This is a genomic window from Allobosea sp. Tri-44, from assembly GCF_004123845.1.
GTDB lineage: Bacteria > Pseudomonadota > Alphaproteobacteria > Rhizobiales > Beijerinckiaceae > Allobosea.
Window position 1 is genome coordinate 223,405 of record NZ_NBDP01000005.1, and the last position, 54,449, is coordinate 277,853.

The 54,449-nt window shown below is 65.7% G+C and carries 58 protein-coding genes (2 of these 58 only partly in view); 29 read left to right on the forward strand and 29 right to left on the reverse strand.

Going from position 1 to position 54,449, the window contains the following annotated elements:
* Both B6S44_RS05665 and B6S44_RS05670 read left to right on the forward strand, forming a co-directional pair.
* Nucleotides 1–908, forward strand: the 3' portion of a protein-coding gene (locus B6S44_RS05665) for an NACHT domain-containing protein (protein ID WP_129155790.1). Its footprint begins 946 nt before the window's first position; only the last 908 of its 1,854 coding nucleotides appear in the window; its start codon lies beyond the left edge, outside the window; it ends in the stop codon at nt 906–908.
* Between the two features lie 1,204 nt (nt 909–2,112).
* Nucleotides 2,113–2,613 carry an invasion associated locus B family protein gene (locus B6S44_RS05670; RefSeq protein WP_129155791.1) on the forward strand — a complete coding sequence of 167 codons (501 nt, stop codon included), beginning with the start codon at nt 2,113–2,115 and terminating at the stop codon, nt 2,611–2,613.
* A 122-nt stretch (nt 2,614–2,735) separates the two neighbouring features.
* Here the strand turns inward: B6S44_RS05670 and B6S44_RS05675 are convergent, their stop codons facing one another.
* Complete coding sequence (locus B6S44_RS05675) at nt 2,736–3,410, reverse strand: RraA family protein (RefSeq protein WP_129155792.1); 675 nt, start codon at nt 3,408–3,410, stop codon at nt 2,736–2,738.
* A gap of 54 nt (nt 3,411–3,464) precedes the next feature.
* Entirely contained in the window at nt 3,465–4,118 is a 654-nt protein-coding gene (locus tag B6S44_RS05680; RefSeq protein WP_129155793.1) for a ceramidase domain-containing protein, read from the reverse strand.
* A 458-nt stretch (nt 4,119–4,576) separates the two neighbouring features.
* Between B6S44_RS05680 and B6S44_RS05685 the strand changes: the two genes are divergently transcribed.
* Together B6S44_RS05685 and trmFO are read left to right on the forward strand one after the other, a co-directional pair.
* Entirely contained in the window at nt 4,577–4,732 is a 156-nt protein-coding gene (locus B6S44_RS05685; protein ID WP_110492672.1) for a DUF1127 domain-containing protein, read from the forward strand.
* Nucleotides 4,733–4,888: 156 nt separating this feature from the next.
* On the forward strand, nt 4,889–6,301 hold the full coding sequence (gene trmFO / locus B6S44_RS05690; RefSeq protein WP_129155794.1) for a methylenetetrahydrofolate--tRNA-(uracil(54)-C(5))-methyltransferase (FADH(2)-oxidizing) TrmFO: 1,413 nt from the start codon (nt 4,889–4,891) through the stop codon (nt 6,299–6,301).
* A gap of 177 nt (nt 6,302–6,478) precedes the next feature.
* Here the strand turns inward: trmFO and B6S44_RS05695 are convergent, their stop codons facing one another.
* The 5 genes from B6S44_RS05695 to yajC form a co-directional block, all read right to left on the reverse strand.
* A complete protein-coding gene (locus B6S44_RS05695; RefSeq protein ID WP_129155795.1) occupies nt 6,479–7,360 on the reverse strand; it encodes a phytoene/squalene synthase family protein in 882 nt (293 codons plus the stop codon).
* A gap of 238 nt (nt 7,361–7,598) precedes the next feature.
* The gene (locus B6S44_RS05700; RefSeq protein ID WP_129155796.1) at nt 7,599–7,982 is read right to left on the reverse strand and encodes an Mth938-like domain-containing protein; all 384 of its coding nucleotides are present in this window, start codon (nt 7,980–7,982) and stop codon (nt 7,599–7,601) included.
* A 4-nt stretch (nt 7,983–7,986) separates the two neighbouring features.
* Nucleotides 7,987–8,928, reverse strand: coding sequence for a protein translocase subunit SecF (secF, locus tag B6S44_RS05705; protein ID WP_129155797.1), 942 nt, complete (start codon nt 8,926–8,928; stop codon nt 7,987–7,989).
* A 26-nt stretch (nt 8,929–8,954) separates the two neighbouring features.
* Nucleotides 8,955–10,565, reverse strand: coding sequence for a protein translocase subunit SecD (gene secD / locus B6S44_RS05710; protein WP_129155798.1), 1,611 nt, complete (start codon nt 10,563–10,565; stop codon nt 8,955–8,957).
* Between the two features lie 60 nt (nt 10,566–10,625).
* Nucleotides 10,626–10,895: a preprotein translocase subunit YajC gene (yajC, locus tag B6S44_RS05715; protein ID WP_126116126.1), complete on the reverse strand. Its 270-nt coding sequence runs from the start codon at nt 10,893–10,895 to the stop codon at nt 10,626–10,628.
* 294 nt (nt 10,896–11,189) lie between these two features.
* On the opposite strand from yajC, the gene B6S44_RS05720 reads away from it, so the two are divergent.
* Complete coding sequence (locus B6S44_RS05720) at nt 11,190–12,068, forward strand: ATP-binding protein (protein WP_129155799.1); 879 nt, start codon at nt 11,190–11,192, stop codon at nt 12,066–12,068.
* A 177-nt stretch (nt 12,069–12,245) separates the two neighbouring features.
* Nucleotides 12,246–13,484 (forward strand): DUF6161 domain-containing protein, encoded by a 1,239-nt coding sequence (locus B6S44_RS05725; RefSeq protein WP_129155800.1) that lies wholly within the window; start codon nt 12,246–12,248, stop codon nt 13,482–13,484.
* A 215-nt stretch (nt 13,485–13,699) separates the two neighbouring features.
* Here B6S44_RS05725 and B6S44_RS05730 read toward each other — a convergent pair whose 3' ends face one another.
* The 7 genes from B6S44_RS05730 to thrS all read right to left on the reverse strand — a co-directional run bounded on the left by B6S44_RS05730 (nt 13,700) and on the right by thrS (nt 22,283).
* Nucleotides 13,700–15,040, reverse strand: a complete 1,341-nt coding sequence (locus tag B6S44_RS05730) for a peptidoglycan DD-metalloendopeptidase family protein (protein ID WP_248309461.1) — start codon at nt 15,038–15,040, stop codon at nt 13,700–13,702.
* A gap of 233 nt (nt 15,041–15,273) precedes the next feature.
* Complete coding sequence (locus tag B6S44_RS05735) at nt 15,274–15,936, reverse strand: protein-L-isoaspartate O-methyltransferase family protein (RefSeq protein ID WP_129155801.1); 663 nt, start codon at nt 15,934–15,936, stop codon at nt 15,274–15,276.
* 64 nt (nt 15,937–16,000) lie between these two features.
* Nucleotides 16,001–16,762 (reverse strand): 5'/3'-nucleotidase SurE, encoded by a 762-nt coding sequence (surE, locus tag B6S44_RS05740; protein WP_129155802.1) that lies wholly within the window; start codon nt 16,760–16,762, stop codon nt 16,001–16,003.
* 4 nt (nt 16,763–16,766) lie between these two features.
* On the reverse strand, nt 16,767–18,239 hold the full coding sequence (gene serS, locus B6S44_RS05745; RefSeq protein ID WP_129155803.1) for a serine--tRNA ligase: 1,473 nt from the start codon (nt 18,237–18,239) through the stop codon (nt 16,767–16,769).
* Between the two features lie 90 nt (nt 18,240–18,329).
* Nucleotides 18,330–18,953 (reverse strand): GDYXXLXY domain-containing protein, encoded by a 624-nt coding sequence (locus tag B6S44_RS05750; protein ID WP_129155804.1) that lies wholly within the window; start codon nt 18,951–18,953, stop codon nt 18,330–18,332.
* The gene (locus B6S44_RS05755; protein WP_129155805.1) at nt 18,950–20,239 is read right to left on the reverse strand and encodes a DUF2157 domain-containing protein; all 1,290 of its coding nucleotides are present in this window, start codon (nt 20,237–20,239) and stop codon (nt 18,950–18,952) included. The genes B6S44_RS05750 and B6S44_RS05755 overlap by 4 nt, the downstream gene beginning before the upstream one ends.
* 46 nt (nt 20,240–20,285) lie before the next feature.
* Nucleotides 20,286–22,283: a threonine--tRNA ligase gene (gene thrS / locus B6S44_RS05760; protein WP_129155806.1), complete on the reverse strand. Its 1,998-nt coding sequence runs from the start codon at nt 22,281–22,283 to the stop codon at nt 20,286–20,288.
* A 284-nt stretch (nt 22,284–22,567) separates the two neighbouring features.
* Here thrS and B6S44_RS05765 point away from each other — a divergent pair, with 284 nt between their 5' ends.
* Nucleotides 22,568–25,123, forward strand: a complete 2,556-nt coding sequence (locus B6S44_RS05765) for a hypothetical protein (RefSeq protein ID WP_129155807.1) — start codon at nt 22,568–22,570, stop codon at nt 25,121–25,123.
* Here B6S44_RS05765 and yidD read toward each other — a convergent pair.
* Nucleotides 25,104–25,445 (reverse strand): membrane protein insertion efficiency factor YidD, encoded by a 342-nt coding sequence (gene yidD, locus B6S44_RS05770; protein WP_129155808.1) that lies wholly within the window; start codon nt 25,443–25,445, stop codon nt 25,104–25,106. The genes B6S44_RS05765 and yidD overlap by 20 nt on opposite strands.
* An 83-nt stretch (nt 25,446–25,528) precedes the next feature.
* On the opposite strand from yidD, the gene B6S44_RS05775 reads away from it, so the two are divergent.
* Nucleotides 25,529–26,260, forward strand: coding sequence for a phosphatase PAP2 family protein (locus B6S44_RS05775; RefSeq protein WP_164985733.1), 732 nt, complete (start codon nt 25,529–25,531; stop codon nt 26,258–26,260).
* Between the two features lie 3 nt (nt 26,261–26,263).
* Here the strand turns inward: B6S44_RS05775 and B6S44_RS05780 are convergent, their stop codons facing one another.
* Complete coding sequence (locus B6S44_RS05780; protein ID WP_129155810.1) at nt 26,264–26,713, reverse strand: iron-sulfur cluster assembly scaffold protein; 450 nt, start codon at nt 26,711–26,713, stop codon at nt 26,264–26,266.
* Between the two features lie 153 nt (nt 26,714–26,866).
* Here B6S44_RS05780 and folE point away from each other — a divergent pair, with 153 nt between their 5' ends.
* The 3 genes from folE to B6S44_RS05795 all read left to right on the forward strand — a co-directional run bounded on the left by folE (nt 26,867) and on the right by B6S44_RS05795 (nt 29,272).
* Entirely contained in the window at nt 26,867–27,508 is a 642-nt protein-coding gene (gene folE, locus B6S44_RS05785; protein WP_129155811.1) for a GTP cyclohydrolase I FolE, read from the forward strand.
* A gap of 196 nt (nt 27,509–27,704) precedes the next feature.
* On the forward strand, nt 27,705–28,106 hold the full coding sequence (hisI, locus tag B6S44_RS05790; protein WP_129155812.1) for a phosphoribosyl-AMP cyclohydrolase: 402 nt from the start codon (nt 27,705–27,707) through the stop codon (nt 28,104–28,106).
* A 206-nt stretch (nt 28,107–28,312) separates the two neighbouring features.
* Entirely contained in the window at nt 28,313–29,272 is a 960-nt protein-coding gene (locus tag B6S44_RS05795) for a patatin-like phospholipase family protein (protein WP_248309462.1), read from the forward strand.
* Between the two features lie 131 nt (nt 29,273–29,403).
* On the opposite strand, the gene B6S44_RS05800 is transcribed toward B6S44_RS05795, so the two are convergent.
* Together B6S44_RS05800 and B6S44_RS05805 are read right to left on the reverse strand one after the other, a co-directional pair.
* Nucleotides 29,404–29,835 carry a CBS domain-containing protein gene (locus B6S44_RS05800; protein WP_129155814.1) on the reverse strand — a complete coding sequence of 144 codons (432 nt, stop codon included), beginning with the start codon at nt 29,833–29,835 and terminating at the stop codon, nt 29,404–29,406.
* Nucleotides 29,836–30,088: 253 nt separating this feature from the next.
* Entirely contained in the window at nt 30,089–30,907 is an 819-nt protein-coding gene (locus B6S44_RS05805; protein WP_129155815.1) for a rhomboid family intramembrane serine protease, read from the reverse strand.
* 368 nt (nt 30,908–31,275) lie between these two features.
* On the opposite strand from B6S44_RS05805, the gene B6S44_RS05810 reads away from it, so the two are divergent.
* From B6S44_RS05810 to B6S44_RS05820, 3 genes are all read left to right on the forward strand, one after another.
* Nucleotides 31,276–31,845, forward strand: coding sequence for a PAS domain-containing protein (locus B6S44_RS05810; protein WP_129155816.1), 570 nt, complete (start codon nt 31,276–31,278; stop codon nt 31,843–31,845).
* A 63-nt stretch (nt 31,846–31,908) separates the two neighbouring features.
* Nucleotides 31,909–32,523: a PilZ domain-containing protein gene (locus B6S44_RS05815; protein WP_129155817.1), complete on the forward strand. Its 615-nt coding sequence runs from the start codon at nt 31,909–31,911 to the stop codon at nt 32,521–32,523.
* A gap of 495 nt (nt 32,524–33,018) precedes the next feature.
* Nucleotides 33,019–33,621, forward strand: a complete 603-nt coding sequence (locus B6S44_RS05820) for a transglutaminase-like cysteine peptidase (protein ID WP_248309463.1) — start codon at nt 33,019–33,021, stop codon at nt 33,619–33,621.
* 198 nt (nt 33,622–33,819) lie between these two features.
* On the opposite strand, the gene B6S44_RS05825 is transcribed toward B6S44_RS05820, so the two are convergent.
* Nucleotides 33,820–34,350: a gamma carbonic anhydrase family protein gene (locus B6S44_RS05825; protein WP_129155819.1), complete on the reverse strand. Its 531-nt coding sequence runs from the start codon at nt 34,348–34,350 to the stop codon at nt 33,820–33,822.
* A gap of 52 nt (nt 34,351–34,402) precedes the next feature.
* On the reverse strand, nt 34,403–34,732 hold the full coding sequence (locus B6S44_RS05830) for a DUF6949 family protein (protein WP_129155820.1): 330 nt from the start codon (nt 34,730–34,732) through the stop codon (nt 34,403–34,405).
* A 173-nt stretch (nt 34,733–34,905) separates the two neighbouring features.
* Between B6S44_RS05830 and B6S44_RS05835 the strand changes: the two genes are divergently transcribed.
* A complete protein-coding gene (locus B6S44_RS05835) occupies nt 34,906–35,631 on the forward strand; it encodes a hypothetical protein (protein WP_129155821.1) in 726 nt (241 codons plus the stop codon).
* 167 nt (nt 35,632–35,798) lie between these two features.
* On the opposite strand, the gene B6S44_RS05840 is transcribed toward B6S44_RS05835, so the two are convergent.
* Entirely contained in the window at nt 35,799–36,011 is a 213-nt protein-coding gene (locus B6S44_RS05840; RefSeq protein WP_110492542.1) for a DUF3126 family protein, read from the reverse strand.
* A gap of 168 nt (nt 36,012–36,179) precedes the next feature.
* Here B6S44_RS05840 and B6S44_RS05845 point away from each other — a divergent pair, with 168 nt between their 5' ends.
* Complete coding sequence (locus B6S44_RS05845; RefSeq protein WP_129155822.1) at nt 36,180–37,559, forward strand: serine hydrolase domain-containing protein; 1,380 nt, start codon at nt 36,180–36,182, stop codon at nt 37,557–37,559.
* 99 nt (nt 37,560–37,658) lie between these two features.
* On the opposite strand, the gene B6S44_RS05850 is transcribed toward B6S44_RS05845, so the two are convergent.
* The gene (locus tag B6S44_RS05850) at nt 37,659–38,984 is read right to left on the reverse strand and encodes a serine hydroxymethyltransferase (RefSeq protein WP_129155823.1); all 1,326 of its coding nucleotides are present in this window, start codon (nt 38,982–38,984) and stop codon (nt 37,659–37,661) included.
* A 120-nt stretch (nt 38,985–39,104) separates the two neighbouring features.
* Between B6S44_RS05850 and B6S44_RS05855 the strand changes: the two genes are divergently transcribed.
* Together B6S44_RS05855 and B6S44_RS05860 are read left to right on the forward strand one after the other, a co-directional pair.
* A complete protein-coding gene (locus tag B6S44_RS05855; protein WP_129155824.1) occupies nt 39,105–39,986 on the forward strand; it encodes a LysR substrate-binding domain-containing protein in 882 nt (293 codons plus the stop codon).
* A 184-nt stretch (nt 39,987–40,170) separates the two neighbouring features.
* Nucleotides 40,171–40,755, forward strand: coding sequence for a DUF6647 family protein (locus tag B6S44_RS05860; RefSeq protein ID WP_129155825.1), 585 nt, complete (start codon nt 40,171–40,173; stop codon nt 40,753–40,755).
* Between the two features lie 93 nt (nt 40,756–40,848).
* Here the strand turns inward: B6S44_RS05860 and rpsI are convergent, their stop codons facing one another.
* On the reverse strand, nt 40,849–41,328 hold the full coding sequence (gene rpsI / locus B6S44_RS05865) for a 30S ribosomal protein S9 (protein WP_126112598.1): 480 nt from the start codon (nt 41,326–41,328) through the stop codon (nt 40,849–40,851).
* Nucleotides 41,329–41,330: 2 nt separating this feature from the next.
* A complete protein-coding gene (gene rplM, locus B6S44_RS05870; RefSeq protein ID WP_129155826.1) occupies nt 41,331–41,792 on the reverse strand; it encodes a 50S ribosomal protein L13 in 462 nt (153 codons plus the stop codon).
* A 314-nt stretch (nt 41,793–42,106) separates the two neighbouring features.
* Between rplM and B6S44_RS05875 the strand changes: the two genes are divergently transcribed.
* The 3 genes from B6S44_RS05875 to B6S44_RS05885 are packed head-to-tail and all read left to right on the forward strand — an operon-like array spanning nt 42,107 to nt 43,723.
* Entirely contained in the window at nt 42,107–42,535 is a 429-nt protein-coding gene (locus tag B6S44_RS05875) for a MerR family transcriptional regulator (RefSeq protein WP_129155952.1), read from the forward strand.
* Complete coding sequence (locus B6S44_RS05880) at nt 42,471–42,884, forward strand: carboxymuconolactone decarboxylase family protein (protein ID WP_129155953.1); 414 nt, start codon at nt 42,471–42,473, stop codon at nt 42,882–42,884. Before B6S44_RS05875 ends, B6S44_RS05880 begins: the two co-directional genes overlap by 65 nt.
* A complete protein-coding gene (locus B6S44_RS05885) occupies nt 42,881–43,723 on the forward strand; it encodes an NHL repeat-containing protein (RefSeq protein ID WP_129155827.1) in 843 nt (280 codons plus the stop codon). The genes B6S44_RS05880 and B6S44_RS05885 overlap by 4 nt, the downstream gene beginning before the upstream one ends.
* A 35-nt stretch (nt 43,724–43,758) precedes the next feature.
* Here the strand turns inward: B6S44_RS05885 and B6S44_RS05890 are convergent, their stop codons facing one another.
* Nucleotides 43,759–44,175: a PaaI family thioesterase gene (locus B6S44_RS05890; protein ID WP_248309464.1), complete on the reverse strand. Its 417-nt coding sequence runs from the start codon at nt 44,173–44,175 to the stop codon at nt 43,759–43,761.
* 106 nt (nt 44,176–44,281) lie between these two features.
* On the opposite strand from B6S44_RS05890, the gene B6S44_RS05895 reads away from it, so the two are divergent.
* Nucleotides 44,282–45,088, forward strand: coding sequence for an enoyl-CoA hydratase (locus B6S44_RS05895; RefSeq protein ID WP_129155829.1), 807 nt, complete (start codon nt 44,282–44,284; stop codon nt 45,086–45,088).
* A 68-nt stretch (nt 45,089–45,156) separates the two neighbouring features.
* Here B6S44_RS05895 and B6S44_RS05900 read toward each other — a convergent pair whose 3' ends face one another.
* Nucleotides 45,157–45,591 (reverse strand): hypothetical protein, encoded by a 435-nt coding sequence (locus B6S44_RS05900; RefSeq protein WP_126112602.1) that lies wholly within the window; start codon nt 45,589–45,591, stop codon nt 45,157–45,159.
* A gap of 154 nt (nt 45,592–45,745) precedes the next feature.
* Here B6S44_RS05900 and B6S44_RS05905 point away from each other — a divergent pair, with 154 nt between their 5' ends.
* The 4 genes from B6S44_RS05905 to B6S44_RS05920 all read left to right on the forward strand — a co-directional run bounded on the left by B6S44_RS05905 (nt 45,746) and on the right by B6S44_RS05920 (nt 49,921).
* Nucleotides 45,746–46,276, forward strand: a complete 531-nt coding sequence (locus B6S44_RS05905; protein WP_129155830.1) for a CoA-binding protein — start codon at nt 45,746–45,748, stop codon at nt 46,274–46,276.
* A 76-nt stretch (nt 46,277–46,352) separates the two neighbouring features.
* Nucleotides 46,353–47,327 (forward strand): Bug family tripartite tricarboxylate transporter substrate binding protein, encoded by a 975-nt coding sequence (locus tag B6S44_RS05910; RefSeq protein ID WP_164985734.1) that lies wholly within the window; start codon nt 46,353–46,355, stop codon nt 47,325–47,327.
* Between the two features lie 20 nt (nt 47,328–47,347).
* Nucleotides 47,348–48,571, forward strand: a complete 1,224-nt coding sequence (locus B6S44_RS05915; protein ID WP_129155832.1) for an FAD-dependent oxidoreductase — start codon at nt 47,348–47,350, stop codon at nt 48,569–48,571.
* Between the two features lie 72 nt (nt 48,572–48,643).
* Complete coding sequence (locus tag B6S44_RS05920; RefSeq protein WP_129155833.1) at nt 48,644–49,921, forward strand: O-acetylhomoserine aminocarboxypropyltransferase; 1,278 nt, start codon at nt 48,644–48,646, stop codon at nt 49,919–49,921.
* A gap of 114 nt (nt 49,922–50,035) precedes the next feature.
* Here the strand turns inward: B6S44_RS05920 and B6S44_RS05925 are convergent, their stop codons facing one another.
* On the reverse strand, nt 50,036–51,121 hold the full coding sequence (locus B6S44_RS05925; protein ID WP_465246091.1) for a COX15/CtaA family protein: 1,086 nt from the start codon (nt 51,119–51,121) through the stop codon (nt 50,036–50,038).
* A gap of 101 nt (nt 51,122–51,222) precedes the next feature.
* Here B6S44_RS05925 and B6S44_RS05930 point away from each other — a divergent pair, with 101 nt between their 5' ends.
* Nucleotides 51,223–51,429 carry a DUF2842 domain-containing protein gene (locus B6S44_RS05930; protein ID WP_129155834.1) on the forward strand — a complete coding sequence of 69 codons (207 nt, stop codon included), beginning with the start codon at nt 51,223–51,225 and terminating at the stop codon, nt 51,427–51,429.
* Between the two features lie 115 nt (nt 51,430–51,544).
* Here the strand turns inward: B6S44_RS05930 and B6S44_RS05935 are convergent, their stop codons facing one another.
* Nucleotides 51,545–52,597: a polysaccharide deacetylase family protein gene (locus B6S44_RS05935; protein WP_129155835.1), complete on the reverse strand. Its 1,053-nt coding sequence runs from the start codon at nt 52,595–52,597 to the stop codon at nt 51,545–51,547.
* A gap of 116 nt (nt 52,598–52,713) precedes the next feature.
* Between B6S44_RS05935 and B6S44_RS05940 the strand changes: the two genes are divergently transcribed.
* Both B6S44_RS05940 and B6S44_RS05945 read left to right on the forward strand, forming a co-directional pair.
* Nucleotides 52,714–53,949, forward strand: coding sequence for a GNAT family N-acetyltransferase (locus B6S44_RS05940; RefSeq protein ID WP_164985735.1), 1,236 nt, complete (start codon nt 52,714–52,716; stop codon nt 53,947–53,949).
* A gap of 70 nt (nt 53,950–54,019) precedes the next feature.
* A complete protein-coding gene (locus B6S44_RS05945; protein ID WP_129155837.1) occupies nt 54,020–54,391 on the forward strand; it encodes a GFA family protein in 372 nt (123 codons plus the stop codon).
* A 6-nt stretch (nt 54,392–54,397) separates the two neighbouring features.
* On the opposite strand, the gene B6S44_RS05950 is transcribed toward B6S44_RS05945, so the two are convergent.
* Nucleotides 54,398–54,449 carry the 3' portion of a GumC family protein gene (locus tag B6S44_RS05950; RefSeq protein ID WP_129155838.1) on the reverse strand. Its footprint extends 2,126 nt past the window's final position, so the window shows 52 of its 2,178 coding nt (coding positions 2,127–2,178); the start codon falls outside the window, past its right edge — the gene reads right to left on this strand; it ends in the stop codon at nt 54,398–54,400.

A 54,449-nucleotide genomic window follows, 5' to 3' on the forward strand; every position in this document is an offset into this window, starting at 1 on the left:
GCTTTCAAAGAAAGAGGCGGGTCGAATTAGCATTGGACGACTATAAGCGCCTATTTGCCTACTTTTGCGCTACGACATACATGAGAAAGCTTTTTCGCTTCTCCGAAGGGGTTGCTCTGGAGTGTTTAGATCAGAGCCTAAAATCCGCGCAGATCAAAGCTGACAAATCAGGCATGATGCGAGACTTAGTTGAATGCACATGTATGTTGGTCCCAGATGGATTGGAATTCGAATTCAGTCATCGGTCATTTCAGGAGTACTTTTTTGCGTATTTCATAGCAAGAATCAGACCGAATGAGATTCCTAGGGTAATGCCACTTCTCTCCGAAAGATCCAGCTCGGACGGGATCGTCCCAATGGTCGCGGAGATGAACGCGGAAAAATTTGAAGAAGACTGGGCCCTTCCGCAACTCGATCTTCTTTGTAAACGTGTTGTCGGAATAGATTCGCTCCTTGAGCCACTTACATTCATAAATGCAATGTTCGGCAAGAACGGGATGCATATCCTCGCGATGCCCAATGTTTCATTTGAATGCGGCACAGGTGAAGTGTTCGAACTAGATCATGTACGAGTTATGTTGTATCATATATATGGTATATTTAATCGCATACATGCGCGTCTCCCGGACGAGAGTGAGATGGATGCGAAGGTTCGTGAAAAGATCTTGGATGGGAGAATTGGGAGAGATGATCCTCGCTTTGAACCCGTTCGAAAGGCTGTTGTTAAATCGAAGGCACAGATTCTTATCAAACTAGGGCCGTCTGACAACGATTGGGTGCGCGAAACTCAATGGGGGCGTTTTGTCGCTGAGGAGGCCAAGGAATTGGTTGCTGCTCGGGATATGATCCGGGAGCGCGTGCGGCAGCGGCAAACTGGCTTAGCGGCAATTCTAAATTTGTCCGAATGATTCGACATAAGCCATTGATAACCTCGGCATGACGGAGCCCTTGCCCCTGCAAGCTAAGACGCAGGGAATCCCCCATCCCCGGTGAGAGTGAGCCGCTCCGTGGAATGCGAGGCCGCGCACTGGCCGCGGCCTCGCTTCGCTGGTTTTCCCGTAGGCCCTCATCCGGCGCTCCGCGCCACCTTCTCCCATCCGGGAGAAGGTAGAGGGCGTCGCGGTTCATCCGACTCCCGTCATGCTCGGGCTTGTCCCGAGCATCCACGCCTTGCGACGCGCATGGCAGGCAGCAGCCGGCGAAATGCCGCTCGCCCGATCGTTCCAGCGCAAAAACGTGGATGGTCGCCACAAGGGCGACCATGACGGGAGAGGCGAACTTATCCCCGCGGCAAAAACCTCCCGTATAATCCCCTCGCCCATCACCCATACGGGGCGGCCGTCCGGAGGTATGCCAGAGGCTGGGTGAGGGTCGGCGCCTGCGGGCGGGGGTTACGCCCCGCTCCCGGGAGGCTTCGGGGCACCGCCGAAAGCCGCCGCCTGCGGCGGCGTCTTCCGACTTTGAGATCGCAGACTGCGCAAGCTTGTCTGCGTGGGACACTACGATCCCTGTGCGAGGAGCTCGCTAGATGGACGGCCCGCCAGGCGCCGCCCTGCTCCGCCGCCGGCGCGACCACCCGTTGAGGGGCACTGGCGCCGGCAGGAACGGGACGGACGGGCAGGCCAACCGCAGAAGCGCGGCCCGGAGACTGAAAGACGCCGAAGGCGGAGCGCCACGGGGCGTGCGGATGGGGACCATCCGCGCCGCCTCCTGGCTCAACGGAAGCGGATACGACAACGCGCCTCGCGGCGCTCCGCCAGCCCCGTATTTTAAGGCGCCCGCAGGCAGGCCTGCGGGCGGGGTTTGGCGCGTGGGCGAAGACAAGGGCGCGGGATTCCCTCTCCTGTAAGGAGAGGGGTAGGGGTGAGGTGTTCGGGAGGGAAATCGTTGGCGTAATGCAGCCGCGGTCAACGCTCGCGGAACTGGTCCAACGGCCTACACCTCACCCTGCCCTCTCCTTACAGGAGAGGGTTCCCCGCGGTTCGCTCGCCTTCTTTCATCGGGAGAAGGGAGACCCCAGCGCCCTTGCGTCGCACGGCATTGTGAGGGTCTTGTTTACGCCCTGTTAAACCGCTCCTGGACATCCCTGCGATGCAAACAGGAGATGACCTGATGATCAGACTGGCCCCTCTCGCGGCGCTCAGCCTTCTTGCGGCCTCGGCCTCCGCTTTCGCCGCGCCGGCCCAGCCACTCGGCCAGTTCAAGCAGTGGAATGCGGCGGCCTATGACGGCAGCAATGGCAAGCGTTGCTATATCGTATCGTCACCGGGCACCGAGAAACCTGATACCTTGCGTCATGGCGACGTCTTCTTCTTCGTACAGACCGCGCCGAGCGCCCAGAGCCGCACCGAGTCGAGCTTCCAGACCGGCTATGATTTCGCCAAGGATTCGACCGTCACCGTGACGATCGGCGACGAGACGTTCCGCATGCTGACCTCGGGCAACAATGCCTGGCTGCAGCGGCTGGAGCGTGAGAGCGAATTGCTCGCGGCGATGAAGGCCGGCGACGAGATGGTGCTGGCGGCGCGCTCGGCCCGCGGCAACGAGACCAGCTACACCTTCTCGCTCGAAGGCGTGACCGCGGCGTCAAGGCTGCTGGAGCGGTGTGGTTGACCAAGAGCGTCATTCCCGGGCGCAGCGAAGCGCAGACCCGGGAATCTCAGGACGAGAAGGCGCTGGCTGGCGCCTCATCCGGCCTGAGATGCTCGGGTCAAGCCCGAGCATGACGGCGTTGGTCACAACACCCCGTGGCGCTCGAACACCGAGCGCAAGCTCTCGCCGGCGAGCAGCTCCTCGCGGGTCGAATCCTCGGCTTCGATCTTGGCCAGCGCCAGCCGGATCGCCTCGGGCGCGATGGCGCGGGGGACGATGACGACGCCGTCGACGTCGCCGAAGATGAAGTCGCCCGGCGCGACGCGGGCGCCGCCGAGCTCGACCGGCTCGTCGGCGGCCATCATCTCGGCCCGGCCCTTGGTGTCGAGCGGGCCGATGCCGCCATGGAAGACCGGAAAGCCGAGCTCGCGGATGCGGCGGACATCGCGCACCAGCCCGTCGGTGAGGCAGCCGGCGGCACCCCTGACCTTCGAGGCGGTGGTGAGCAGTTCGCCCCAGGGCGCGATCCGGTCGGTCGGCCCGTCGCAGGCGAGCACCGCGACCTCGCCGGCTTTCAGGCTGTCGATCAGGTCCATCTCCAGCGCATAGGGATTGTGCCCTGCCGGGAGATGATAGCGTTTCATGTAGAGCCCGGTGCGGGCAAAGCCGCAGAGCACGCTGGCGTCGTCGAGCGGGCGCACAAAGGGCTTCACCGCCTGGTCGGGATAGCCGAGCTCATCGAGCACATCGGAGAGCACGGCCGAATAGAGCCGGCCCTTCAGCTCGGCGAGATCGAGTTCCTGGGCCGGATCCGGCATGCGCGCTTCCCCTCTCTTTCTTATAGGGAAGCTTCCCGGCGCGCCGGCAGCGGGTCAAGCCGCTATGGGCGCATGGCGGATCGCCGCGCGCAGCAGCAGATAGAGCAGCAGGCCGTTGAGCAGGTGCCAGCCCCAGTGCAGTCCGAAGGGCACTGCGCCGCACAGCACCGAATCGAGCGAGCGGAAGCTGAGCGACAGGGCGAAGACAAAGCCGGCGACGGCGATTCTTCCACCCGTGGCGGCATCACCGCGCAGCCTTGCCGCGAGCGCGACGCCGGCGAGGCCCACAAGGAAGCCGGCATAGCCGGCCGAGCCACGCATGCCGGCGGGCAGCAATGGCGAGAGGGCGGAGGCCAGGCCGAAGCAGGCGGCGAGGAAGAGTAGCGCCCCTGTTGCAGCCAGCAGCGGCGACAGGCCCAGGAACCGGTTGAGCGCCAGGCCGAAATAGCAGAGCGCGAAGAGCTGGATCGGCACGACATCGGCCAGCAGCGTCCAGCGCTGCGGCATGGTGTGGAACAGGAAGGAGCCGACACCGATGATCGCGACCAGCGCCGTCAGCGCTTCGGTCGGCCAGTCGCGGCGTCCTTGCCGCCGCAGCATCAGCCATGCCGCCAGCGCGGCCAGCAGGAAGGCGGCATTGCTGATCGCATTGAGCGGCTCGGCCCAGAAGGCGCCGTCCAGCCGTTCGCAATAGCCCGCGCCCTGCATGCCCTGCTCCGCCTTCGCCTGGAATCAGCGAATCATGCCGCTTGCGGCACTGCAGCCGCGTGACAGGCTCATCGATGAAACGGGTCAATTGTCCGCGAATCCGTGCATGGTGAACAGCCCGTTACGGCCGCGTATGGCTCGGCAACCAATGTTGCAGTGCAAACCGCATGGCAAACGCATCGATTCTGCGCCAAATCGAGGCAATCTCAGAACATCGTCGGAACGAGATCATAAATTGCCTAAAACTTAGGCCAAATTGTCACTGTTCTGACAAAATCGTTAAGCGCTCTGCGCGGGTCAGCGGGCCTTTCCAAACGATCTCTTAATTTGCCATGCATTGATTGCATAACAGAACTGACACCACGCCCCTGTGAGAGGCACTGTGATCGCCCTATATGCAGTGCACAACGAATTCATCGCTGTCGGGGCAAACCCCGCAAAACCAAAAGGTTATCGCCATGTTCCTGTCCATGATCGCTTCCAAGATCCGCTCTTATCTTCGCTATCGCGAGACCGTCCGCGAGCTGTCCCGCCTTACCGACCGTGAGCTCGACGACCTCGGCCTGTCGCGCTCGGACATCCAGTACGTCGCCCGCACCCACGCGACGGCCTGATTTCTGCTCAAGTAGTTTCTCCTAGACCCTGCGTTCCTCCCCTCAGGGTCTGGTCGAAGAGCGAATGCCCGCTTTCGAGCGGGCATTTTGCGTTTCTGGGCCTGATTCAAGCCCCATGCCCTTGACCTTGGGCGCCGCCGCGGACACATCGCGGCCATGACAATCGCACCCATCCACATCGTCGGCGGCGGCCTCGCCGGTTCGGAAGCCGCCTGGCAGATCGCCGAGGCCGGCGTTCCCGTCATCCTGCACGAGATGCGCCCCGTACGCGGCACCGACGCCCATAAGACCGAGAGCCTCGCCGAGCTGGTCTGCTCCAACTCCTTCCGCTCGGACGATTCGTCCTCCAACGCCGTCGGCCAGCTGCATTGGGAGATGCGCCGGCTCGGCTCGCTGATCATGGCGAAGGGCGATGCGCACCAGGTGCCCGCCGGCGGCGCGCTCGCGGTCGACCGAGACGGCTTCGCGGCCGCCGTCACCGCTGCGCTCGAAGCTCACCCCAATGTCACGATCGAGCGCGGCGAGATCGCCGGCCTGCCGCCGGCTGCGTGGGACAAGGTCATCGTTGCCACCGGCCCCCTGACCTCCCCGGCACTGGCCGAAGGCATCCGCTCGCTGACAGGGGCGGGCGAGCTCGCCTTCTTCGACGCGATCGCGCCCATCGTCCATTTCGATTCGGTCGACATGGATGTCGCCTGGTTCCAGTCGCGCTACGACAAGGCCGGCCCCGGCGGCACCGGTGCCGACTACATCAACTGCCCGCTCGACCGCGAACAATACGAGGCCTTCATCGACGCGCTGCTGGCGGCGGAGAAGACCGAATTCAAGGAATGGGAGGGCACGCCCTATTTCGATGGCTGCCTGCCGATCGAGGTGATGGCCGAGCGCGGCCGCGAGACGCTGCGCTGGGGGCCGATGAAGCCGGTCGGGCTGACCAACAAGCACAATCCGACGGTCAAGGCCTATGCTGTGGTCCAGCTCCGGCAGGACAATGCGCTGGGCACGCTGTTCAACATGACGGGCTTCCAGACCAAGCTGAAATATGGCGAGCAGGCCGCGATCTTCCGGATGATCCCGGGCCTGCAGAACGCCGAATTCGCCCGGCTCGGCGGCATCCACCGCAACACCTATCTCAACTCGCCAGAGCTGCTCGATCCGCAATTGCGGCTGAAGACCGACCCGCGCCTGCGCTTCGCCGGGCAGATCACCGGCTGCGAGGGCTATGTCGAGAGCGCCGCGATCGGGTTGCTGACCGGCCGCCTCGCCGCGGCGGAGCGGCTCGGCCGGCCGCTCGACCTGCCGCCAGCGACGACGGCGCTCGGTGCACTGGTCAACCACATCACCGGCGGCCACATCGTCACCATCGACGAAGGGCCGCGCTCGTTCCAGCCGATGAACATCAATTTCGGCCTGTTCCCGCATATCGAGGGTCAGGCGACGCACGGCCCCGACGGCAAGCGCCTGAAGGGCCCCGCGAAGAGCGTCGCCCGCAAGCAGGCGCTGACGGCGCGGGCGAAGGTCGAGCTCGATGGCTGGATTGGTGGGGCGAGCGCTCAGGCAGCGGAGTGAAGCGCGGGATCCCCTCTCCTGTAAGGAGAGGGGTAGGGGTGAGGTGTTCGGAGGGATGTGGTTGGCCTGAACCTGACTGCGCGGTCAGCGCTCGCGGAACTGGTACAGCCGCCTACACCTCACCCTGCCCTCTCCTTACAGGAGAGGGTTCCCCGCGCCCTACTCCTCGCGTTGATTCTACGCCCGCGCCGCGCGCCACAGCGTCCATTGCCGCTTGAGCGGCGAGAGGCCGATGATCGTCCGATAGGGATCGTAGCCGCGTCGTTCCATCTGCCTGAGATAGGGCTCGACCAGCGCAACCGGGAGGAAGGCCGGCCTGATCGACGCTGGCACCGTGGCGCTGAGATCGTTGAGCTTGCGCAGATGGATGCGCGCCAGCGCCCGCATCTCCTTCAGCGAATAGATCAGGCCCGGTCCGCCGCGTCCGCGCACGATGTCCTCGCGGGTGACGCCGTTGCGGGCGAGCAGATCGGCCGGCAGATAGACCTGGCCGCGGGCGGCATGCCAGGGGAAGGCCCGCATCAAACCCGAGAGCGCATAAGCGACGCCGGCGTGGCCGGCGGCGGTCGCGCCGCCGGGGTCGCGGCCTTGTGCCAGCACGAGGCAGGCGAGGCGGATCAGCGCGCTCGAGGTCTCGCCAACATAGCCTTCGAGGTCGGACAGCGACGGCATCGGGTCGTCGTAGAGATCGAAGACACGCGCCTCGATCAGCCCCGAAAGCGGCGCGATGGGCAGGCGAAAGCGCCTGACGGTGTCGAGCAGCGCCTGCGCGACCGGATGGCCGGGAGCGGGCGCATCCGGCCCGGCCTCGAGCACGTCGCGCCACCATTGCAGCCGAACCTCGCCCGGCAGCGGCTCGCTGACCTGCTCGCGCACGCGAGCGACCTCGTGACTGAAGGCATAGAGCGCGAACAGGCCTGGCCGCAGCGCCTCAGGCGCATAGAGCGAGGCGATGTAGCGGTCGGGATCATGCTCGCGCACCAGCGCCAGGCAATGGCCATAGGCCTGGGAGAGCGGGCCCGGCGCAGTGCCGGTGCGGTGCTCGGTTTTCGTGGTCATGCGCCCTCCCCGCTCCCGTCGTCACACGGGTCGAAGCGCCGGCAGTCTAGGCCGGGTCGGCAGTCTTGGCTACGCGGGAGCAGCATGGGTGATCGGATTTGATCGCTATCGCCGATTGCCGCGCCGTGTGACAACCGCCGTCATGCTCGCCCTTGTGGCGAGCATCCACGTCTTGAACACCGCTTTCACCAAAGGAAGACGTGGATGGTCGGGACAAGCCCGACCATGACGGGAAGTGTTACTCCACCGCGATCAGCGCCGCGGCAACGCGTCGCTCCTCACCGACGAGGACGTTGTAGGTGCGGGCCGCAGCCGGCGTCGCCATTGCCTCGACAGTGATGCCGACGGCCTTGAATGGTTCACGCAGGGCAGCCGGCAGGAAGGCGATCTCGCGGCCGATGCCGAGGATCAGGAAGTCGATCGTCTCGGCCTCGTCGAGGACCGGCTGCAGGCTCTCCAGGGTCACCTCGGCGAAACAGGTCACGGGCCAGATCCGGACGCCGCCAGGCGTCGCCAGGATCGAGCCGCGATGGCTCATCTCGGCGAACCGAAAGCCGCCGGCACCGAAGGCGTCGATCTGGTAGCGGCCGGGGACGAAGCCGTCGAAGCGTCGTTCCACCAACCCCTCAGACCCGCGCCTTGGCCTCGGCCAGTTCCTCGCTCTGGTCGAGGCGGCCGGCGCGGACGTCGAGATAGAGCAGCACCGGCGTCGAGACGAACATCGCCGAATAGGTGCAGACCACCACGCCGAACAGCATGACGAGTGCGAAGCCCTCGATCGCCGTGCCGCCGAAGAAGACCAGCGCGACCAGCGCCAGCACGGTGGTGGTCGAGGTGATCGCGGTGCGCGACAGGGTCGTGTTGACCGAGAGATCGAGCAGTTCCGGGATCGGCATGGTCTTGTAACGGCGCAGCAATTCGCGCGTGCGGTCGAACACCACCACCGTCTCGTTCAGCGAGTAGCCGACAATGGTCAGGATCGCCGCGATCGAGGTCAGGTTGAATTCGAGCTGCGTGATCAGGAAGAAGCCGAGCGTCAGCACGATGTCGTGCATGGTGCCGACGATCGCGCCGATGGCGAGCTGCATCTCGAAGCGGAACCAGAGATAGACCAGCACGCCGATGATCGCGAGCACGACGCCGAGCGTACCGGCCTGGACGAGCTCGCCCGAAACGCGCGGGCCGACCGTCTCGACCCGGCGGAACTCATAAGCCTCGGAGAAGGTCGCGCGTGCCTTGGTCACCACGCCCTGCTGGGCGATCTCGCCGCCGGGCTGGAGCGCAAAGCGCATGGAGAGCTCGCCGGCACTGCCGAATTCCTGCACCTCGACCTCACCGAAGCCGAAGCTGTTGGCGGTCTGGCGCACCTGAGCGATGTCGGGCTTGCCGCTCTTGGCCTGCATCTCCAGCAGCGTGCCGCCGCGGAAATCGATGCCGAAATTGAGGCCGACGGTCAGGAACAGCGCCAGCACCAGCACCGAGTAGGCCGCCGAGAACGGATAGGCGAGCCGCCGCCAGTGGACGATGCGGAATTTGGTGTTGTCGGGAACGATGCGAAGCAGGCGCATGGTCTGTTATCTCCTGGCCTGCGGCGTCAGAACGGAAGGGCCTTCGGCCGCGCCCAGCGATACCAAAGCGCGATCAGCATGCGCGTCAGCGTCACCGCGGTGATGACCGTGGTCAGGATGCCCAGGATGAAGACGACGGCGAAGCCGCGCACCGGGCCCGAGCCGAGCGTGAACAGGGCGACCGCCGCGATCAACATGGTGACGTTCGAGTCGATGATCGTGGCGAAGGCGCGCTGGAAGCCCGCCTCCAGCGCCGAGACCAGCGACCGTCCCATCCGGGATTCCTCGCGCATGCGCTCATAGATCAGCACGTTCGAGTCGACCGCTGTGCCGATGGTGAGCACGATGCCGGCGATTCCTGGCAGGGTCATGGTCGCGCCCAGGAGCGACATCAGTCCGAGGATCAGGCAGACGTGCACGAGCAGCGCGATGCTGGCGATGATGCCGAACAGCCCATAATTGCCGATCATGTAGAGGATGACCAGCACGGTCGCGATGATGGTCGCCATCTTGCCGGCCTGGATCGAATCCTGGCCGAGGCCGGGGCCGACGGTGCGCTCCTCGACGATCGTCATCTTCGCCGGCAGCGCGCCGGCGCGCAGCAGGATGGCGAGATCGTTGACCGACTGGACGGTGAAGTTGCCGGAGATCTGGCCGGAGCCGCCGGTGATCGGCGACTGGATCACCGGGGCCGAGATCACCTTGTTGTCGAGCACGATGGCGAGCTGGCGGCCGAGATTTTCGGTCGTCGCCTGGCCGAAGCGCTGGGCACCGCGGATGTTGAAGCGGAAATTGACGATCGGTTGGCTGGTGCGCTGGTCGAAAGCCGGCTGGGCGTCGATCAGATCCTCGCCCTCGACGATGACCTGACGACTGATCGGGATCGGCTGGCCGCCCTGATCCTGCGACGGCAGCATGTCGACATCGCTGGCGTTCTGATCGGCAACCATGCGGAACTGGAGCTTGGCGGTCTCGCCGAGAATCCGCTTCAGTTGTTGCGGATCCTGCAGACCGGGCACCTGCACCAAGACACGATCGAGCCCTTGGCGCTGAATGTTTGGCTCGGTGGTACCGATCTGGTCGACGCGGCGACGGATGACTTCGATCGCCTGCTCGACGGCGCGGCGAATGCGCTCATTCACGCCGGCCTCGGTGACGTTGAGCTGAATCAGCCCATCGGGATTCTCGTTGACCTCGATCGACTGGTTGCCCGAGGGCCCGAAGGCGCCGAAGGTGCCGATCGGCTGGGCGAGCTCGCGCAGCTTCGGCATCAGCTTGGCGCGGTCGGCCGCCTCAGGCACGCGCAACTGCACGCCGCGCGGCGTCATGCCGATGCCGCCCTGCAGGCCGACGCGCTCCTCGCGCAGGATGCGGCGAACATCGTCACGCAATTGCGTGACCTGGCTGCGGATCAGGTCTGCCCGGTCGATCTCGAGCAGGACGTGCGAGCCACCCTGCAGATCGAGGCCGAGCGTCATCGCATGGATCGGCAAAAGGAAGCGCGGAATCCAGGCCGGCGCGCCTTGCTCGATCGCCTTGCGGGTCTCGGGCGAGAACAGGTTCGGCACGGCGAGACCGCAGCCGAAGACCAGCACGAGCAGAACGAGAATGACCTTGCGGGCCTGGAGACGAAGCATCTTTATGGACAGCCTTGTTGGCGGGCGCGGGCGCTTTTTAAGCCCCGCGCCTCACGGCCTTCAGCTCTTGACCGGCTCGCCCTTGGCGCGCACGTCCTGGACCATGCCCTTGACGATGCGCACGCGCACGCCATCGGCGATCTCGGCCTCGATCTCGGCGTCGTCAATCACCTTCGAGACCTTGGCGATGAGGCCGCCCGAGGTGACGATCGTGTCGCCGCGGCGCACGTTCTTGATCAGCTCCTGATGCGCCTTCACCCGCTTCTGCTGCGGCCTGATGATCAGGAACCACATGATGATGAAGATCAGGACGAACGGGACCAGCGACATCAGCACGTCGTTGGTGCCGCCGCCTCCAAGGCCCTGGGCGAAAGCGGGGGTGATCACGGGAAGGCTCCTTCACGTCGCCGCCGATTGACGGCCGGCCGGCGCGGGGGTTGGTAAAATCGCGCGGACTATAGCCAGCGATGTCGTGAAATCAATCGAAAGCGGCCGGTTCCCCGAACGCATCCCCCAGCTAAGCTGTCCCCGCCCTGCGCGCAATGGTCTTGCCTTCGGATATGGAGCAGCGCTATGAGCGTACCGTACCGTTCGGTACGCCACTATCATGCGGACATGCCTGCGATGACCGACACCGCCACCGACCCGACGCTCGCCACCCTGCTGCGCATCGCCGACGCGCTCGAGCGCCTTGCTCCGCCGGCCCGTCGAGCAGCCGATCTCACCGCGGCCGACGCCTTCGTCTGGCATGCCGCCGGCCATGAACTGGCGCCGGTCGCCAAGGTGAACCGTGTCGCGCTCTCGCTGCTGCGCGGCGTCGACCGGGTGCGCGACACGCTGGCCGAGAACACCGAGCGCTTCGCCCGCGGCCTGCCAGCCAACAACGTCCTGCTCTGGGGCGCGCGCGGCATGGGCAAATCGTCGCTGGTCAAGGCGGTCCATGCCGACACCAACCAGCGCCTGCCGGCCGGCGCCCTGCCCCTCAAGCTGATCGAGATCCATCGCGAGGACATCGAGAGCCTGCCCGTGCTGATGGGGCTGCTCAAGGCTGACCCGCACCCTGCCATCGTCTTCTGCGACGATCTGTCCTTCGACGGCCAGGACACCTCGTACAAGTCGCTGAAGGCAGCGCTCGACGGCGGCGTCGAGGGCCGGCCGGACAATGTCGTGTTCTACGCCACCTCGAATCGCCGGCACCTGCTGCCGCGCGACATGATGGACAACGAGCGCTCGACCGCGATCAACCCGGGCGAGGCAATCGAGGAAAAGGTTTCACTCTCCGACCGCTTCGGCCTCTGGCTCGGCTTCCACAAATGCAGCCAGGACGAGTATCTTTCGATGATCGACGGCTATGTCGGCCATTTCGGGCTCGAGATCGAACCGGAGCAATTGCGACGCGAGGCACTGGAATGGGCGACGACGCGCGGCTCGCGCTCGGGCCGCACGGCCTGGCAATACATCCAGGATCTGGCGGGACGGCTGGAGAAGCGGCTGGAGGGGTGAAGGAAACCCCTGTGACTTTGATTGGAGAGTTCCGAGCGAGGCAAAAGTGAAGAACCTCTCAAGCAGCCGGAACCCGAGAGGAGTTGCAGAATCGACGCCATTCCCGCTTAAGTTAAGGGCACTCCTGCTGTCGGCCGTACGAACTCAGCGAGGCTTAGTGCCAAAAGGCAGTACCATATGGCGACGCGCATAATCGATCTCGACGATCAAATGGATGAAATTGAATTCTTCCGTATGCTCGAAACCAAAGAGCTACAATTTGATGACAACCGAGACGCCGAAGCTAGAGAAACGTCTCGGAATCAACCAGAATATTGGAAAGAGTTCACTCGGACGCTAAGCGAAATTCTTGCTAGTCGGGAAGATCGCGATGCATTTGCACATATAAAGCGAGCCATCGAACTTTCTACCGAAGGCTCCTCACCTACGTTGAATAAGAATGGCGCTACGCCCATTCTGACTTCAGACATACCAATATTGCGAGAACAGATTACCCAACGAACCAGGGTGTTTGTGGCAGAAAACCCTTGGTTTGCCATAGCAGCAACACTGTTGGCTCTGGCGCATCGACTCGCGGCTCACGTCCAAGCGCGATCAGCAATGAGAGCAGAGGCAACTGCGGCGCTGTTGAACGATCCGCGCATGACATCTGCCTTCCTTCAAGTCGGCAACGTGAGGACAGTCGAATGGGAGGTAGTCTCTCGCATTAACAGGATGACCGAGACAGCAAATCAACTAAAAGAGCAAAGAGAAACAATTGCTGCTGAAGCCAAAAATCTAGGAGACCTCCAAGCTAGATTGTCTGATGAAGTGCGAGAGGCAAAAACACTGAACGATGATTTATACAAATTAAAAATTGAAAATATTAATGAGGAATGGAAGCAACTTTCTAGCGAAATTGCCGCTGAACATGATGCCCTGAAAAAGCAAACCGCCGAGGCTTTCGTTTTGGAAGGCGCAGAAACGCTCTGGGAAAAGAAAGCTTCAGGGCACGCCAAACGATTTTGGTGGGGTTTAGCAGCGATGACTTTAGTTGTTGGCAGTGGGATCCTACTCTTCTATATTCATGGCAAAAACTTCATCTTTGGACTATCTCCAAAAAACGACGGAGATTTACCGTACGCTGTTTTAGCAATGATCGGCATCTGCGTAGTTTCGATTGCTTGGGTGTTAAGATTTCTAGCCCGATTCATTCACGAGAACATGATTCTGCAGACGGATTCGACCCATCGACGCGCCATGCTCCAGACCTATCTTGCACTCGTCGGCGATAAGGGGGCAAAAATGGAATCAACTGATCGCGTTCTAGTCCTAAACGCGATCTTTCGACCCTTGCCCGGACATCAAGCCGAGGATGTAGCCCCGCCCACAGTCTTGGACCTTGCTAAGAGCACTATTGCTAGCAAAAGCCCATAAAGCTGAAGCTCACTAACCTTTTTTCACAAACAGGAAAAACGGGGCGGCCTTTCCTGGGACCGCCCCGCCTGGTTTCGACCGGTGGGGTCTCGCGATTGCCGGCCGAAGTGTGAAAGCCATTCCAGCGAAAGTGCGAAGCGGTTTCGCGTCCGGAATTGCACCAAGAAAGCTTGGAAAGGCCCCGGCGTATCGGCGTTCGCCGGGCCTTTCCAGGATCAGTTGCTGCTGAGATAGGGCATCGGGTCGACCGGGGTCGAACCCTTGCGCAGCTCGAAGTGCAGCTGCGGCGAGTTGACGTTGCCGGACTGGCCCGATTTCGCCACGACCTGGCCGCGCTTGACCTGCTCGCCGCGCTTGACGCTGAGTTCGCCATTATGGGCGTAGGCCGAGACGTAGCCGTTCGGGTGGCGGATCAGCACGAGATTGCCGTAGCCCTTGAGCTCGCTGCCGGCATAGGCGACGACGCCGCCCTCGGCCGCCTTGATCGGCGTGCCTTCCGGCACCGCGATGTTGATGCCCTCATTGCCGCCCTTGCCGGCATAGCCAGCGATGACGCGGCCGCGGGCCGGCCACCGGAACTCGGCGCCGGACGAAGCCGGCTCCTCGGCCTTGGGCAGGCTTGCCGTGGTCTGCGGCTCGGGCGCCTTCGGTTCCGGAGCGACAGCTTTCGGCTGTGCGATGATCTTGTCGGCCGGAGCGCTGGCGACGACCGGCGCGGCAGCTTTCGGCTTGGCCGCGGCGGGGGCCGGAGCCGGAGCAGGTAGCGCCGCGGTCTTGGTCTCCGTGCCGGCCTTGGCGGCCGCCTTGGCCTTGGCCTCGGCAGCGAAGCGGGCCCGGGCCTCGCCCATGCGCTTGGCGTCGGCGGCGGCCTTCTCCTTGGCCTCGGCGGCCTGCGTACGGGGATCGACAGCCGCGACCTTCGGAGCGGTCCCGGGCTTGGCGGGCACCGAAGCGACCGGACGCGAGACCGGCGGTGGCGCGAGGCGCGGCTGCTCGAAGCGGTTATCGGCCGGCGCCGGCTGGCGCGCGGCGGTCTGGGCACCAGCGCCATTGTAGACGGGAACGACGATGCGGGAGCCGGGGGCGGCCTCACCCGACAAACCATTGGCCTGCATCAGCGCTGCGCGCGGCACACCGTAGCGACCGGAGATCACCTCGAGCGTCTCGCCCTGGGCGACCACGATCGGCGTGCCGCCCTGAGCGCTCCAGCCCGAGGCCGAGCCGCCGCCGACGGACGGGGCTGGTGCCGCAGGCGGCGTGGAGCGCATGGCAACGGAAGAGGTCGGCGGCGGCAGCGGCTGGCTGCGCACGCCCGGATTGCCGGTGGCGGAGGCCGTCTCGTAGGACTGGCTCGGACCGCTGCGGCCGATCGAGCCCGTCGTCGCCGGATCGCGCTGCGAAGCGGGAGTCTGAGCGGTTTTGAAGGGACTGCCGAAGGGCGCCTCGGTGAAGCGCATCGCCTCCGAGGAGCATGCGCCCAGACCGGCTGCAAGGGCGCAGACCGACACGACGCGAACCACGGACTTCGGCACGGCCAGTTCGACTTGCTTACGCATGGACTCTGTACTCGCGAACGACGCAACTCTACGGTCCGCATTAAAGAGCCGGTTAGGTTAAGAAGGCGTTGCGCTGCTGACAGGTCAGGTGAATTTCCTGAGTGACCGGAAACGTCATTCTCGGACGGAGCGCAGCGGAGATCCGAGAATCTCAGGACGAGTGCATGGTGACCCGAGCTCATTCGGCCTGAGATGCTCGGGTCAAGCCCAAGCATGACGGCAGCGGCAGCCGCCTAAAGCGCCTGCGACAATCCCGGCGCCAGTGGCGGGATGCGCATGATCGGCCCAAGCGCATGGTCGAAACCATCCTCGCTGCGCGTCACGACGACGAGCCGCCCTGCCCCCTCGACCCGCAGCGCGCCGACCAGCCGGCCGCCTGTCTCCAGCCGGGCGAGCAGCGCCTCCGGCACCGCCTGCATCACGCCGTTGACCAGGATGCGCTCGAAGCGGCCGAGCGTGCGGTCGGGCTGCAGGCCGTCGGCATGACGCAATTCGACCAGATTGGCGAAGCCGCCTCCGGTGAGCCGCTCATGCGCGGCGAGCGCAAGCGTGCGGTAGCGCTCCAATGAGACGACCTTGCCACCCATCGCGGCGAGCAGCGCTGCGACATAGCCGGAGCCGGAGCCAACTTCGAGCACGCGACAATCCGGCTTCATCTCGAGCGCACCGACGAGCGCTGCGACCGTATGCGGCGCCGTCATGGTCTGGCCGCAGGGCAAGGGCACCGAGACGTCCTGCCGGGCAAGGTCGGCGAAGCGCGACGGGGCGAAATGCTCGCGCGGCACGCGTTCCATCGCCCGCAGCAGCGCGATGTCACGCACGCCGCGCGCCCTGAGCGACAGCAGGAAGGCGACGGTGCGTTCGCTCTCGCTGCTGCTGACGCCCTCCTCGCTCATCCTGTCGCTCTCAGCCGTTCCGCTTGTTGATGATCGTCTACAATGTCAGGTCGTCGCGCGCCGTTCAGGCGAACAGCTGCGCGAAGCGCGTCATCGTCGGCTCATGCGTCAGGTCGAGCTCGAGCGGCGTCACCGAGATCTTCTTCTCGGCGAGCGCGCGCAGGTCGGTGCCATTGGCCGGCTCGTGCTTGCCGCGCTGGAAGGCGATCCAGTAATAGGGATTGCCGCGCCCGTCGCGCCGCGGCTCCAGCCGCATCAGTTCCTGGTCGCGCCGGCCCTGCGCGGTGACGGCGACGCCGGCGACCTCGCTCGGGGCCACGTTCGGGAAGTTGAGGTTGAACAGGATGCCATCGGGTATCCCCTCCTCCAGCAGGCGGCGGATGATGCCGGGCGCGTGCTGCAGGGCGCAGTCCCAGATGATGCTGGTGCGGTCGCCCGCCATATAGGCCTGGCTCACCGCGATCGAGGGGATGCCGAGCAGCGTGCCCTCCATGGCGGCGGCGATGGTGCCGGAATAGGTCACGTCCTCGGCGACATTCTGGCCGCGATTGACGCCGGAAAGCACGAGATCGGGCTTCATCTCGGCCATGACCGAGCGCACCGCCATGATCACGCAATCGGTCGGCGTGCCCTGAACGGCGAAGCGCTTCTCCTCGATCTGGCGCAGGCGCAGCGGGTTCGACAGCGACAGCGAATGCGCCACGCCCGACTGGTCGGTTTCGGGCGCCACCACCCAGACATCGTCGGAGAGCTGGGCGGCGATCTGCTCGAGGACGGCGAGGCCCTCGGCATGGATGCCGTCGTCATTGGTCACCAGGATGCGCATGGGCTCAGGCCGCCTTCTCGATGCGGGTCACCCCGCGCATATAGGGAACCAGCACATCCGGCACGGTGATCGAGCCGTCGGCGTTCTGGTAGTTCTCCATCACCGCGATCAGCGCGCGGCCGACCGCCGTGCCCGAGCCGTTGAGGGTGTGGACGAAGAACGGGCCCTTGCCGTCCTTGGTCTTGTAGCGGGCATTCATGCGCCGGGCCTGGAAATCGCCGCAGACCGAGCAGGACGAGATCTCGCGATAGGTCTTCTGGCCCGGCAGCCAGACCTCGATGTCGTAGGTCTTCTGCGAGGCGAAGCCCATGTCGCCGGTGCACAGCGTCATGACGCGATAGTGCAGATCGAGCTTCTTCAGCACGTTCTCGGCGCAGGCGAGCATGCGCTCATGCTCCTCCCGCGATTTTTCCGGCGCGGTGATCGAGACGAGCTCGACCTTCTCGAACTGGTGCTGGCGCAGCATGCCGCGCGTATCGCGCCCCGCCGAGCCGGCCTCGGCCCGGAAGCAGGGGGTGAGCGCGGTGAAGCGGCGCGGCAGCTCCTCCTCGGAGAGGATGGATTCGCGCACGAGATTGGTCAGCGGCACTTCGGCGGTGGGGATGAGCCAGTGGCTAGAATACTCATTCCGCAGTTGTTCAAACCGCTGCCAACCCAACTCCGAAAACATCCCGTGCTCAGAACCGAAGAAGGAGCCCACCTGACCTGGCGGTGGACCGAGAATTCCTTCGTTCACAACGTTGCCCTGCAGGCGCAACAACATATCACCGGAGAGCTGCTGGGTCGCGAGAAACTGATCGTCACGGAACTTCGGCAGCTGCGCCGTACCGAACATGGCGTCGTCGCGCACCATCAGCGGCGGGTTGACCTCGGTATAGCCGTGCTCCTCGACATGGGTGTCGAGCATGAACTGGCCGATGGCGCGGTTGAGACGCGCCAGCTGACGGTCGAGCACGACGAAGCGCGAGCCGGAGAGCTTCGCAGCCGTCTCGAAGTCCATCTGGCCGAGCGCCTCGCCGAGCTCGTAATGCTCCTTGATCTGGTTGAAGCCGAACAGCCGACCACCCGTCTTCTCCGGCGGCTGGCCATTCGTGTGACCTTCAAGCACAACATTGCCGTGCTCGTCGGCGCCGTCCGGCACCTCGTCGAAGGGCTTGTTCGGGATCGCTGCGAGTTGGCCGTTGAGGGTCTCGACGGCAGCCTTCTCTTCAGCCTCCAGCGCCGGCACCTGCTCCTTCAGCGTGGCAACCTCGGCCTTGAGCTGTTCGGCCAAGGCGAGGTCCTTCTGGCCCATCGCCTTGCCGATCTCCTTGGAGAGGGCGTTGCGGCGCTCCTGTGCCGCCTGCGACTTGCTGATGGCAGCGCGGCGCTGATCGTCGAGCGCCAGCAGCGACGACGACAATGGCGCGAGCCCCCGGCGTTGCAAGCCTTGGTCGAACGCGTCAGCGTTCTCGCGAATCCATCTGATGTCGTACATCGCTCAAGCCGATCCGTTGTGGAATCGGCTGATCCTCTAGACCGGGACGGGCGGCGAGGGAACTGCCTGCGTCGCCATAGTCGCCCGGCGCTAGTAAGGCGGCTCCTGATGGACAAGCTTGCCGTCGATCAGCAGGCGCTTGATCGCCGCCTGGCCCGAGCTCGATACGGCGGCGACGATTTCGAGACGCGCCCTCTCGGTGGTCTCGATGGCGCGGCCGGTGCCCTGCGGCACGAAATAACTCTCGAGCCCGTAAGCGACGCGGATGGCGCGGCGGCCAGCATTGCAGTCGGGCTCGCCGTCCGCATTGGCGACGCAGGCGCCGGCCGAGGCGACCTTGCCCTCGATCACGGTCTCGCCGGCGCCGGTGGCCGGACGAGCGAGATAGACGCCTTTCGCCTCGGCCAACCCGTCGAGGCCGAGCGCGACGCGGACAAACACCGGCTGGTTGCGCTCGAAAATCTTGTCGCCGTCGAGCCTGGAGAGATCGAGCGTGCTGATCTTGTAGCCGAGGATGACATAGTCGCCGCGGAAGAGATCTCGCGGATCGACCGGCGCGGTCGCCAGCCTGACCTCCGTGCCCGAGCGCAGGATGCGGGCACGCGACTCGACCAGAGCAAGGGTGAGCCCGCAGAGCAGCAGGATGGCGGCGAGACCGCGCCAGAGCGGCGAGACGCGGCCGAGAAGCGCGTCGGCGGATGGCAGGCGGATCATGGCACGACCTCCGCCGGCTTGCTGAATTTGGCGAGGAGCCGGCGCATGCCACTGGCGAGGCCGATCAGCAGCGCCCCACCGACCAGGAAGAACAGCGACTGGTCGAGCAAGGTGCCGATCGTCTGCCAGAGCAGGATGACGATCGCAATCGCGAACAGCGTCGAGCCGGCGATGCTGAGCCGGCGGACGCCGCCGCCCGCACCGGCGATGACGATGCCGATCGCGACCGCCAGGATCAGCGCCGCGACGACGATCTTGCCGGTCATGCTGACCGCGCCGCCGCTCCAGAACAGCACCGGCACCAACAGCGCCATGAAGAGCGCAAGCCCGAGCGGTAAGGCGAAGCGGCGCTCGCGCGCCAGCAGGCCGAGCCCGATAACCGCCGGCAGCGCCAGCGCATAGGCGAAATAGTTCAGCCACAGCGCCGTGCCCGCCTTCGCCTCATTAACATCGAGAATGCGGGCGAGCTCGACATTGAGCGACAGGATCAAGCCTATCAGCCCCCAGGGCAGGCAGGCGGTGAGCAGGCCGGGGCCGCCGCGATCAAGCGCCAGCGCACCGAGCGCGACGAACAGCACCGAGACCGCCAGCCAGTAAGCGAGCAGGCCATAGTCGAAGCGGAAGAAGGCGTACTGGCCCGGCAAGGTCGCGAACCAGCCGAGCAGGACCAACACTGCAAGGTGATGGACGAGGCGGTTGTGCCGGGTCGCGGCCAGCCAGAGCGCCGGCAGGAAGGGAAGCCAGAACAGGAGATGGGCGTTCGCCTCGCGCTCGTCCCAGCGGCCGCCGCTCCAGGCCGCGATCGCGACGAGCGCGACAACGAGTGCGCCGTTCGAGCGCAGCAGGAAGGCGACGATGAGTGCACCGATGGCAATCAACAGCGCACCACCCGGCCAATCGGTCGGCAAATGGTACATCTGGCCGACAAGCGCGACACCGGCAGCGAAGATCAGCGTGCCGCAGGTCGCGGCGGCGTCGGCGCCGCTGGTCGAGCCGCGGCTTTCGAGCCGCACCGCGATGCCGAGTGCGCCGGCGACGCCGAGCAGCACCATGGCGAGCTTTACGAGGCGAGGGATCTCGTCCCAGTTCGCCGCGACGAAGGCGGAGACGCTGGATGCGATCAGCAATCCGCCAAACAGGCCGAGCAGAGCCGGCAGCTTGAAGCCGCCGCCCTCCTGCGCCAGCGAGCGGCGGATGGTCGTCGCGCTCTCGGGGCTGACCAGCCCCTCCCCCACCCAGCGACCGAGATCGGCTTCAAGCCGTTTGCGATAGGAACCCGTCAGCATCGCGCCTATTTGGCACGGGCTGACGGGTTTTGGCGAGATGGCCGCTTCAGGCCGCCTTGGCCTTCTTCTTGCGGGCGAGATCGGGCGGCGTCGCCTCTTCGGTCAGCGCCGCGATCACGGCGTCGAGGCTCATTACGGTCTGGGCCTGGCTGCCGAGGCGGCGCACGGTCACCGTCTTCTCCTCGGCCTCGCGCTTGCCGACGGCGAGGATCACAGGGACCTTGGCCAGCGAGTGCTCGCGCACCTTGTAGCTGATCTTCTCGTTGCGCAGATCGGCGCGGGCGCGCAGACCGGCCGAGAGCAGCGCCATGGTGACCTCCTCGCCATAGCCATCCGCTTCCGAGGTGATCGGGCAGACGACGATCTGCTCGGGCGCCAGCCAGAGCGGGAAATGCCCGGCATGGTGCTCGATCAGGATGCCGACGAAACGCTCCAGCGAGCCGCAGATCGCGCGGTGGACCATGACCGGCTGCTTCTTCTCGCCGTCCGAGCCGATATAGAAGGCCCCGAAGCGCTCCGGCAGGTTGAAGTCGACCTGCGTCGTGCCGCACTGCCAGTCGCGGCCGATGGCGTCGCGCAGGACATATTCGAACTTCGGCCCGTAGAAGGCGCCCTCGCCCGGATTGACCTCGGTCCTGATCCGGTTGCCGGACTGCTTCGCGATCGTCTCCAGCACATTGGTCATGACGTCTTCGGCATGGTCCCAGACCGCGTCGGAGCCGACGCGCTTCTCCGGCCGCGTCGAGAGCTTGATCACGAGCTCCTCGGTGAAGCCGAAATCCTCGTAGACCGAGAGGATCAGGTCGTTGATCGCCAGGCACTCGGCGGCGAGCTGCTCTTCCGTGCAGAAGACATGCGCGTCGTCCTGGGTGAAGCCGCGCACACGCATCAGCCCGTGCAGCGCGCCCGAGGGCTCGTAGCGATGGACATTGCCGAACTCGGCCAGCCGGATCGGCAGGTCGCGATAGCTCTTCAGCCCGTGCTTGAAGATCTGGACATGGCCCGGGCAGTTCATCGGCTTCAGCGCAAACACCTTCTGGTCGCGCGTCGGATCGTTCGGGTTCTCGAAAGCCGAGGCCGACTTCACCGCGAACATGTTGTCCTGGTACCAGCCCCAGTGGCCCGAGGTCTCCCAGAGCGACTTGTCGAGCACCTGCGGGGCGTTGACCTCCTCATAGTCGGCGGCGAGGCGCCGGCGCATATAGGTCAGCACCTCCTGGAACAGCCGCCAGCCCTTGGAGTGCCAGAAGACGACGCCCGGCCCCTCCTCCTGGAAGTGGAACAGGTCCATCTCGCGGCCGATGCGGCGATGGTCGCGCTTCTCGGCCTCCTCGATCTGCTTGAGATGGGCGTCGAGTTCCTCCTGCCGGGCGAAGGCGGTACCGTAGATGCGCGTCAGCATCGGGTTCTTGCTGTCGCCGCGCCAATAGGCGCCGGCCACCTTCATCAGCTTGAAGGCGTTGCCGACCTTGCCGACCGAGGTCATGTGCGGGCCGCGGCAGAGGTCGATCCAGTCGCCCTGCGCATACATCTTCAGCGTCTGGTCTTCCGGGATCGCATCGACCAGCTCGACCTTGAAGGCCTCGCCCTTGTCACGGAAGAAGGCCTTGGCCTTGTCGCGACTCCAGACCTCCCTGGTGAAGGGTTTGTCGCGCGCGACGATCTCCCGCATCTTCTTCTCGATCGGCGCGAAATCCTCTGGCGAGAATGGCTCGTTGCGGAAGAAATCGTAGAAGAAGCCGTTCTCGATAACCGGGCCGATCGTCACCTGGGTGCCGGGATAGAGTTCCTGCACCGCTTCGGCGAGCACGTGGGCGCAGTCGTGCCGGATCAGCTCCAGTGCGCGCGGATCCTCGCGATTGAGGAATTCGACCTTCGCGTCGGCCGTGATCGGATCGGCGAGATCGACGACCGTGCCGTCGAGCGCCATCGCGACCGTGCGCTTCAGGAGTGAGGGGGAAATGCCGCCGGCAAGCTCCTTGCCGGTGATGCCGGAAGGAAATTCGCGCTGCGCGCCATCGGGAAATGTCAGGGAGATCGTCATCGATCGGCTCCTGCTCACTCGGGGATACAAGCCCCGTAAGCCAAGGCCGGCTGCATGAATGAGCGAGGCGACGCGGCCTGCAGCCGGTTCGGCACGCGCGCCGGCCCCGCCTATACGAGCCGGGCGATGCAGGCAATCGCGGGCTTGCAAATCGCCGCCTAGCCGCTTGCAACCACGGCGAGACTGACGATAGGTTATGCAATCGACTTCCGATCCCGGCAATCGGTTCGACAGCCATGCAGCCAGCGATGTCACCGGGCGCTGCAGCGCCCATCCTGCGAGACGTGGATTCGTGGCCCTTCAACTGGATCGGTGACCTGCTGCGGGTCATCTATGCCTGCCGCGTCGCTGCGATTTCGGTCCTGCTCGGTTATGTCCTGCTGACGCAGGTTCCGCAGGCGCGCGACCTCTTCCTGGTCTTCCAGGGGCCGGCTTTCGGGCCTGGAACCGAGTATCCCCGCTTCTGGGAGATGCTCTTCCGCTGGCTGGTCTATTTCGTCATCCACATCATTGCCTGGAGCAGTGCCGTTCAGGCTTCTGCCGAACATCTGCTCGGCGAAAGCGCCTGGCTGATCGGCCCATCCCGCGAGCTGACGCCGCGCGACATGGCGATCTATGACCGCCGCTTCCGCGCCTTCGTTGTCGTCCTGCCCTATGCGCTCGCCCTCCTGACCTTTTTCGCAGTCTGGTGCGGCTATGAGGCGGCACTGGCCGACCTGCCGCGCGACGGCGTCGGCTCCCTCGCCTTGTCCGCAGGAATTCTCCGCAGCGGCTCGAGCGGCTTCTATGTCGCCCTCGGCTGCGGCATCGCGGCCCATCTTGTCCTGTGGGGCCGCAACATCCGGGAGATCGCGAAAAGCGAGGCTCACTTCCGCGAGCCAGCCACGACCGCAAAGGGCGGAACCGGCTGGCGGGAGGCGGTGAGCCTGCATGCGGCGATCTGGCTCGCGCTCGGCCTGTTCATGCTCGTGGCCGTCGCTGCCTTCGGCGATCGCCTTCTGGCGCTGGTCTCGGGCATTTATCTCGTGCCCATCCTGTTCGGCGCCTGGATCCCGGTTTTCACGCAAATCGGGATGGCGAGCCAGAGGACCCGCTTCCCCTTCACCGTGCTCTTGCTGGTCGCCTGGCTCCTTGCCGCCAATTCCTGCGGCCATTCGAATCTCGTCTCGCGCGCCAAGCAGGAACCGCAACCGGCCTTGGAATTCGGCGAAGCCGTCGCAGCCTGGAAACAGGCGAATTGCGTGGGCGGCGGCACCTGTCCGCGCCCAGTCCTGGTGACGATTGCGGGCGGCGCCTCGCGCGCCGCCTTCTTCGCTGCGACGATCCTCGGCGAGCTGCTCGACAACCCCTGCCGGCAGCCCGGCCGCGCCTGCGAAGGGCCCGATGCCACCGTGCCTCTGCTGGGAAAGCGGGTCTTCGCGATCTCGGGCGTCTCGGGCGGCTCGCTCGGGGCGGTCCAGGCCGTCGCCGCCATGAGCGATGCGCGCCGGGACCCGAAGGACCCCACGCTGCTGCCGCCCTGCATCGACAAGAGCCCGGCGCATTTCTACAAGACGCCGAACGACAGCAAATGGCGCGATTGCCTTCAGGTGCTGTCCGGCGAGGACTTCCTCTCGCCGACCGTGCTCGCCTTGGTGACGAGCGAACCGTTCCTCTTTCTCGAGCCTATGCTCGGCCGGTTCTGGCCAAACGGCCATTTCCTCGATCGCGCCGCTATCCTCGAGAACAGCTGGATCAACCATTATCAGGACAATGTGGTCGCGCCGGCGCAGGGCGCGCAAACAATGCCGGCGCGGGGCGACCTCGCCCAGTCGTTCAGCCGGTTCGGCCAAAGCGCGCGCAAGGACGGCAACTGGCTCCCGCTCCTCGTGCTCAATGCGACCTCGGAGGAAACCGGCAAGCGCGTTCTCGCCAGCCAGCTCGCCAATCAGCTCGAACCCGCCACACAGATCAAGCTCGACAGGCCGACGCTTTTCGTCGACGCCTTCGAAGCGTCGCGCTTCCTCGGGGAACTGACCTCGCCGAGGCCGAATTGCGCCATCGCCCGCGGAAACGGCCTCGACCTCACCCTCGCCAGCGCAGCGCTGAACAGTGCGCGCTTCCCGATCGTCTCGCCGGCCGGCCGCTTCGCCGATGGCTGCGACATCACGCTCCGGGCCGTCGACGGCGGCTATTTCGAGAATGACGGGGCGACGACGACGGCCGAGATCGCCGACGCGCTGAAGCGCTTCGGTCTCGCGCCGGTCGTGCTTCACATCGCCAACGATCCGGTCGACCTGATCGCCGATCCGGAGCGCGACCAGCGCCCGCCTCCGCGCGAAGACTCGCTGGCGCCACTGCTGATGGCGCCGGTGAACACGGTGCTGTCGACCCGCGGCGCGCGTGGATCCTATGCCCTTGCCACGCTGGCGGGCGTGGTCGGCAAGGACAACGTCGCCGACTTCCTCGTCTTCGGCGAACCCTCGACCCCGACCGAGGACAAGTTCGCCATCGTCGACAGGCTGACGGGCTTCGAGTACGTGCCGGCCGAGATCGAACGACCGAAATGCTTCGAGCGGACCAGCCCAACGACCGAACTCGCCACCGGAGCGAAAGCCCCGGCCGAGGGGGCGCCTCCTCCCGCCGTGCCGAACCGGGCGACGGTGCTGAGGGAGGTGTCGATGAGCTGGTGGCTGTCGAAACCGGTTCAGGAATATCTCGACCGGCAGACCTATCACCGGCGCAATTGCCAATCGTTGCTCAAGGCCCGGATGTGGCTCAACGAGCCTCTCTCCGCGCCCGAGCAGAGGACCATCGCCGAGCAGCCCGCGAGCGCGCCGGTCAAGATGCCGGACCGTTGACACCGCGCCAGCGGCCATAAGCCCAGGGCTTGTACCAGGCGCCTTGCGGCGGCAACTCCTCGCAGACGAGGTCGATGCCGGAGGTGCCGAGTGGCGTGCAGCGGCAGATGCGGGCAAAGCCCACCCAGCCGCCGGCCCAGAGGCCGTGACGCTGGATCGCCTGGTCAGTGTATTCCGAGCAGGACGGCCAGTGTCGGCATTGCCGGCCGATCAGCATGGAGAGGCTGAGCTGATAGCCGCGGATCAGGAGGTGAGCGCCCCGGCGCGGAGCGAGCGCGAGGCTGCGTCGCCAAGAAAGGCTTTTTTCAGCATGTTTAGGCAAGTATGACTCGGCTGAACTCTGCCGACTCCCTCCCGCCGACCTTCCATCGCCCCGCTTCGATCCCGCCTTCCCAGATCCCGGTCATGATGCGCGCACGTTTCCTTGCCTCCGCCACCGCCCTCTGCGGGCCGCTGCTCGCGCTCGCCCTGGCCACGCCGGCGGCAGCGCAGCAGAGATCATATATGATCTGGCTCGACGCGGCCAAAATCGACGTCGCCAAGGTGATGGGCCTGCCGCCGGCCCAGAACTCACCGGAGCACCGCGCCGAATTTGAAAAGGTTCTCGCCATCTCCTCGGCCCGCACGCCCGAACGCGAGAAGCAGGCGATCGCCGACCAGTATCAGACGCTCAATGCGTTCCTGAACGGCATCGACCACGCTTATGTCGAGGGCACTCATCGCGAGACGCGCCTCCTGATGCGCGAGGCGCAGGTCGAGCTCGCCATCCTCCTGAAGAGCGTCAACCGCCTGACCAGCCGCATCCGTCCGTTCCAGATGTGGAACAAAGTCAGGGTCAAACCCTGCCCCGGCGGGCGCCCGGAGGGAACCTCCTTCCCCTCGGCGCACGCCGCGACGGCTGCGCTCTATGCCACCCTGCTGTCCGAAACGGTTCCGGAGCTCGCCAACAAGTTCGAGGAGCGGGTCAAGAGCTATGACGAGAGCCGCCTCGTCTGCGGCTTCCACTATCCGACGGATCTGGAAGCCGGCGACAGGATCGGCCGCGTCGTTGCCAAGGCGCTGCTCGCCGACAAGACGTTCAGGGTCCGCTTCGACGAGACACGGGGTGAAACCCGGCAGGCCTTCGGGCTGAAATAGCGCTCAGCCCGCGACCCTCTCGCGCCGCTTCGCCTCGATCTGGCCGATCGCATCGACGACCGCGTCGAAGGTCAGCATGGTCGAGGCGTGGCGGGCCTTGAAGTCGCGGACCGGCACGAGCACGGACAGCTCGGCCCATTTGCCGCCGGGCGGCTCGGCTCCCTCCTTCAGGATCGCGCGGGCCCGCTCACGAATTTCGCGCAGCTCCGTGGCGGTCGAGCCGACGACATGGCGCGCCATGATCGAGGACGAGGCCTGGCCGAGCGCGCAGGCGCGGACGTCGTGGCCGAAGCCGGTGACGACATCCTCGTCCATGTTGAGGTCGATGGTGACCGTCGAACCGCACAGGCGCGAATGGGCGGTCGCCGTCGCGTCGGGCGTCGGCAGGCGCTCGAGCAGCGGGATGTTTCCTGCCAATTCCAGGATTCGCTTGTTGTAGACGTCGTTCAGCATGGGTTGCCCTGCCGGGTCTGGAGTTGCCGGCCTTCGCAACCAATATAGAGTGCCGGCGCGCTCTTAGGGAGAGCGCGCCATCGCTGGACGAGCGGGCGAACTTGTCTGACCTGCCGGTCGTGAGGCCGGCGCAACCGAAACGGGAGGCTCCACATGGACAATGTGGTTAAGTCCTTGTCCGTAGAGCGGGCGCGCAGCCCCTCCGCAGACAAGTTCATCATCAACCAGCCGACGCAGAATGAGGCCGAGGAGGCCGTGCGTACCCTGATCCGCTGGGCCGGCGACGATCCGTCGCGGGAAGGGCTGCTCGATACGCCGCAGCGCGTCGCCAAGGCCTATCGCGAGTTCTACAAGGGCTATCGCGAGGACGCGCACGACATGCTCGAGCGCGTTTTCGAGGAGGTCGACGGCTACAAGGACATGGTCCTCGTCCGCGACATCCCGTTCTATTCGCATTGCGAACATCACATGGTGCCCTTCGTCGGCAAGGTCCATATCGGCTACTATCCGAGCGGCGGCGTGGTCGGCCTGTCGAAGTTTGCCCGGGTGGTCGAGGTCTATGCGCGCCGGCTGCAGACGCAGGAGACGATGACGGCGCAGATCGCCAAGGCGATCGAACGGACGCTGAAGCCCGGCGGGGTCGCCGTCCTCGTCGAAGCCGAGCACATGTGCATGTCGATGCGCGGCGTACAGAAGCAGGGCTCGTCGACGATGACCACGCAGTACACCGGCCGCTTCCGCGACCCAGCCGAGCAGGTCCGCTTCTTCACCATGGTGAAGTCGCCGGGGCTGTGATCCTGTCCATTGAAGCGCGTCATGCTCGGGCTTGGCCCGGGCATCTCAGACCGGATGGAGCTCCGGTCGGCGCCTGCTGGTCCTGAGATTCTCGGGTCTGCGCTTCGCTCAGCCCGAGAATGACGGCCAGGCGCCGCCGGCAATGACGGCGCGCCTTGCGTGTCCTATATGCGAGGGATTACCTCAGGATCCTCACATGACCGCCTTTCCCACCCTCTCCAGCAAGGCCGAGATCGAGGAGGGCGCGGTGCTCGCGCCGAAGTTCGATCGCGACGGCCTCGTCACCTGTGTGACCACCGATGCCGCGACCGGCGATGTGCTGATGGTGGCGCATATGAATGCGGAATCACTGCGGTTGAGCATCGAGACCGGGCAGGCCTGGTACTGGTCGCGCTCGCGTCAGGCACTCTGGCGCAAAGGCGAGACCTCCGGTCAGCTCCAGAGCATCACCGAGATGCGGGTCGACTGCGATCAGGACGCGATCTGGATCAAGGTCGATGTCGGCGGCGACGGCGGCTGCTGCCATACGGGTCGCCACAGCTGCTTCTATCGGGTTAAGCCGGTCGGCACGGCGGCCGACGGGCCATTGGCCTTCTGAACCGGGACTGCCTGCTTCGTTGGCAATCCTTTCACCAAGCTTTCATGTTTCCTTCAAAAGCAACTGATAGCCGCCTAGGGTCCCGGCGCCGTTCACCTTTCACTCATCGGCTGGCGCGATCCTGATTCTCCCGCGGAGGGATCGCGCCGATGATGCTGGAGAACATCGCTAGACGGGCTTTCGGATTGGGCGGCAGCGGAGCTGCGATGAACCATCTCGTTTCCGAACCGGCCCCGCGCTTCAGCAGGCCGAGGATCGGCCTGGCGCTCGGTGGCGGCGCCGCGCGCGGCTGGGCGCATATCGGCGTCCTCGACGTCCTGACCGAGGCCGGCTACGCGCCGGAGGTGATCGCCGGCACCTCGATCGGTGCGGTGGTCGGCGGCTGCTACGCCGCCGGCAAGATGGAGCCGCTGCGCGAGTTCGCGCTCGGCCTGACCAAGCGCCGCGTCGTCGGCCTGATGGACTTCCATCTCGGCGGCGCCGGGCTGATTTCGGGCGGCCGTCTGAAGCGCCTGCTCGAGCGCGACCTCGCGGGGCTGCAGATCAGCGAGCTGAAGCAGACCTATGCCGCCGTCGCCACCGAACTCGGCACCGGCCACGAAATCTGGCTGACCCGCGGCTCGCTGGTCGACGCGCTGCGCGCCTCCTATGCGCTGCCCGGTGTGTTCGACCCCGTGAAGCTGGGTGGTCGCTGGCTGATGGACGGTGCGCTGGTCAATCCGGTGCCGGTCACGGTGGCCCGCGCGCTCGGCGCCGACGTCGTGCTCTGCGTCAATCTCAACAGCGACATGACCGGCCGCGGCACAGTGATCCAGTCCTACGGCGCCGATGCAGACCCGGAGCCGGCGCACGAGCAGCGTCCAGCCGCCGGCTGGTTCGGCGGCATGCGCGAGCGCATGCGCGGCATCGTCGGCAAGGCCAACAACGACCAGCCGGGGCTCGCCGGCGTGATGGTCGATGCCTTCAACATCACCCAGGACCGGATCTCGCGCTCGCGCCTCGCCGGCGATCCGCCCGATGTGATGATCGGCCCCAAGCTCGGCCGCGTCGGCCTGTTCGACTTCCATCGCGCCGACGAGGCGATCGCGCTCGGTCGGCAGGCGGCCGAACGTGCGCTCGACGAGATCGGCGCGATCGTCGCCGCCAACCACCTGCCGCTGAACTAGGCGCGAGCCGTCCGCACTTTCCGTCATGGTCGGGCTTGTCCCGACCATCCACGTCTTCGCTGAGGTCAGCGAGGGTCGTGTTCAAGACGTGGATGCTCGCCACAAGGGCGAGCATGACGGCAATGGAGCGCTCAGGCCATCGCGATGTAGTCGCGCATCGCCCGGCTCTCGGCCTCGATCTCGGCGACGCGATGCTTGACGACGTCGCCGATCGAGACGATGCCCGCGATGCGGCCGCCATCCACCACCGGCACATGCCGGAAGCGGCCCGAGGTCATGATTTCCATCAGTTCGTCGACGCTGGTGTCCGACCGGCAGGTCACGACCTTGGCGGTCATCGCCCGTGACACCGGCGTCTCCAGCGCTGCGGCGCCTTCCGTGCCCAGGGCCTTGATGATGTCACGCTCGGACAGGATGCCGAGCAGGCCGCCATCCGCGCCGGTCACGACGACGGCACCGATCCGCTTCTCGGCCAGGGTCCGCGTCGCCTCGCCAAGCGTCCGGTGCGGCTGTACGGAAACGACGTCTCCGCCCTTGTTGCCGAGAATATGAGCGACGTTCATCGACTTCTCCTCCGACGGTAGCGGCGCCGTTGGCCGGCGCACGTTTATGAGTTGCGACGAGAGCAGCACCGGGGCCAACGGACTATTTCGCCCGCGGCGCGACGCCACGCTGGACTGAGTCCAATGTGAGCGAAGTCTGAGGCGACGGCAAGGCGATTGCGGGCGGAAGCCTGCCCGCTCCGGTTGTGCATTTCTCGTACAGGCAGGCATCGGATTGATCCGAAAAGTGGTTTCCACTTTTCGGTCCGATGCCCTAGCGCCGGACCGGCCCGCGATCCAGCAGCGGGAATAATAGCAGCCCGGCAAGGAAGCCGCCGATATGCGCTTCCCAGGCGATGCTGGTCTCCTCGCCGAGAATCGGGACAAGACCGGCCCCGAACAGGATGTTGGTGACGAACCAGATCACCACGAAAAGCATCGCCCGCGAATTGCGCCAGAGGCCGCCGAGCGGCTCGGCGGGTATCGCTCGCACCGCCTCGTCATGGCCGAGCCCGCCGAAATGCACGCCGGGCGAAAAGACGAAGCGGATCGCCGCCGCCGTCGCGCCCGAGACACCGGCGGAGGCTCCGACCAGCGGCAGCACGTCGAGCTCCCGCGACCACCAGTGCAGCAAGGCGCCGGCGATGGTCGAGAGCGCCATCAGCACCAGGAAGCGCCCTGCCCCGAGCCGCCTTGCGACCGGACTGCCGAAGGCCGCCAGCCAGACGACGTTCGAGATCAGGTGCAGCCAGGAGCCATGCAGCAGCCCGTAGCTGAGCAGGGTCCAGAGCTGGCCGCCGCCATCCGCCAGCAGCAGGCGCACCAGTTGCAGGCGCTGGACGAAATCAGGCGTGCCGATAGCCCCCAGGCTCCGGGCGACCTCTTCGAGGCGCTCGGGCGCGAACCAGAGCGTCAGCCGCGCCGGCACGAAGGACAGCCAGGAGACGAGAAGGAAGTCGTCGCGGGCGCTGAGCAGCTCGCGCGCGCCTTGGATCAGCGCCAGTGCGGCGATCAGCCAGACGACGGCACCGGGCAGGTTGAAGACCGGCTCGCGCGCCGGAGGACCGTAAGGATCGTCTGGATGTTCCGCCATCACGCCCTCAGTCGCGCATCGGTCGTCGGCAGGCAACAGAAAAGGGGAGAGCTGACGCCCTCCCCTTTCCTCCCCGGCCGGTCACGCCCCCGCGCCCCCCGCCTTTCCGGTTGAGCCCGAACGGTTCGGACGGACTCGAATTCGACGCCTGAACTATCCGGCATTTTAGCGATCTTCCACAAGCTTAACCCTTGCTTAACCTTAACAACCCCTGCCGCCTCCCCCTGTCCGGGCCGCGTGGCAAGACGGCATGCGTGCTGCGTCCTGTTGATTCGCAAGGACCCGACCGTCCCCGCCTCGAACGAATGCGCTCCGATTTGGCACGCCTTCGCACGACCGGGGACAGCACAGATCGGACTGGACAGGATATGAAAAACCCGAGCACCCGCCTGGTTTTCGACTACTGGGACACGCTGCGCGGCGAACGGAGCGCACCCGAACGGGGCGAGATCGAGCCGGGCGCGCTGCGTCATGCGCTCGCCGACACTTTCGTTCTCGAGAACGAGCCGATCGGACCGGTCTTCCGCCTGGCCGGAACGCGGCTCTGCGCCCTGTTCGGACGCGAGCTGCGTGGACGCGCGCTCGTCGCGCTCTGGCCGGATGTCGAGGCGCAAGGCGACATCCGCCGCCTCGTCCAGACCGTGATGGACGAAACGGCAGGCGCCGTCGCCGGACTCTCGGCACAGACGCAGAACGGCGCCACAGTCCACCTCGAGCTGTTGCTGCTGCCATTGCGCTATCGCGGCCGCACCCATGCCCGCATCCTCGGCGCGCTCTCGCCGACCCTGTCACCGGAATGGCTCGGCCTCGACACGCTCGATTCGATGCGGATGATCTCGCTCAGGATGATCTGGCCGGATGCGCGCGCCCTGCGTAAGGCCGAGCCACCGGAAGACAAGCGGCCGAAACTGATGCTTCTGCCGGGTGGGCGTGTTTGATACGACTAACCAGCTCTTAACCCGCAGACCGCTAGCATGACCCTGTTAGGAACAAGGTCTGCAATGCTGACGGCGCCCCAAAATCCGAAAACGGGCTCGGTTCCGGTCGAGCGCCGGCGGCATCAACGCATGAAAGTCGTCCTGCTGGGGCGCTACATGCTGCCTAACCGCATGGAATATCCCTGCCAGACCACCGACATCTCGCCAGGCGGCCTGCACATGGTTGCGCCGGCGAAGGCCGCGGTCGGCGATCGCGTCATCGTCTATCTCGAACATCTCGGCCGCATCGAAGGCACGGCCGTGCGCACGACTCCCGCCGGCTTCGCCATGACCATCACCGCAACCAGCCGCAAACGTGAAAAGTTCACGGCACAGTTGACCTGGCTCGCCAATCGCGAGGAGCTCGGCCTGCCCGAAGACCGCCGGCACGAACGGATCGTGCCGCGCAACCCGCGCTGCATTCTGGTCCTCGATGACGGGACCGAGCATGCCGTGCGGCTGATCGACTTCTCGCTGTCGGGCGCGGCCTTCGCCAGCGACCATCAGTTCGAGATGGGCACCGCGGTCCGGCTCGGCAGCACTGCGGCGATGATCGTGCGCCGCTTCGATGGGGGCTACGCGGCCCAGTTCCGCATGCCGCTCTCCGCCGACCTGCTCGACGAGAATCTCGAGCTCTGAGCATAAGCTCGGGCGTCCTTCCTTCTGGCTGAACCGCGTAGTCATCCCGGGAGCATAGCTACGCTCTGAGTCTTAGCCACGGTGCAGCGCCAACCGTCATGCTCGCCCTTGTGGCGAGCATCCACGTCTTGAACACAGCCCTCGATCAGTGAAGACGTGGATGGTCGGGACAAGCCCGACCATGACGGACAATATCGTCCCAGTGGCCTCGCCTGTGTCTCCCCGCTAAACCTGCAGTCACACCCCTCCCTCAGCCATGGTTAAGAGACTGGATGGTTAAGAAAACCCACGGTTAAGATTTCCTGATGCGAGCGCTGAAAATTCTTACTCTCAACTTTATACATGCTTTTCTCTAAGTACTTTTGCGCTCTATAGGCTCGATTTCAGTAAAATTGTCCGCTTTCATTTCAAGCGATCTCTACAGCGCACAAGCATGGTCGTTCCCGGGACAGGAAAGGGGACGACATGTTTTCGAGCTTCCGGGGATTTCGCGGCTTGGCCGCCGCTACCATCATCGCTTGCGCCAGCGTGACTGGCGCCGAGGCGCAGCAGAGCGCCGGCCTGCCGATCGCCAGCGCACCCATCGTCGCCGGCGGCGAGGCCCGCGCACCCTACGCCTGGACGGATTTTTGCAAGCGCATGCCGAGCGAATGCGCCGTAGACACCCGCGAAGCCGAGTCGGTCGAGCTGACGCCGAAGCTTTGGAAGCTGATTGTCGCAAACAACGTCAAGGCCAATCGCGAGATCGAGGCGATCACCGATCAGGACCATTGGGGCGTGGTCGACCGCTGGGACATCCCGACCGACGGCAAGGGCGACTGCGAGGATTATGTCCTGCTGAAGCGCCAGCGCCTCGCCGAGGCCGGCGTGCCGCGCCGGGCCATGCGCGTCACCGTCGTGATCGACGAGGAGAATGCCGGCCACGCCGTGCTGATGATCCGCACCGATCGCGGTGACTTCATCCTCGACAACAAGCGCAACGCGATCCTGCCCTGGAGCCAGACCGGCTACACCTATGTGAAGCGTGAATCCCAGGCCCGCACCGGCTGGGCCTCGCTTGGCGGCCTCTCGACCGCGACGGTGGCCTCGCTGCGCTGACCAACAAGACGCGCCGGGCGGGGACGAAAACCCGGCGCGACGAGACATCGGCGAAGTCCAGGCGGGCTTCGCCACCAGACGACGAGTCCGGTCACGTCCCCACCCACCCGTCCCCGACCGGGCATCGTCCAGGGCCGGCTCCTTCCCCGGGAGCCGGCCCGCTTCGTTTTCAGGAATAGACAGAGCCGCGCGGCGCGATCAGTCGATCTGCTTCATGCTCTTGGCGAACAGCTTCCAGCGCTCGGCATAGCCGGCAGCCGTGGCGCGCAGGCCTGCGATCGCCGCCTCGTCGAGCGTGCGGATCGCCCGGGCGGGTGAGCCGACGATCAGCGAATTGTCCGGGAATTCCTTGCCCTCGGTCACCAGCGCATTGGCGCCGACCAGGCAGTTGCGGCCGATCTTGACATGATTGAGCACGCTCGCGCCCATGCCGACCAGGCTGTTATCGCCGATGATGCAGCCATGCAGGATGGCGCGGTGGCCGATGGTGCAGCCGGCGCCGACCCTAAGCGGCGCGCCCATATCGGTATGGAGCACACAGCCTTCCTGGAGGTTGGTAGCCTCGCCGATTTCGATCCATTCATTGTCGCCGCGCAGCACCGCGCCGAACCAGATCCCGACATCCCTCGCCAGCCTGACACGCCCGATCACATGCGCGTCGGGCGCGAGCCACCATTGCCCTTCCGGCGGCGTCTCCGGCGCGGTCCCGTCGAGCGAATAAAGTGGCATAGCGTATCCTCCAAGTTTCAACCGGAGGATTGCAGGGGTGCTCCCCTCGTCGTCAAGCCGCGCCGAACATCATCAGGAGATCGAGCACGACCCGGCCGCTGATCAGGCTCCAGAGCGAGGCGATCATGCTAGCGGCCATGACGAAGAAGAACGGCCTCCCCTCGATCTGCCGGCCGCGCACGGTGTTGCGCAGGATCAGGAACGGTGCGCTGAACACCACCACGGGCACGCTCGCCACTGCGCCGACACCGCCGCCCTGCAACAGCTCGAAGCCGGCACGCTTCTGCGTGAACAACTCGAAGGCGCTCGCCAGCAGCCCGGCGAAGGCGAAGCCGAGGACCAGCGATTTCAGGGCCTCGACGGCGGAGGGTTCGAGCGTCACGGGCACGGCTTCCAGCGGATACCAGCAAACCATGGCGCAAGGTCGCTCAACGCGGAAGCAAAGCTTTAACCGATGGTTAACCACGCCGGCGCGGACATGGTTTACGGGACGTTAAGACGGCTCTGATTGAGTTTACTGACAGGGTCGCGCGCCGGCCCCTAGGGACGAATCCGATGAGCCTCTACGCCGCGCCTGACCAGGCCCAACCGCTCAACAACGCCACTGATGTCGCGACGCTGATCCGCAATCACCTGCGGCGCCGCCCGGCGCCGGTCCTGCCCCGTGGTGACCGGGCGCTGCTGCGACTTGCAGCCGCCATCGTCGTCCTCGGCTTGGCAGGCACCGGCCTTGCCCTGTTCGCCACCCGCCTCAATCCCGATGCCGGGACCGAGCTGCACCCGACGAGGGTCGGCGATGTGGTGCTGGCGATTCCGGCCAATCTGACCGGCGCCGACAGCGACGAAGGGCGCCTGGTCGGGATGGCGCGCCTGCGCCTCGACTGGCCGAGCCTCGGCCCGGTGACGCCGGAGAGCCGTCAGCGCCTGCTGGTGACGCTGAGTCCACCGGACAAGGTCAACGAGCCGGCGACGCAGCTTTCCGTCTATGCCCGCTTCCTGACGCCGACGGTCTGGTCAAATCCGGGCGGGCTGGTCGTGCGCGGCTTCCGCAAGGCCTCGCCCTATGAGGGCGATGAGCTCTATGTCTCGGTGCCGGATGCGCGCGGCTTTGCGGCACGCTGCCCGGTCGAGACCGCGCAGACCGGCCTCGACGAGCCCTGCCGCGTGACCTTCCGCCATCGCGGTGTCGATGTGAACATCCGCTTTCCGCGCGCCATCGTCGCCGACTGGCAGGTGATGCTCGGCAGCGTACGCCGCAGCATCGACGGGCTGATGCGCTGAGCTGAGCCCAAGGCCTTCGCCCCAAAGCCCTCATCCTGAGGAGCGGACGACAGTCCGCGTCTCGAAGGATGCTTCAGGAGGCTCGGGAGGCGGCTGGACCATCCTTCGAGACGGCCCTTTCGGGCCTCCTCAGGATGAGGGCTGAAAGTTGGCTGAGCGACCTAGCCTCAATCCTCGAGATCGACGTCGAGGATTGCCATGGTGAAGTTGAACGAGCGGTCGCCATCCTCGTCGTCGACATGGATGATGCCGATGAACTCGTCAGCGAGATAGACCTCGGCCGAGTCGGTCTTCTTCAGGCGGGCGCGCACGCTGATGCCATGGTTGGCGAAGGTGCGGCGCAGATACGCTTCGAGCTTGGCGAGTTCGGTCTTGTCCACGGTAACGATCCTTATGTGTTGCCCGGACGGATGCCACGCGTAAGGCGCGAGGGCAAGGACCAAGGCGATCCGGCCACAACGCATGGCTCCCGCGCTTTGCGGCGCTGACGCAGCGCCATCACCCGTGCCAAGCTGCGTTTCCTGCCCCGCTCGACGATGGATTCCCCGATGAAGCCCTGGCTGCCCGCCGCGCTCGACTATGTCGCAAGCTGGCTCGAATTCCAGCGCCGTTTCCATGATCAGCCCGGCTGCGCGGTTGCGATCGCCGATGGCGGCGAGATCGTGCTCGAGGCCGCCTTCGGCAGCGCCGACCTTTCGACTGGCGAGGCGCTGACGCCGCGCCACGGCTTCCGCATCGCCTCGCATTCTAAGAGCTTCACGGCCGCGGGCATCCTGCACCTCGTCGAACAGGGGCGCCTGCGCCTCGACGACAAGGCCGGCGCCTATGTCGAGGGCCTGCATCCCGAGGTCGCGGCGGTGACGCTGACGCAGCTCCTCTCCAACAGCGCCGGGCTTACCCGCGACGGCGTCGATTGCGGCCAGTTCTTCGATCGCAAGCCTTATCTGCGCAAGGATGAGCTCTTCGCCGATCTCGCTCGCCCGCCGGTCTTCCCGGCCTCGCAGCGCTTCAAATACTCCAATCACGGCTTCGGCCTGCTCGGCCTCGTGATCGAGGCGGTGACCGGCAAGCCTTACGCCGACTGGATCGCCCGGGAGATCGTCGGGCCCGCCGGTCTGAAGGAGACCAGGCCCGATATCACGCTCTGGTCCGGACCGATGGCGAAGGGCCATAGCGGCAAGCTGCCCCTCGGCCGGCGCGTGGTGATCCCGGCCGATAATCCCGGCAATGCCATGGTCTCGGCCGCCGGCTTTGTCGCGACCGCGGCCGACATCGCCCGCTATATTGCCCAGATCTCGCCGAAGGCTGAAGCCAGCGTCCTGTCAGAGCTCAGCCGCCGCGAGATGACGCGCCGGCTCTGGCCCGACGCCGAGAGCAGTCTCGGCCGGCATTACGGGCTCGGCACCATCTCGGGTGGCGGCGACGGCTGGGACTGGGTCGGCCATTCCGGCGGTTTCCAGGGCTTCATCACGCGCACGGCGACTGTGCCCGAGCAGGGTCTCACCGTCTCGGTCCTGACCAACGCCATCGACGGCCTCGCCCATCCCTGGCTCGACGGCGTGATCCATATCTTCAAGAGCTTCGCCGAGCATGGCGCGCCGACACCCACGACCGAGCGCTGGCGCAAGCGCCTGTGGACGATCTGGGGCGCCGGCGACCTCGTGCCGGTCGGCGGCAAGGTGCTGATGGCCAATCCAGCGCTGTTCAACCCGTTCCTGGATGCCGGCGAGATCGCGGTCGAAACCGAGGATCAGGGCCGCATCGTCAAGGCCCCGGGCTTCGCCAGTCCCGGCGAGCCGGCCCGGCTCATTCGCAATGCCGCAGGCGAGATCGAGTCGGCCTGGCTTGGCGCAGCGCATGTCATCGCGGAAGAGGCGCTGCAGGCAGAGATGCTGGAACGGTATGACCAGCGTCATGCTCGGGCTTGACCCGAGCATCTCAGGCCGGAAGAGGCCCCGATAGCGCCTTCTCGTCATGAGATTCTCGGGTCTGCGCTTTGCTCCGCCCGAGAATGACGCGCTCCGGCCTCACCTCACATAGTGCAGCCGTCCGAACCGCCGCCGGAAGGCGGTGACGTCGCGGGCGATAGCCTCGTCAGAACGCGCGCCTGAAAGCCCATCGGCGATGTAGCCGGCGAGTTCCGGCATGTGCTCGGGCTTCATGCCGAAGCGGGCGATCTCGGGCGTGCCAAGTCGCAGGCCATTGACGTCGCCCTCCACCTCCGCGATCGGCAGGCCGATGCCACAGCTCAATATGTTGACGGCGCGCAGCCGCTTCGCCGCCGCCTGCCCGCCACCATAGGGCGCAGCCTCGATCGCGAACTGGTGCGAGGTCGTCATGCCGCGATCGCGCGCGAAGACCGGCACCTGCCGCTCTGCCAAAGCCTCGGCGAGCGCCTTGGCCGTCGCCGCCATCATCGCCGCGTAGTCGCGACCAAATTCCTGCCAGTCCATCATGGTGATCGCCAGTGAAGCCGACTTCGCCGCGTCGAAATTAGCAGTCAGGCCGGGATAGGCGATGGCGTCGAGCTTCTCGGCGAGGCCTGCATCGTTGGTGACGATCAGCCCCGAGGGCGGCCCGCCCAAGCTCTTATAGGTGCTCATCGTCATGACGTGAGCGCCCTCCTCCAGCGGCTGCTGCCAGCCACCACCTGCGATCATGCCGGAGAGATGGGCCGCGTCGAACAGCACGATCGCGCCGACCTCGTCGGCGATGGCACGGATCTCGCGGATCGGGTGCGGGAACAAATTCAGGCTGCCGCCAATGCTGATGACCTTCGGCTTCAATCGCAGCGCGTCCTCGCGCAAGCGCGCGACGTCGACAGTATAGCCGTCGGCATCGATGGGGGCCGGATGACTGACGACGCCATAGAGCCCGGCGGCGCCGGCGCCATGATGGGTGACATGACCGCCGATCGCAGGCGGCGGCGCGATCACGACGTCCCCCGGTTTGGCCGCCGCCATGAAGACGTAGAGATTGGCGATCGCGCCGGAGGGCACGCGGATCTCGGCATAGGACGCGCCGAAGACCTGCGCCGCCAGCTCGGCCGCCATCACCTCGATCTGCTCGATCGCCTCGAGGCCCATCTCGTATTTGTCGCCGGGATAGCCGAGCGAAGGCCGCGTTCCGAGCCCCTGCCCGAGCACCGCCTCGGCGCGCGGGTTCATCACATTGGTCGCCGGGTTGAGATTGACGCAGTCGCGTTCGTGGATGGTGCGGTTCTCGGTGATGAGATCGGCAAGCCTGGTCTCGCGCGCCGCCCGATCCTGGCCGGCGATCTCGCCGGCGATCCGGAGCACATAGTCCTCGCTCGCCGCCGGCACCCAACCCCGTCGCGCCAGTTTCACCGTCATCGCCATCCCTCGCCGAGCCTTGTTTCGTCAGGCCATTGCAGCGATTTGCCGACATCAATGCAAACCAGTTATCGTCGCCGGCAGGGCTAGAAAATCTAGGCCTGCAACCTCGTGCCGCCGATGCCCGTCAGACCGCCCCGCCCGCCCTTGCCGCCACTCAACGCATTACGCGCCTTCGAGGCTGCGGTGCGGCTGGGCAGCTTCTCGAAGGCGGCCGAGGAGATCGGGGTGACGCAAGGCGCCGTCGCCCAGCAGGTACGCCATCTCGAGGCTTTTCTCGGCCTGACCTTGTTCCGCCGGCTGCCGCAGGGTGTGGAACCGACGGAAGCTGCGCAGGAGGCAAGGCCACGTCTCAGCGCCGCCTTCGATGCATTGGCGATGACCGTGCAAGAGCTCAAGGCGAGCCATGCCGGCCGGGCGCTCGCCATCGCCGCCCTGCCCTGCATCGCCCAGCTCTGGCTGTCACCGCGCCTGCCGGCACTGCAACAGGCCTTCCCGGGCCTGCCGATCTCGATCAGCGCGATGGAGGAGCCGCCGGCCGGACGGCACGACAGTTTCGACCTCGCGTTGTTCTATCTCGCCAAGCCGCCGGCCGACGCGCTGGCGCTCGGCGAGGACAGCCTTTTTCCGGTCTGCACCCCGGCGCTCGCCCGCGCACTGCGGACGCCGTCGGACCTTACCGGCCAGACCCTGCTGCACGACGCCGTCTGGCGCAGCGACTGGGCGCGCTGGCTGCGCCATGTCGGCGCTGATGGGATCGATGCCGGCCGCGGTTCGTCCTATTCGCTTTATGCGCTGGCGCTCGACGCGGCGCTCGGCGGCGGCGGCGTCCTGGTCGGCCGCAGGAGCCTCATTGCGGCCTATCTCGCCGATGGGCGGCTGGTCCGGCCGTTCGCCGAGGAACTCCCGAGCGATGACCGGCTGACTCTGCTGTTCCCCCCGGCCGGCAAGCCGCATCCGCAGCGGGCCGAGGTCGTCGCCTGGCTGGAAGCCAGCGGCTGATCCGACCCGTTGACCATCAGGGTGCACGCCATGGCTGAAGGATGATGCAATAGGAGCGGGCAAGTCGGTAGGGATCGCCTCCAGTATCTGTTACCTTGCGGAACAGGCGATCCTCCCGTGAAGCACACGCGGTGGCGCCGACGGCCAATATCGCAATTGACGGCATTTGCTCTGGACGAGTGCCATGAAAGCTATCGGACCCTGTCTGATCGCGGGTGCTGCCGCGCTCGTGTCATCCTTGCCTCTTGAAGTCCAGGCGCGCGACGAGACAATCGAACGCCTGCGCCTCGGCTCGGGCTTTGAAATCGTTCTCGGTGAAAGGCAACCCGATCCGGGAGGGCGGCTGCTGGAAGCCCTCGCGACCTGGCTCGGCGCGAAGCTGGGCCAGCCGGTGCCCACCTCATTGCCGAGGCTCGTCTTCAAGCCGGCTGGCCAAATCGCCGTGTTACGGTTCAAGCAATATGCGTCCGAAATGGTGCAGCAACAGGATCAGCCAAATATCATCTCGATCTACGATGCGCGCGAAAACACCATCTATCTGAGAGACACCTGGAGCGGCGCGACGGCAGCGGATCTGTCTGTCCTGGTTCACGAACTGGTTCATCATTTCCAGGAAGTGCACCAGACAAAATTCGAATGCGAGGCAGCGCGCGAGGCCAAGGCTTTTGAACTGCAGGAGAAGTGGCTGAGACTGTTCGGGGAATCACTGGAAGAGGAATTCCAGATCGATCCGTTCACACTCCTGATCAGGACATCCTGCGCGATGTGAACTCGGCGTTTCCATCCGTCAGCGGCAACCTGTCAAAACGAAAAGGGGCGGCATTGCTGCCGCCCCTTGAACAAACGTTCTGTCTGACGCCGATCAGCGCTTCGAGAACTGGAAGCTGCGGCGGGCCTTGGCCTTGCCGAACTTCTTGCGCTCGACGACGCGCGAGTCGCGGGTCAGGAAGCCTTCCTTCTTGAGCGGGCCGCGCAGGTCCGGCTCATAGAAGGTCAGAGCCTTGGAGATGCCGTGGCGGACCGCGCCGGCCTGGCCGGAGAGGCCGCCGCCCTTGACCGTGACGACGACGTCGTACTGCGTCAGGCGATCGACCAGCATCAGCGGCTGCTGCAGGATCAGGCGCAGCACCGGGCGGGCGAAGTAGACTTCCTGGTCACGGGTGTTGACCGTGATCTTGCCGGAGCCCGGCTTGATCCAGACGCGGGCAATGGCGTTCTTGCGCTTGCCGGTGGCATAGGCGCGGCCCTGCGCGTCGACCTTCTTGACGTGGACAGGAGCCTCGGGCTGGACGCCCTTGGCGACCTGACCGAGCTGCTCGAGAGACTGGAGAACCTCGGCCATCGTCAGACCCTCGCATTCTTGCGGTTGAGTGCCGCGACGTCGAGCGCCTCGGGCGACTGGGCGGCATGCGGATGCTCAGCGCCCTTGTAGACGCGCAGATTGCCGAGGATCTGGCGGAAGAGCGGGCCGCGCGGCAGCATGCGCTCGACAGCCTTCTCGACGATGCGCTCCGGGAAGCGACCTTCGAGAATGAACTTGGCGGAGCGCTCCTTGATGCCGCCGGCATAGCCGGTGTGATGGTAGTAGATCTTCTGGTCGCGCTTGCGACCGGTCAGCACCACCTTATCGGCGTTGATGACGATGATGTTGTCGCCGCAGTCGACATGCGGGGTGTAGGCGGCCTTGTGCTTGCCGCGCAGACGCATCGCCACCAGGGTGGCGAGACGGCCGACGACGAGCCCGGAGGCATCGATCACAACCCACTTCTTCTCGACATCGGCGGGCTTGAGCGAGATGGTCTTCATCGCGGCACCCTTCGGCTGCTTGAAAAAAGGACAAGCCGCCAGCGAACCGGCGGCGGTGTGGGCGCTGGATAGGCGGCTACCCTGTCGATGTCAAGCAAAGACAGTGGGCCATTTTTCCCAAAAACGCATTGTTTTCAGCGCAATGTAAGAAGCGGTATTTAGATACCGTAATAGCCGCATGTTTTCCCTCACCGTCCACCACGGGATCGTGATCTCTTATCGGCAGGCGGACCTGTGTTTGCGCGGCCGGCCGCTTGACTTAGAGCGCGCTCGAAGCCGTAGCAGAATCAGCGTCGTGACGAACAAGGCAGATGATGAAGATCGGCGACCTCGCCAGGCGCACAGGACTGTCAGCACATACGATCCGCTACTATGAGCGGATCGGGCTGCTGCCCTACGCGCCGCGCGATCCCTCACGCCAGCGCGGCTATGACGCCTCGATCCTGACCTGGATCGCGTTTCTCGGCCGTCTCAGGACGACCGGGATGCCGATCCGGGACATGCTGCGCTACACGCAGCTGCGCGAGCGTGGCCCGGATACCCTGGACGAACGCCGGATCATCCTCGAGGCGCACCGCACCAAGGTCCGCGCTCACCTCGCCGAACTGCAGGACTGCCTTGTCGTCCTCGACACCAAGATCGCCGGCTATGCCGGCTCCGACACGGTGGAGATGGACAATGACGCTACGGACCAACCAACACGAGCGCTTCGAGAGAGGCTTGCGCGCCCTATCGGAGATTGACGGCCATGCCGGCGAGAACGTCATCGCGCAACTTTCCGATATCGCCCCGGATTTCGCGCGCTACGTGATCGAGTTCCCCTTTGGCGACGTCTATTCCCGGCCCGGGCTGGACCTCAGAAGCCGCGAGGTTGCGACCATCGCCGCGCTGGCGGCACTCGGCAATGCAGCCCCGCAATTGAAGGTGCATATCGAGGCCGGATTGAATGTCGGGCTCAGCCGCGACGAGATCGTCGAAATCCTGATTCAGATGGCGGTCTATGCCGGCTTCCCCGCCGCGTTGAACGGGTTATTCGCCGCCAAGGAGGTTTTTGCGGCCCGTGGGCGTTCCGAAGCGGAGCGCGCGGCATGATGGCATCTCTCTTCCGCGCCGCCCTCGCGAGCGGCATCGTCAGCCTCGGCGCAGCGTCCTTCCCGGCTCCCTTCGTGTTGTCGGCGATCGCCCAAGATAACGCAAAGGCTGCAGTTCCAGAGAAATTATGGAGCGGTTTCAGTTCCCCGGTCGGCATGGGCTTCGATGCGGCGGGAAATCTCTATGTCGCGGAATGGGGCGCGGGGCGCATTGCGCGGATCGATCCGCAAGGCCGTCGCTCGATCTTCGCCGATGGGCTTTCGGGTCCGTCAGGGCTGGCGGTCGGCCCTGATAACTCGATCTATGTCGCATCCTATTCGCGCGACGAGATCTACCGCTTCGCTCCGGATGGCTCGCGCAGCGTTCACGTCACCGGACTGGCGACGCCGGCCGGGATCGGCTTCGACCGCGCCGGCAGGCTGATCATCGCCAACCGGCGCACCAATCAAATCCTGGCGGTGAATGGAAACCGCGAGCTCGTGCCGGTGATCGACGGATTGAACACCCCGGTCGGGGCCGTGCAGACGCCGGATGGCGGCTATGTCGTCGCCAATATCGGCGGCGGCGTCACGATCCTTCGCCCGGACGGCACGCGCATCGAGGCCGGCTCCGCCTTCGCCACTCCCGGGCCGGGCGTGGCGATGAGCAAGGAAGGGCGAGTCTTCACCGTCGACTACGGCGGCACCACGGTCCAGGAAATCCTGCCAGACGGCCGCAGTCGCGCGGTCGCCGGCGGTTTGAGAAGCCCGGTCGGGCTGACGCTTGCCCCTGACGGCCGTTCCCTGCTGACCGCCGCCTGGGGTGACGGAACGATCTACAGGATTCCGCTACCGGACTGAATTGGAGCCGGCTCCTAGAGCGCGAAGCACCCGCCTCAGCGTTCAGCCGGGATCGAATAGGTCCCGGTGGCGTGGCAGACCATCTCGCTCTCGCCGGCCGAATACATCCGGACCTCGCCGACGGCGAGCCGTTTCCCGAGCTTGAGCAGCTGGCACTCTGCGATCAGTGCCGCCTGCCCCGGCTTGCGCAGGAAATTGTAGTTGAGGCTCGTCGTCACCGCGAGCCCGACCGGGCCGATCTGGGCGAGGATGGCGACATAGAGCGCGAGATCGGCGAGCGCCATCATGGTCGGACCGGAAATGGTGCCGCCCGGTCGCAGGTGCTTCTCGTGGTAGTCACAGCGCATGCGCGCCGAGAGCTTGCCGACCTCCTCGACGAAATAGGTCCGCCCGCCATAGTGCAGCTGCGGGAAGACCTGATCGAGATAGGCCTCGACCTCGGCGGCGGTCATGCGGGTCGTCATCGTGCGGAAAACCGGGGTCTGATCGGACGTGACACCCCTTGCAGCACGGCACCTGCCTTCCGACAATAGGACAAACAGCGAAAGGCCTTTCGCCATGAACGCCCATGCCGGACCGCAACTGCTGCTGCGCGAAGATGCCGACGGCATCGCGATCCTGACCCTGAACCGACCGGAGGCGCGCAATCCGCTGAGCGAGGCGATGCTCGCCGCCCTGTCGGAGACGCTCGCTGCGATCGCGGCCGACGGAAGCGTTCGCGCCGTGGTGCTGGCGGCGGCCGGTCCGGTCTTTTCAGCGGGGCATGACCTCAAGGAGATGAGCGCGCGCCGGGCCGATCCCGACCGCGGCCGCGCCTATTTCGCCGATATCCTCGGACGCTGCTCAGGCGTGATGCAGCAGATCACCGCCCTGCCCCAGCCGGTCATCGCAGCGGTCGAGGGCACGGCGACCGCGGCCGGCTGCCAGCTCGTCGCCAGCTGCGATCTCGCCGTTGCCGGCGAAGGCGCGCGCTTCTGCACGCCGGGTGTCCATATCGGCCTGTTCTGCTCGACGCCGATGGTGGCGCTCTCGCGCAACCTTTCGGCCAAGCATGCGATGGAGATGCTGCTGCTCGGCGAGATGGTGCCGGCACAGGAGGCCGCCCGCATGGGGCTGGTCAATCGCGTCGTAGCGACAGGCGAAGCGCTGACCGAAGCCAAGCGGCTCGCAGCGGCGATCGCCTCGAAATCTGCCGCGACGGTCAAGGTCGGCAAGCGCGCCTTCTACGAGCAGCGCGAGATGGGGCTGAAGGCGGCCTATGACCATGCCTCTGCGGTGATGGTCGAGAACATGCTGGCGCGCGATGCGCAGGAAGGCATCGGCGCCTTCATGGAGAAGCGCCAGCCGGATTGGCGTCACAGCTGAAAGGGCGGGCTCGCCCGAAGACGAGTCCGCCGCAGAGAATGGATGCCTACGTGCCTATGACCGTGCGGTCAGATGCCGAAGATGTAGATCGGCTCCGCTTGCGCCGGCTCCGCCTCGGTCTTCGCCGCCCGCTGCGCCTGCTCATCCGCAGGCAATTGCAGCACGGTCGCGGTCTGGCCTTCCGAGAGGTTGGTCAGCAGCACGATCTGCCCGTCGGGCAGCTCGATCGCATCGTGATGGGCGTAGGGCTTGTCGAGATCGACCTGGCGGAAACGCGCCACCGTCGCCGCGAGCCGGCGATGCGGCAGGAAGCCGACCGCCCTGTCGCATTCGATCTCCGACGCGAACGCCAGCTCCGTGCCGGGCAGCACGCAGACCGCGACAGTCGGATCGCCAGCAGCGCAGAAGCCCCTGGTGCTCGATCCGATGAAGCTGGTGGTCTTGAGGACATCGCCGACTTTGGCAGGAGTCGACATCACATGGTGCAGACTGTAGTCGCACATGGCAGGCCCTCCTCATTGATGAAGAGCGGGATATGCCCCTCCTCTTCAATGTGGGGAACGAGCTTGCCGACGCTATGTTCCGGGCATCGGCGCAGCTTCGCCGCTGATTCAGGACGACTAGGCAACTCTTTCAATTCGCTGGGATTTTAGCTCCGTGAATCATGACGTTTATGATGATGCGCTCATTCGCCGCATCCTGCGCGAGGTGAAGACGATCGCCCTTGTCGGCGCCTCCGCCAACGAGGCGCGGCCGAGCTGGATCGTCACCAAATACCTGCTCGATCGCGGCTATGACGTCATCCCGGTCAATCCCGGGCTCGCCGGCCAGACGCTGCTGGGCAAGACCGTCTACGGCTCGCTGAAGGACATCCCTGGCCCGGTCGACATGGTCGAGATCTTCCGCAATTCGGAAGCAGCCGGGCCGATCACCGACGAGGCGCTCGGCCTGGAGCCGCTGCCCAAGGTGATCTGGATGCAGCTTTCGGTTCGCAATGACGAGGCCGCAGCAAAGGCCGAGGCCAAAGGCGTCACCGTGATCATGAACCGCTGCCCGAAGATCGAATATGGCCGGCTCTCCGGCGAGATCGGCTGGCAGGGCATCAATTCGCGCATCCTGTCGGCGAAGAAGCCGGTGCTCGCCGGCAAGGGCTTCCAGAAGCTGTCGATCAACCGCCCGGGAACGTAAAGACCACGGGAAGGCTCTTCCCCGCCGGCGGGCGATCGCTAATCTCGGCGCTCCCGCTCTTCGCCGGAGAAGGCCGATGCCCCCTCTCGATCGCCGCACCATCCTGCTCGCCGGTCTCGCGAGCGCGCTCGGCACCGGAGGCGCCCGCGCCGCATTCCCCGAACGGCCGATCCAGCTCGTCGTGCCGTTCGCGCCGGCAGGTGGCACCGACATCGCGGCGCGCCGGCTCGGCGAGACCCTGGCGAGACAGCTCGGTCAGTCGGTGATCATCGACAACCGGCCAGGCGCCAACGGCATCGTCGCCGGGCAGGCAGTGGTGAAGGCGCCGGCCGATGGCCATATGCTCCTCGTCGCCACTGCAGCGAGCTTCGCCGCCGCCCCGGCGCTCGGCCAGAAGCTGCCCTATGACGTCGCGCAGGATTTCGTGCCGATCGGCATGCTCGGCCTGTTCCCGCTGGTGCTGAACGCCTCGCCGACGCTGCCGGTCAATTCGCTCGGCGAGTTCATTGCCTATGCCAGGCAGCGGCCGGGCGAGCTCAACTTCGCCTCGGCCGGCATCGGCGGCACCAACCACCTCGTCTTCGAGATGATCATGCAGGCGGCCGGTATCAGGCTCGCGCATGTGCCCTATCGCGGCGCCGGGCTCGCTGCGGCCGATCTGATGTCGGGCCAGGTCCATGTGATGATCGACAGCCTCGCCGCCAGCCTCGGCAACATCCAGGGCGGCAAGCTGAAGGCGCTCGCCGTCACCACCGATGCCCGCCAGCCGCAGCTGCCGGATTTGCCGACACTGAAGGAACAAGGCGTCGACGTGGTCTATCCGGGCTGGGCCTCGATCGTCGCGCCGGCCGGCATCGCGCCGGAGACGCTGCGCATCCTCAGCATCGCGATCAACGCGGCGATGGGTAATGCCGAGCTCGTCGCCCGCTATCGCGAGCTGGTGATCGAGCCCGTCGCCTGGAGCCCGCAGGAGACCGGCGCCTTCATGGCCCGCGACCGCGCGATCCTGACCGAGCTCGTCGCCAAGACCGGGATCAAGCTGACCGAATAGGCGGACGCGGGGGCAAGGCCATGCACCAGGAGAGCACGACCTGTTGTATCGCCGGCGGTGGCCCGGCCGGGATGATGCTCGGCTTCCTCTTGGCGCGCGCCGGCGTCGATGTGATTGTGCTGGAGAAGCACGCCGATTTCCTGCGCGATTTCCGCGGCGACACCATCCATCCCTCGACCATGGAGGTGATGCACGAACTCGGCCTGCTGGAAGAGTTCCTGAAACTGCCCCATATCAGGGAAGACGATCTCGTCGCCCGTTTCGGCAGCGAAGACATCACCATCGCCGATTTCAGCCATCTGCCGGTCAAGGCGCCGTTCATCGCCTTCATGCCGCAATGGGACTTCCTCGATTTCCTCGCCGATCACGGGCGGGAATATCCGAGTTTCCGGTTGCTGATGCAGACGAAGGCAATCGGCCTCATCGAGGAGAATGGGCGTGTCGGAGGACTGAAGGCGGAGGGGCCCGATGGCCCGCTGGAGATCCGTGCCGATCTCGTCGTCGCGGCGGATGGGCGGCGTTCAGATGTCCGCGCCGCAGCAGGCTTCACAGTCACGGAACTGGGCGCGCCAATGGATGTGCTCTGGTTCCGCCTGAGCCGGCGGCCGGACGAGCCGGCGCAGGCCTTCGGGCAGGTCGCGGCCGGGCGCTTCTTCATCCGGCTCAACCGCGGCGACTACTGGCAATGCGCCTTCATCATTCCGAAGGGCTCGCTCGACAAGCTGCGCACCGCCGGGCTCGACGCCTTCGAGGCCGGGCTCGTCGCGCTCGCGCCGGAACTTGCCGACCGTACCGGCGAGCTTGCCTCATGGGACGACATCAAGCTGCTCTCGGTCGCGGTCGACCGTCTGCAACGCTGGTGGCGACCGGGCCTCATCTGCATCGGCGACGCCGCGCACGCCATGTCGCCGATCGGCGGCGTCGGCATCAACCTGGCGATCCAGGATGCGGTTGCCGCCGCCAACCTGCTGGCGCGCCCGCTGCGCGAACATAGGCTAACCGACGCCGATCTCGCTGCCGTGCAGAGGCGGCGCTCATGGCCGGCAAGGGTCACGCAAGCGGCCCAGATCACGATTCAGAACCGGGTGATCACGCCGCTGCTCGCGGCGGACAAACCGATCACGCCGCCTTGGCCACTCAAGCTGCTGCAACGCTTCCCGCTGCTTCGCCGCCTGCCGGCGCGCATGGTCGGGATGGGCGTGCGGCCGGAGCATGTCGGGCCGGAACTGAGGCCGCGGCGCTGATTTGACGCCTCGCGGACCGTTCGTTAAATCGAACGACACCGTTTCACGATCAGAATTGTCAGGGAGCACGCCATGACCGACCGCGCACCGGGTTTCCACACGCTCGCCGTCCATGCCGGCGCCGCTCCCGACGCAGCCACCGGCGCGCGTGCCACGCCGATCTACCAGACGACCTCGTTCGTCTTCGACGATGTCGACCACGCCGCTTCGCTGTTCGGGCTGCAGGCCTTCGGCAACATCTACACCCGCATCGGCAACCCGACGAACGCGGTGCTGGAGGAGCGCGTTGCAGCGCTCGAGGGCGGCACCGCCGCGCTGGCGGTGGCCTCCGGCCACGCCGCCGAGTTCCTCTGTTTCCATGCGCTGATGCAGCCGGGCGACGAGTTCGTTGCGGCCAAGAAGCTCTATGGCGGCTCGATCAACCAGTTCAACCATTCCTACAAGAACTTCGGCTGGAACGTGATCTGGGCCGATTCCGATGATCTGGAGGCCTTCGCCGCGGCGGTGACGCCGAAGACCAAGGCGATCTTCATCGAGTCGATCGCCAATCCGGGCGGCGTCATCGTCGACATCGCTGGCATCGCCGCGATCGCCAAGAAGCACAACATCCCGCTGATCGTCGACAACACGATGGCGAGCCCCTACCTGATCCGCCCCTTCGAGCACGGGGCCGACATCGTCGTGCATTCGGCGACCAAGTTCCTCGGCGGCCATGGCAACTCGATCGGCGGGTTGATCGTCGATGGCGGCTCGTTCAACTGGGTCGGCGACGAGCGTTACCCGATGCTGTCCAAGCCGCGGCCGGAATATAACGGCATGGTGCTGGGCGAGACCTTCGGCAATTTCGCCTTCGCTATAGCGACCCGCGTGCTCGGCCTGCGCGACATGGGCCCGGCGCTCTCGCCCTTCAACGCCTTCATGATCCTGACCGGCATCGAGACGCTGCCGCTGCGCATGCAACGCCATTGCGAGAACACGGTGAAGGTCGCGACCCATCTCGCCAGGCACCCGGCTGTCGAGTGGGTGAACTATGCCGGCCTGGCCGACAACAAGTATCACGCGCTCGCCCAGCGCTATTGCCCCAAGGGCGCCGGCGCGGTGTTCACCTTCGGCCTCAAGGGCGGCTACGACGCCGGCGTCCAGCTGGTCACGAATCTCAAGCTGTTTTCGCACCTCGCCAATATCGGCGACACGCGCTCGCTGGTGATCCACCCGGCTTCGACCACGCATCGCCAGCTCTCGGACGCACAGAAGACCGCGTCCGGCGCCGGCCCCGAGGTGGTGCGCCTGTCGATCGGCATCGAGGATGTCGAGGATCTGATCGCTGATCTCGATCAGGCGCTGGCCTGATCCCGCGGACGCATCGTCGTCATGGTCGGGCTTGTCCCGACCATCTACGTCTTCGCTAGTCGCGAGTGCTGTTCAAGACGTGGATGCTCGGGTCAAGCCCGAGCATGACGCGCTTCAGCTCGTCGCCTGCTGCGTGCGTGTCAGATGCACCACGCCCATCGCCAATACGGTGAAGCCGAGCGCCTGATGGGCGAGGCCGGCCCAGAGCGGCACGACCAGGAGCAGCGTCACGATGCCGAGCGCTGATTGCGCCAGCACGAGCCCGGCGATGGCAGTGGCCCGACTGGCGCTGCCTGAACCCGGAGCGACGCGGCGCAAACTCAGCATGTGCCAGAGCGCGAAGGCAAGCAGGGCATAGGCGCCGAGGCGGTGGTTGAACTGCACCAGCGCGACATTGTCGACGAAGTTCTCCCAGAAAGGCGTGCCGGCGAACAGCGTCGAGGCGGAAGGCACCAGCGCCCCGTCCATCAGCGGCCAGGTGTTGAAGGTGAAGCCGGCCTTGGAGCCGGCGACGAGGCCGCCGAGCGCGATCTGCGCGAACAGCAGCGAAAGCAGGAGCCAGGCAGCCGCCCTGCCCCACGCCGGCTCGATGCGGCGCAGCGGTGTCAGCCAGGTGGCGAAGGCGACGACGCTGGCGAAGAAGAAGCCGGCGAAGGTCAGGTGCAGGGTCAGCTTCACCGGCGCGACCGCGACCATGCCGGGCTCCAGCCCCGACGCGACCATGATCCAGCCGATCGCGCCCTGCAGGCCGAGCAGCAGGCCCATGCCGAACAGGATCGCAGTCTGCCGCCACGGCATCAGCCGCCGCACCAGCACGACGAGGAAGCCGGCGAGATAGAGCAGCCCAATGAAGCGGCCGAGCTGGCGATGGCCCCATTCCCACCAGTAGATGAACTTGAAATCGGCGAGCTCCATGCCTGAATTCAGGAGCTGGAATTGCGGGCTCAAGCGGTACTTCTCGAATTCGAGCGCCCAGGCGGCATCGCCCAGCGGCGGGATCGCGCCGGTGACGGGCCGCCATTCGGTGATCGAGAGGCCGGAGCCGGTCAATCGCGTCGCGCCGCCGACCACGACCATGACAAAGACGAGGAAGGCGACGGCCCAGAGCCAGCGGCGGATGCCGGCATGGTTCGCAGCGGCCGGAACGGCAGGCTGATCGAGCGCGATCGTCACGGCGGCGGGACCTCGGGTCGCAGGCAGCGGAGTTGATTGCGCTTCACAAGCGCGGCGGCGGGTGACAGATAGTCCGCCCTTGAAGCCCGAACAACGCCCGCAATGCCGCAGCCCGGACCAGAATCGCCATGAGGCAGACCCATCGCAAGCTCATCGGCACGGTCGTGATGATCGTCTTCGTCTGCGTCTACGCGCTCGTCGCCATGGCACTGGCGCAGGGCCGGATCACCGAGTCCTCGAAGCTCGTGCAGACCATCGCCTATATCGTGCTCGGGTTGGTCTGGGTGTTGCCGCTGCTGCCGCTGATCAAGTGGATGGAGCGGAAGGACGGATAGCCGTCATTCTCGGCCGCAGCGAAGCGGAGAGCCGAGAATCTCATGACGAGAAGGTGCTGGTTGGAGCCTCATTCCGCCTGAGATGCTCGGGTCAAGCCCGAGCATGACGGCAAATCTACCCCACGCTCACCTTCCGCCCCCGATTCCACGCCAAGAACGGCAACCCCGACAGAAGCGCCCGGAGCGCTGCTTCGCTCTGGTGCAACCCGTTCAGCGAAACCCGCGGCAGTGCGTGCAGGTGCTGGGTGTGCCCGGCGAAGAGGTGTCCCGGCCTTGTCGTCACCGCACTGGCGAACCCGGCTTCCTTCGCCAGCGCGAATTCGCGGGGCCCGGCGGAGGTAGGGTCGCCGACCGGATAGGCGAAGTGGCGGATGGGCATGCCAAGCGCCTCCTCCAGCCAAGCCTTGCTCTCGACGATCTCGCGGCGCGCGACCTCTTCGGGGTGCTTGGCCAGCATCGGATGGCTCAACGTATGCGCGCCGATGGTGACGCCGGGCGCCCCCGCCAGCGAACGCAGTGTCTCTACCGGCAGGCATTCGCGCTCGACCAGCGCAGCGGGATCGATGCCGGCCTGCCGTCCGAGGTCGGAAATCGTCGAGAGCAGAATCGCTTCCGGCCCCTTGCGCAGACGCCAGTAGAGCTGATCGAAGGCTTTCTGCTTCTCGACATCGCTGCCGGCTGGCGCATCGAAGCCGCCATCGGGCAAGTCGAGCGAGAGGCGCGGCAAGGCGCGGATCGCCTCCTCCAGCTCCAGCCACCAGAGCCGCGCCGTGCGCTCGGCAAAGCCGCGCACGACGTAGAGCGTCCACGGTGCCTCGTGCTTCGCCAGCACCGGCCAGGCGTGGTCGAGATTGTCGCGATAGCCGTCATCGAAGGTGAGCGTGACGAAGAAGCGGCCGGGCTTGGAATCAGCCAGTCGCACCAGTGCCTCGTCAAGCGAGACGATGTCGTAGCCCTCGGCGCGGATCAGGGTCAGCGCCCGGTCGAGGAAGCCCGGCGTGATCTCGAGCAGCCCGTTCGGGCGGAAGCCGCCTGGCGCCGCGGGGCGGACATGGTGCAGCGTCAGGATCGCGCCCTTGCCCTGGGCGAGCCCCCTGCCCCAGCGGTCGGCGCCGGTCGCCGAAATCGCCCGGAACGCAGCGGAAAAAGCCTTGTGGCGCAGGCTCATGCCCGGCGTCTCCGAGACATCGATTCAACCCTTCGCTAACGCTGTTCGGCGATGGCGTCATGCAACGCCAGCGATCATGGCAGGTCCGTTCACAATGCCGGGTTAAGGATCGCGGCATGTCAGCCGTCGCCGATAGCGTGCCCAGCCTGCCCGTCCTTCCTGCCGTGCGGCGGGATGCGGGAGCGCGCCCCTGGCACCGTCTCGGCGTCGACAGCGATATCGCCGCACTGGAAGCAAATTGGCGCGCGCTCGAAGCGAGCGCCCTGGTGACGCCGTACCAGGCCTATGACTGGGTCCGGCCCTTCGTCGAGACGATCGGGCGAGCCGAAGGCCTGGCGTTCCGCTTCGTCCGGGTCGAAGACGAGCATGGCGAGCTGCTGGCACTGTTCCCGCTGGTGATCACCCGACGCCTCGGCACGCGCTTCGCCGAGTTCATCGGCGGCAAGCACGCCAATTATCATATGGCGCTGTACCGGCCGGGTTTCGCCGCGGCGCTCGATGCGGCCGCGACGCAAGCACTGCTGAAGGAGATCGGCGCGGCGCTCGGCGGGATCGACGCACTGTTCCTGATCAACCAGCCGACCGACTGGCAGGGCGTCGCCAATCCGCCGGCAGGGCTCGCCGCGGGGCAGAGCCCCAGCCGCGCCTACAAGCTCGCGCTCGAACCGGGCGATTGCGAGGGCACGCTCAGGCGCTCGATGAGCAAGCATGCGCGCAAGAAGCTGACGACGAAGCGCAACCGCTTCGCCGAATTCGGCCCGTCCGAGCTGGTCAGGGCCGATAGCGACGCAGAGATCGAGCGCGTGCTCGACGCTTTCCTGGCGCAGAAGGCCACCCGCTTCGCCCAGATGGGCGTGCCCGACCCGTTCGCTGCGCCGGCGATCCGCGCCTTCCTGCATCAGGGGGCGACCCAGCAGCCGGGTCGGCCGCCGGTGATCGAACTCTATTCGCTCGACCTCGCGGGCCGTTCGGTCGCGACCTATGTCGGCGCCGTCCAGGGCGCGCGCTTCTCCGGCATGGCGACCTCCTTCGACCTTCTCTCCGAAACGGCGCGCACTAGCCCCGGCGAGCTCCTCCTGGTCGAGCTGATCAAGCGCAAATGCCAGGCCGGTCTCACCATGTTCGACCTCGGCATCGGCGAGGCGCGCTACAAGACGACGATCTGCGACGGCAGCGACGATCTGGTCGACACCTTCTTTCCGCTGACCGCCAAGGGGCGGGCCTATGCCAGCTACAGCCAGGCCAAGCGCGCGTTGAAGCGGCGGATCAAGGCCTCGCCCATCGCCCTCAAGGCAGCGCAACGCGTCCTTGGCTGGCTGAGGCGACGCAAGCCAGCCGAAGCGGACGAGTAGCTCACTCCTGCCACATGCTGACAAGAAGCTAGGGTTGATCAGTCCGCATCACTCTTTCGGAGCGGGCGACATGACGATCATCAGCGGCGGCTGCCATTGCGGCGCGACGAAGTTCGAAGTCCTGGAGCCGGTCACCGAGGTGGTCGCCTGTACCTGCTCGATCTGCTCCAAGCGCGGCGCGCTATGGAGCTATCACAAGCCCGCCCAGTTCCGGCTGCTGACGCCACGCGAGAGCCTGTCGACCTATCGCTGGCAGAGCAAGATGGTGGCGCATCATTTCTGCGGCGCGTGCGGTTGCACCACCTTCACCGAATCGCCGGACTGGTCGAGCGGCGAGCCCGATTTCGACACTCCGAAGGTCGCGGTGAACGCGCGCGTGCTCGACGATTTCGATCTCGGCGCCGTTCCCGTCACGGTGATCGACGGCAAGAACCTCTGGTAACGGCCTTCAGGCCGGCACCGGGTCCTTCTCCTGAGCGACCAACTCGACCCGCTCCGGC

Excerpts from the sequence above, each read along its gene's own strand:
- B6S44_RS05805 (WP_129155815.1), bottom strand. The coding sequence starts at position 30,907 with ATGGCGGAACATCCAGACGATCCTTACGGTCCTCCGGCGCGCGAGCCG.
- B6S44_RS05735 (WP_129155801.1), bottom strand. The coding sequence starts at position 15,936 with ATGAGCGAGGAGGGCGTCAGCAGCAGCGAGAGCGAACGCACCGTCGCC.
- folE (WP_129155811.1), top strand. The coding sequence starts at position 26,867 with ATGGACAATGTGGTTAAGTCCTTGTCCGTAGAGCGGGCGCGCAGCCCC.
- B6S44_RS05730 (WP_248309461.1), bottom strand. The coding sequence starts at position 15,040 with ATGCGTAAGCAAGTCGAACTGGCCGTGCCGAAGTCCGTGGTTCGCGTC.
- B6S44_RS05815 (WP_129155817.1), top strand. The coding sequence starts at position 31,909 with ATGCTGACGGCGCCCCAAAATCCGAAAACGGGCTCGGTTCCGGTCGAG.
- rplM (WP_129155826.1), bottom strand. The coding sequence starts at position 41,792 with ATGAAGACCATCTCGCTCAAGCCCGCCGATGTCGAGAAGAAGTGGGTT.
- B6S44_RS05800 (WP_129155814.1), bottom strand. The coding sequence starts at position 29,835 with ATGAACGTCGCTCATATTCTCGGCAACAAGGGCGGAGACGTCGTTTCC.
- B6S44_RS05850 (WP_129155823.1), bottom strand. The coding sequence starts at position 38,984 with ATGACGGTGAAACTGGCGCGACGGGGTTGGGTGCCGGCGGCGAGCGAG.
- B6S44_RS05885 (WP_129155827.1), top strand. The coding sequence starts at position 42,881 with ATGATGGCATCTCTCTTCCGCGCCGCCCTCGCGAGCGGCATCGTCAGC.
- B6S44_RS05810 (WP_129155816.1), top strand. The coding sequence starts at position 31,276 with ATGAAAAACCCGAGCACCCGCCTGGTTTTCGACTACTGGGACACGCTG.
- B6S44_RS05900 (WP_126112602.1), bottom strand. The coding sequence starts at position 45,591 with ATGTGCGACTACAGTCTGCACCATGTGATGTCGACTCCTGCCAAAGTC.
- B6S44_RS05685 (WP_110492672.1), top strand. The coding sequence starts at position 4,577 with ATGTTCCTGTCCATGATCGCTTCCAAGATCCGCTCTTATCTTCGCTAT.
- serS (WP_129155803.1), bottom strand. The coding sequence starts at position 18,239 with ATGTACGACATCAGATGGATTCGCGAGAACGCTGACGCGTTCGACCAA.
- B6S44_RS05750 (WP_129155804.1), bottom strand. The coding sequence starts at position 18,953 with ATGATCCGCCTGCCATCCGCCGACGCGCTTCTCGGCCGCGTCTCGCCG.
- B6S44_RS05680 (WP_129155793.1), bottom strand. The coding sequence starts at position 4,118 with ATGCAGGGCGCGGGCTATTGCGAACGGCTGGACGGCGCCTTCTGGGCC.
- B6S44_RS05935 (WP_129155835.1), bottom strand. The coding sequence starts at position 52,597 with ATGAGCCTGCGCCACAAGGCTTTTTCCGCTGCGTTCCGGGCGATTTCG.
- B6S44_RS05720 (WP_129155799.1), top strand. The coding sequence starts at position 11,190 with ATGACCGACACCGCCACCGACCCGACGCTCGCCACCCTGCTGCGCATC.
- B6S44_RS05930 (WP_129155834.1), top strand. The coding sequence starts at position 51,223 with ATGAGGCAGACCCATCGCAAGCTCATCGGCACGGTCGTGATGATCGTC.
- B6S44_RS05775 (WP_164985733.1), top strand. The coding sequence starts at position 25,529 with ATGATGCGCGCACGTTTCCTTGCCTCCGCCACCGCCCTCTGCGGGCCG.
- B6S44_RS05875 (WP_129155952.1), top strand. The coding sequence starts at position 42,107 with ATGAAGATCGGCGACCTCGCCAGGCGCACAGGACTGTCAGCACATACG.
- surE (WP_129155802.1), bottom strand. The coding sequence starts at position 16,762 with ATGCGCATCCTGGTGACCAATGACGACGGCATCCATGCCGAGGGCCTC.
- secF (WP_129155797.1), bottom strand. The coding sequence starts at position 8,928 with ATGCGCCTGCTTCGCATCGTTCCCGACAACACCAAATTCCGCATCGTC.
- trmFO (WP_129155794.1), top strand. The coding sequence starts at position 4,889 with ATGACAATCGCACCCATCCACATCGTCGGCGGCGGCCTCGCCGGTTCG.
- B6S44_RS05755 (WP_129155805.1), bottom strand. The coding sequence starts at position 20,239 with ATGCTGACGGGTTCCTATCGCAAACGGCTTGAAGCCGATCTCGGTCGC.
- thrS (WP_129155806.1), bottom strand. The coding sequence starts at position 22,283 with ATGACGATCTCCCTGACATTTCCCGATGGCGCGCAGCGCGAATTTCCT.
- B6S44_RS05670 (WP_129155791.1), top strand. The coding sequence starts at position 2,113 with ATGATCAGACTGGCCCCTCTCGCGGCGCTCAGCCTTCTTGCGGCCTCG.
- B6S44_RS05895 (WP_129155829.1), top strand. The coding sequence starts at position 44,282 with ATGAACGCCCATGCCGGACCGCAACTGCTGCTGCGCGAAGATGCCGAC.
- B6S44_RS05940 (WP_164985735.1), top strand. The coding sequence starts at position 52,714 with ATGTCAGCCGTCGCCGATAGCGTGCCCAGCCTGCCCGTCCTTCCTGCC.
- B6S44_RS05920 (WP_129155833.1), top strand. The coding sequence starts at position 48,644 with ATGACCGACCGCGCACCGGGTTTCCACACGCTCGCCGTCCATGCCGGC.
- B6S44_RS05945 (WP_129155837.1), top strand. The coding sequence starts at position 54,020 with ATGACGATCATCAGCGGCGGCTGCCATTGCGGCGCGACGAAGTTCGAA.
- B6S44_RS05825 (WP_129155819.1), bottom strand. The coding sequence starts at position 34,350 with ATGCCACTTTATTCGCTCGACGGGACCGCGCCGGAGACGCCGCCGGAA.
- B6S44_RS05795 (WP_248309462.1), top strand. The coding sequence starts at position 28,313 with ATGAACCATCTCGTTTCCGAACCGGCCCCGCGCTTCAGCAGGCCGAGG.
- B6S44_RS05845 (WP_129155822.1), top strand. The coding sequence starts at position 36,180 with ATGAAGCCCTGGCTGCCCGCCGCGCTCGACTATGTCGCAAGCTGGCTC.
- B6S44_RS05695 (WP_129155795.1), bottom strand. The coding sequence starts at position 7,360 with ATGACCACGAAAACCGAGCACCGCACCGGCACTGCGCCGGGCCCGCTC.
- B6S44_RS05780 (WP_129155810.1), bottom strand. The coding sequence starts at position 26,713 with ATGCTGAACGACGTCTACAACAAGCGAATCCTGGAATTGGCAGGAAAC.
- secD (WP_129155798.1), bottom strand. The coding sequence starts at position 10,565 with ATGCTTCGTCTCCAGGCCCGCAAGGTCATTCTCGTTCTGCTCGTGCTG.
- B6S44_RS05675 (WP_129155792.1), bottom strand. The coding sequence starts at position 3,410 with ATGCCGGATCCGGCCCAGGAACTCGATCTCGCCGAGCTGAAGGGCCGG.
- B6S44_RS05890 (WP_248309464.1), bottom strand. The coding sequence starts at position 44,175 with ATGACCGCCGCCGAGGTCGAGGCCTATCTCGATCAGGTCTTCCCGCAG.
- B6S44_RS05835 (WP_129155821.1), top strand. The coding sequence starts at position 34,906 with ATGAGCCTCTACGCCGCGCCTGACCAGGCCCAACCGCTCAACAACGCC.
- rpsI (WP_126112598.1), bottom strand. The coding sequence starts at position 41,328 with ATGGCCGAGGTTCTCCAGTCTCTCGAGCAGCTCGGTCAGGTCGCCAAG.
- B6S44_RS05855 (WP_129155824.1), top strand. The coding sequence starts at position 39,105 with ATGCCCGTCAGACCGCCCCGCCCGCCCTTGCCGCCACTCAACGCATTA.
- B6S44_RS05915 (WP_129155832.1), top strand. The coding sequence starts at position 47,348 with ATGCACCAGGAGAGCACGACCTGTTGTATCGCCGGCGGTGGCCCGGCC.
- B6S44_RS05860 (WP_129155825.1), top strand. The coding sequence starts at position 40,171 with ATGAAAGCTATCGGACCCTGTCTGATCGCGGGTGCTGCCGCGCTCGTG.
- B6S44_RS05725 (WP_129155800.1), top strand. The coding sequence starts at position 12,246 with ATGGCGACGCGCATAATCGATCTCGACGATCAAATGGATGAAATTGAA.
- yajC (WP_126116126.1), bottom strand. The coding sequence starts at position 10,895 with ATGTCGCTGGTCCCGTTCGTCCTGATCTTCATCATCATGTGGTTCCTG.
- B6S44_RS05880 (WP_129155953.1), top strand. The coding sequence starts at position 42,471 with ATGACGCTACGGACCAACCAACACGAGCGCTTCGAGAGAGGCTTGCGC.
- hisI (WP_129155812.1), top strand. The coding sequence starts at position 27,705 with ATGACCGCCTTTCCCACCCTCTCCAGCAAGGCCGAGATCGAGGAGGGC.
- B6S44_RS05910 (WP_164985734.1), top strand. The coding sequence starts at position 46,353 with ATGCCCCCTCTCGATCGCCGCACCATCCTGCTCGCCGGTCTCGCGAGC.